Annotated in this window: 46 protein-coding genes (2 of these 46 only partly in view); 23 read left to right on the forward strand and 23 right to left on the reverse strand. The window is 69.0% G+C overall.

The genetic code is table 11. The features are described from left to right. The 3 genes in view from J2X21_RS05040 to kduD are tightly spaced (at most 23 nt apart) and all read right to left on the reverse strand, a layout consistent with a single transcriptional unit that may run on beyond the window. Positions 1-1,153: the 5' end (the start) of a TonB-dependent receptor gene (locus J2X21_RS05040; RefSeq protein ID WP_310325694.1), read on the reverse strand. 1,424 nt of this gene lie to the left of the window's left edge; the window shows 1,153 of its 2,577 coding nt (coding positions 1-1,153); it begins with the start codon at positions 1,151-1,153; the stop codon falls past the left edge of the window. Positions 1,154-1,176: 23 nt separating this feature from the next. Further along, complete coding sequence (locus J2X21_RS05045; RefSeq protein ID WP_310325697.1) at positions 1,177-3,003, reverse strand: hypothetical protein; 1,827 nt, start codon at positions 3,001-3,003, stop codon at positions 1,177-1,179. Between the two features lie 13 nt (positions 3,004-3,016). After that, on the reverse strand, positions 3,017-3,778 hold the full coding sequence (kduD, locus tag J2X21_RS05050) for a 2-dehydro-3-deoxy-D-gluconate 5-dehydrogenase KduD (protein ID WP_310325700.1): 762 nt from the start codon (positions 3,776-3,778) through the stop codon (positions 3,017-3,019). A gap of 233 nt (positions 3,779-4,011) precedes the next feature. Between kduD and J2X21_RS05055 the strand changes: the two genes are divergently transcribed. From J2X21_RS05055 to J2X21_RS05080, 6 genes are all read left to right on the forward strand, one after another. Then, entirely contained in the window at positions 4,012-5,337 is a 1,326-nt protein-coding gene (locus J2X21_RS05055; protein ID WP_310325702.1) for an ABC transporter substrate-binding protein, read from the forward strand. Further along, positions 5,334-6,227, forward strand: coding sequence for a carbohydrate ABC transporter permease (locus tag J2X21_RS05060; RefSeq protein WP_310325704.1), 894 nt, complete (start codon positions 5,334-5,336; stop codon positions 6,225-6,227). The genes J2X21_RS05055 and J2X21_RS05060 overlap by 4 nt, the downstream gene beginning before the upstream one ends. Next, complete coding sequence (locus J2X21_RS05065) at positions 6,224-7,060, forward strand: carbohydrate ABC transporter permease (RefSeq protein ID WP_310325706.1); 837 nt, start codon at positions 6,224-6,226, stop codon at positions 7,058-7,060. Before J2X21_RS05060 ends, J2X21_RS05065 begins: the two co-directional genes overlap by 4 nt. Positions 7,061-7,067: 7 nt before the next feature. Beyond that, complete coding sequence (locus J2X21_RS05070) at positions 7,068-8,147, forward strand: ABC transporter ATP-binding protein (RefSeq protein ID WP_310325709.1); 1,080 nt, start codon at positions 7,068-7,070, stop codon at positions 8,145-8,147. Positions 8,148-8,164: 17 nt separating this feature from the next. Then, positions 8,165-9,172, forward strand: coding sequence for a LacI family DNA-binding transcriptional regulator (locus tag J2X21_RS05075; protein ID WP_310325712.1), 1,008 nt, complete (start codon positions 8,165-8,167; stop codon positions 9,170-9,172). Between the two features lie 503 nt (positions 9,173-9,675). After that, entirely contained in the window at positions 9,676-10,035 is a 360-nt protein-coding gene (locus J2X21_RS05080; protein ID WP_310325714.1) for an NIPSNAP family protein, read from the forward strand. A gap of 216 nt (positions 10,036-10,251) precedes the next feature. Here the strand turns inward: J2X21_RS05080 and J2X21_RS05085 are convergent, their stop codons facing one another. Genes J2X21_RS05085 through J2X21_RS05095 form a run of 3 tightly spaced genes read right to left on the reverse strand, consistent with a single transcriptional unit; the run spans position 10,252 to position 13,134 of the window. Further along, positions 10,252-11,637: a sensor histidine kinase gene (locus tag J2X21_RS05085; RefSeq protein ID WP_310325717.1), complete on the reverse strand. Its 1,386-nt coding sequence runs from the start codon at positions 11,635-11,637 to the stop codon at positions 10,252-10,254. Further along, on the reverse strand, positions 11,606-12,292 hold the full coding sequence (locus J2X21_RS05090) for a response regulator transcription factor (protein ID WP_310325719.1): 687 nt from the start codon (positions 12,290-12,292) through the stop codon (positions 11,606-11,608). Before J2X21_RS05090 ends, J2X21_RS05085 begins: the two co-directional genes overlap by 32 nt. Next, complete coding sequence (locus J2X21_RS05095; RefSeq protein WP_310325721.1) at positions 12,292-13,134, reverse strand: MipA/OmpV family protein; 843 nt, start codon at positions 13,132-13,134, stop codon at positions 12,292-12,294. Before J2X21_RS05095 ends, J2X21_RS05090 begins: the two co-directional genes overlap by 1 nt. Positions 13,135-13,331: 197 nt before the next feature. On the opposite strand from J2X21_RS05095, the gene J2X21_RS05100 reads away from it, so the two are divergent. The 7 genes from J2X21_RS05100 to J2X21_RS05130 are packed head-to-tail and all read left to right on the forward strand — an operon-like array spanning position 13,332 to position 22,747. Continuing rightward, positions 13,332-14,759, forward strand: a complete 1,428-nt coding sequence (locus J2X21_RS05100) for an efflux transporter outer membrane subunit (RefSeq protein ID WP_310325724.1) — start codon at positions 13,332-13,334, stop codon at positions 14,757-14,759. A 47-nt stretch (positions 14,760-14,806) separates the two neighbouring features. Next, positions 14,807-15,919 carry an efflux RND transporter periplasmic adaptor subunit gene (locus J2X21_RS05105; RefSeq protein WP_310325727.1) on the forward strand — a complete coding sequence of 371 codons (1,113 nt, stop codon included), beginning with the start codon at positions 14,807-14,809 and terminating at the stop codon, positions 15,917-15,919. Then, positions 15,916-19,032, forward strand: a complete 3,117-nt coding sequence (locus J2X21_RS05110) for an efflux RND transporter permease subunit (protein WP_310325729.1) — start codon at positions 15,916-15,918, stop codon at positions 19,030-19,032. The genes J2X21_RS05105 and J2X21_RS05110 overlap by 4 nt, the downstream gene beginning before the upstream one ends. Before the next feature lie 4 nt (positions 19,033-19,036). Beyond that, positions 19,037-19,399 carry a GtrA family protein gene (locus J2X21_RS05115; protein ID WP_310325731.1) on the forward strand — a complete coding sequence of 121 codons (363 nt, stop codon included), beginning with the start codon at positions 19,037-19,039 and terminating at the stop codon, positions 19,397-19,399. Then, the gene (locus J2X21_RS05120) at positions 19,396-20,397 is read left to right on the forward strand and encodes a glycosyltransferase family 2 protein (protein WP_310325734.1); all 1,002 of its coding nucleotides are present in this window, start codon (positions 19,396-19,398) and stop codon (positions 20,395-20,397) included. Before J2X21_RS05115 ends, J2X21_RS05120 begins: the two co-directional genes overlap by 4 nt. Beyond that, positions 20,397-21,893: an ArnT family glycosyltransferase gene (locus J2X21_RS05125; RefSeq protein ID WP_310325736.1), complete on the forward strand. Its 1,497-nt coding sequence runs from the start codon at positions 20,397-20,399 to the stop codon at positions 21,891-21,893. The genes J2X21_RS05120 and J2X21_RS05125 overlap by 1 nt, the downstream gene beginning before the upstream one ends. Continuing rightward, positions 21,890-22,747: a ChbG/HpnK family deacetylase gene (locus J2X21_RS05130; protein WP_310325739.1), complete on the forward strand. Its 858-nt coding sequence runs from the start codon at positions 21,890-21,892 to the stop codon at positions 22,745-22,747. Before J2X21_RS05125 ends, J2X21_RS05130 begins: the two co-directional genes overlap by 4 nt. Before the next feature lie 279 nt (positions 22,748-23,026). On the opposite strand, the gene J2X21_RS05135 is transcribed toward J2X21_RS05130, so the two are convergent. The 12 genes from J2X21_RS05135 to J2X21_RS05190 all read right to left on the reverse strand — a co-directional run bounded on the left by J2X21_RS05135 (position 23,027) and on the right by J2X21_RS05190 (position 43,456). Continuing rightward, entirely contained in the window at positions 23,027-23,764 is a 738-nt protein-coding gene (locus tag J2X21_RS05135) for a hypothetical protein (RefSeq protein ID WP_310325741.1), read from the reverse strand. A 169-nt stretch (positions 23,765-23,933) separates the two neighbouring features. Continuing rightward, positions 23,934-25,991: a phosphocholine-specific phospholipase C gene (locus tag J2X21_RS05140; RefSeq protein ID WP_310325744.1), complete on the reverse strand. Its 2,058-nt coding sequence runs from the start codon at positions 25,989-25,991 to the stop codon at positions 23,934-23,936. Further along, positions 25,988-27,748: a glycoside hydrolase family 35 protein gene (locus J2X21_RS05145; RefSeq protein WP_310325746.1), complete on the reverse strand. Its 1,761-nt coding sequence runs from the start codon at positions 27,746-27,748 to the stop codon at positions 25,988-25,990. Before J2X21_RS05145 ends, J2X21_RS05140 begins: the two co-directional genes overlap by 4 nt. Before the next feature lie 11 nt (positions 27,749-27,759). Continuing rightward, positions 27,760-30,639 carry a polysaccharide lyase family 8 super-sandwich domain-containing protein gene (locus J2X21_RS05150; RefSeq protein WP_310325748.1) on the reverse strand — a complete coding sequence of 960 codons (2,880 nt, stop codon included), beginning with the start codon at positions 30,637-30,639 and terminating at the stop codon, positions 27,760-27,762. Between the two features lie 57 nt (positions 30,640-30,696). Next, positions 30,697-33,543: a TonB-dependent receptor gene (locus J2X21_RS05155; protein ID WP_310325750.1), complete on the reverse strand. Its 2,847-nt coding sequence runs from the start codon at positions 33,541-33,543 to the stop codon at positions 30,697-30,699. A 48-nt stretch (positions 33,544-33,591) separates the two neighbouring features. After that, the gene (locus J2X21_RS05160; RefSeq protein WP_310325752.1) at positions 33,592-34,746 is read right to left on the reverse strand and encodes a glycoside hydrolase family 88 protein; all 1,155 of its coding nucleotides are present in this window, start codon (positions 34,744-34,746) and stop codon (positions 33,592-33,594) included. Positions 34,747-34,839: 93 nt separating this feature from the next. Then, entirely contained in the window at positions 34,840-36,204 is a 1,365-nt protein-coding gene (locus J2X21_RS05165; RefSeq protein ID WP_310325755.1) for an MFS transporter, read from the reverse strand. Between the two features lie 24 nt (positions 36,205-36,228). Beyond that, entirely contained in the window at positions 36,229-37,326 is a 1,098-nt protein-coding gene (locus tag J2X21_RS05170) for a LacI family DNA-binding transcriptional regulator (protein WP_310325758.1), read from the reverse strand. Positions 37,327-37,436: 110 nt separating this feature from the next. Next, positions 37,437-37,697 (reverse strand): hypothetical protein, encoded by a 261-nt coding sequence (locus J2X21_RS05175; protein ID WP_310325760.1) that lies wholly within the window; start codon positions 37,695-37,697, stop codon positions 37,437-37,439. Between the two features lie 63 nt (positions 37,698-37,760). Continuing rightward, complete coding sequence (locus J2X21_RS05180) at positions 37,761-39,149, reverse strand: efflux transporter outer membrane subunit (RefSeq protein ID WP_310325762.1); 1,389 nt, start codon at positions 39,147-39,149, stop codon at positions 37,761-37,763. Beyond that, complete coding sequence (locus J2X21_RS05185) at positions 39,146-42,298, reverse strand: efflux RND transporter permease subunit (RefSeq protein WP_310325764.1); 3,153 nt, start codon at positions 42,296-42,298, stop codon at positions 39,146-39,148. Before J2X21_RS05185 ends, J2X21_RS05180 begins: the two co-directional genes overlap by 4 nt. A 3-nt stretch (positions 42,299-42,301) precedes the next feature. Beyond that, entirely contained in the window at positions 42,302-43,456 is a 1,155-nt protein-coding gene (locus J2X21_RS05190; RefSeq protein ID WP_310325767.1) for an efflux RND transporter periplasmic adaptor subunit, read from the reverse strand. A gap of 136 nt (positions 43,457-43,592) precedes the next feature. On the opposite strand from J2X21_RS05190, the gene J2X21_RS05195 reads away from it, so the two are divergent. The 3 genes from J2X21_RS05195 (at position 43,593) to J2X21_RS05205 (ending at position 44,703) form a co-directional block, all read left to right on the forward strand. Then, positions 43,593-43,829, forward strand: coding sequence for a hypothetical protein (locus J2X21_RS05195; RefSeq protein ID WP_310325769.1), 237 nt, complete (start codon positions 43,593-43,595; stop codon positions 43,827-43,829). A 5-nt stretch (positions 43,830-43,834) separates the two neighbouring features. Next, positions 43,835-44,380, forward strand: a complete 546-nt coding sequence (locus J2X21_RS05200; protein WP_310325771.1) for a 2'-5' RNA ligase family protein — start codon at positions 43,835-43,837, stop codon at positions 44,378-44,380. 95 nt (positions 44,381-44,475) lie between these two features. Continuing rightward, the gene (locus tag J2X21_RS05205; RefSeq protein WP_310325772.1) at positions 44,476-44,703 is read left to right on the forward strand and encodes a hypothetical protein; all 228 of its coding nucleotides are present in this window, start codon (positions 44,476-44,478) and stop codon (positions 44,701-44,703) included. A 108-nt stretch (positions 44,704-44,811) separates the two neighbouring features. Here J2X21_RS05205 and J2X21_RS05210 read toward each other — a convergent pair whose 3' ends face one another. The 5 genes from J2X21_RS05210 to pxpB form a co-directional block, all read right to left on the reverse strand. Then, positions 44,812-45,039, reverse strand: a complete 228-nt coding sequence (locus tag J2X21_RS05210; protein WP_310325774.1) for a CsbD family protein — start codon at positions 45,037-45,039, stop codon at positions 44,812-44,814. A gap of 110 nt (positions 45,040-45,149) precedes the next feature. Next, entirely contained in the window at positions 45,150-46,145 is a 996-nt protein-coding gene (locus J2X21_RS05215) for a DUF72 domain-containing protein (RefSeq protein ID WP_310327208.1), read from the reverse strand. A gap of 2 nt (positions 46,146-46,147) precedes the next feature. Then, positions 46,148-46,882, reverse strand: coding sequence for a 5-oxoprolinase subunit PxpA (pxpA, locus tag J2X21_RS05220; RefSeq protein ID WP_310327209.1), 735 nt, complete (start codon positions 46,880-46,882; stop codon positions 46,148-46,150). Between the two features lie 2 nt (positions 46,883-46,884). Next, the gene (locus J2X21_RS05225) at positions 46,885-47,805 is read right to left on the reverse strand and encodes a 5-oxoprolinase subunit C family protein (RefSeq protein WP_310325776.1); all 921 of its coding nucleotides are present in this window, start codon (positions 47,803-47,805) and stop codon (positions 46,885-46,887) included. Further along, complete coding sequence (gene pxpB, locus J2X21_RS05230) at positions 47,802-48,461, reverse strand: 5-oxoprolinase subunit PxpB (protein WP_310325780.1); 660 nt, start codon at positions 48,459-48,461, stop codon at positions 47,802-47,804. Before pxpB ends, J2X21_RS05225 begins: the two co-directional genes overlap by 4 nt. 37 nt (positions 48,462-48,498) lie before the next feature. Between pxpB and tadA the strand changes: the two genes are divergently transcribed. From tadA to J2X21_RS05265, 7 genes are all read left to right on the forward strand, one after another. After that, entirely contained in the window at positions 48,499-49,041 is a 543-nt protein-coding gene (gene tadA / locus J2X21_RS05235) for a tRNA adenosine(34) deaminase TadA (RefSeq protein ID WP_310325783.1), read from the forward strand. Further along, positions 49,041-50,027: an LD-carboxypeptidase gene (locus J2X21_RS05240; protein WP_310325785.1), complete on the forward strand. Its 987-nt coding sequence runs from the start codon at positions 49,041-49,043 to the stop codon at positions 50,025-50,027. Before tadA ends, J2X21_RS05240 begins: the two co-directional genes overlap by 1 nt. A gap of 120 nt (positions 50,028-50,147) precedes the next feature. Then, positions 50,148-52,346 (forward strand): ABC transporter substrate-binding protein, encoded by a 2,199-nt coding sequence (locus J2X21_RS05245; RefSeq protein ID WP_310325787.1) that lies wholly within the window; start codon positions 50,148-50,150, stop codon positions 52,344-52,346. Then, positions 52,346-53,329, forward strand: a complete 984-nt coding sequence (locus tag J2X21_RS05250) for an ABC transporter permease (RefSeq protein ID WP_310325789.1) — start codon at positions 52,346-52,348, stop codon at positions 53,327-53,329. Before J2X21_RS05245 ends, J2X21_RS05250 begins: the two co-directional genes overlap by 1 nt. Next, positions 53,326-54,765, forward strand: a complete 1,440-nt coding sequence (locus tag J2X21_RS05255; RefSeq protein WP_310325791.1) for an ABC transporter permease — start codon at positions 53,326-53,328, stop codon at positions 54,763-54,765. Before J2X21_RS05250 ends, J2X21_RS05255 begins: the two co-directional genes overlap by 4 nt. Continuing rightward, positions 54,758-56,590 (forward strand): ABC transporter ATP-binding protein, encoded by a 1,833-nt coding sequence (locus J2X21_RS05260; protein WP_310325793.1) that lies wholly within the window; start codon positions 54,758-54,760, stop codon positions 56,588-56,590. The genes J2X21_RS05255 and J2X21_RS05260 overlap by 8 nt, the downstream gene beginning before the upstream one ends. A 250-nt stretch (positions 56,591-56,840) precedes the next feature. Beyond that, positions 56,841-57,521: the 5' end (the start) of a TonB-dependent receptor plug domain-containing protein gene (locus J2X21_RS05265; RefSeq protein WP_310325796.1), read on the forward strand. The gene runs 2,073 nt beyond the window's last position; 681 of the gene's 2,754 nt are visible here — the first part of the coding sequence; it begins with the start codon at positions 56,841-56,843; its stop codon lies off the right edge, out of view.

Genomic DNA, 57,521 nt, shown 5'->3' on the forward strand with positions numbered 1-57,521 from the left:
CGATGGTGATCTGGCGGATCGTCTGCTCCAGCGTGCCGCGGCTGGCGCTGTACTCGGGGCGCAGCGTCAGGCTGTTGACGGGGCGCCATTTGGCGCTGAACGCGCCCAGCATGCTCTGAGTGGGTTCGGCGCGGTGCAGGCCGGCCTGCTGCAGGCTGCCCAGCGAGTTGCCGGCGACGATGAAGTTGCTGTCGAACACCGGGTTGGTGATGGCCTTGCCGGTGTAGCGCCAGGACAGGAAGTCCTGCAGCCGGTCGGTCTTGAGCTTGGAGTAGATGGTCTCGAGCTTGAACTCCAGCTCCGGCGCCAGGCGCAGTTGCGCCTCGGCCGTGACGCCCAGCCGCGAGCGGTCCACGGTGAACTGCTCGTACTGCAGCCGGTCGCCGCTGATGTCGGCCTTGCCGTCGTTGTTCAGGTCGGCAGTGGCGCCGGTGCGGTCGAAGAAGTTGTTGCGCTCGAAGGCCTGGGTCTTGGTCACGCGTTGCGTCGAGTCCACGGCCAGCAGCAGGCCCAGCTTGCGGTCGAAGAACTGCTGCGCCACCAGGGCCGAGACCACCGGCTTGGTCTTGCCGGCTTCCTCCGAATACTCCGCCGCGCCGCGCAGCGCCACGGTGAAGCCGCGGAAATCCAGCGGGTCGGGCGTGACGAGGTTGACCGAGCCCGACAGGCCGCCTTCCACCTGCGAAGCGATGGGCGACTTGCGCACCTCCAGCCGGCCGAACAGGCCCGAGGGCACGGTGTCCAGCCCGGAGTTGCGGCCCAGCTGCTCGTTCTCCGGCGGCGACAGGCGCGCCGAGTAGCCCAGCAGCGTGCGGCCATCCACCTCCACGCGCACCAGCGGCAGGCCGCGGATGGACACCGACTGGCCCTCGCCGAACACGCGCGTCACCTGCACGCCGGTCACGCGCTGCAGCGCCTCGGCCACGTTGGCGTCGGGCAGCTTGCCCACGTCTTCGGAGGTGATGACGTCCAGCACCTGCGGCGCCTCGCGCTTGATCTCGTTGGCGCGCTGCAGCGAGCTGCGGATGCCCGTGATGACGACGGTGTCCAGCTCCTTCTTGGGCTCGGCGGCGGGCGGCGTCTGGGCCTGGGCGGCGCCGGCCAGCGCCAGCACGGCGACGGTCACGGGCTTGAGGGTGGGATGGCGGCTCATGTTCTTGTCTCCAGGTGATTGTTTTATGGATGGACGGTGGCCCGGCCGGCCTGGCCGTAGGTGATGGACCACGAAAGCGTCAGCGGCTCGTGGAAGGTGAACGGGGCGCGGCTGCAATGCACCCGCGTCTTCATCGGCCCGCTGGGCGACTTGAAGCCGTCGTCGGGGCGCGTGGGGCTGGCGCTGCAGTGCTCGAAGCCCTGCGCCTCGAAGCGCTGCACGCGGCCGCGCTCGAAGTGGGTCGCACCGGCCTCGGTGCGCGGGCCCGCGGAGAACGACAGGAACTCCAGGTCCAGCGCCCGCACCTCCAGCGGCTGTGCGGGCGTGTAGGTGTCGGTGCGCGTGATGCGGCCCGGTGCGAAGTCGTAGCGCGTGCTGACGCGGATGCGCGCGTCCTCCACCGGCGCATAGCCGCCCAGCTGGTTCAGTGCGTCCTGCTCGTAGCGCACCCAGTGATGGCCGCCCTCGCTGCCGTGCGCGATACGCTGCATGAAGGACGTGCCCATCAGCTGCGAGCCGTCGGCCAGCGTGAACTTCGGTAGCAACTGCGCATGCGCCGGGCCGCTGTCGGCGATGCCGGCGACGATGTCCTCCGCGAATGGCAGCGGGTAGTAGGGGCTGTTGCTGTGCTGGCTCTTGCCGCCGTTGATGAGGGGCAGCGTGAAGACGTCGGTCTCGTCTCGGCAGATGACCAGCGCGCGCTCGTGCCGGCCGCGGGCAAACCAGGTCAGCGAGAAGTCGGGCTGCGTGCGGGCCAGCCAGGCCTGCAGGTCGGGCTGTGGCTCGCGGCCTTCAAAGCCCGCGTCGCTCCACAGCGCATTGGCCGAGATGAACTGGTGGATCAGCGAGAAGTTCTCGCCCAGGATGCGGTGCTTGGCGCGGTAGAGGTCGGTGCGCCGGCCCTTGCCCCACATGTCCACCGAGTGCATGGCCGGGTCGAACCAGAAGTCCAGGTACCTGGCCACGCCGTGGCAGGCGTAGGTGTAGGCGTAGTGCTTCTCCTCGTCGGTCAGCACGTTAAGGTAGGCGGCGACGGACAGAATCTCCACCGCGCCGCTGTCCCCGTAGGGCCCGATGCTGCGGCCGAAGCAGAAGCCGCGGCCCGACGCGTGGGCGAGGTTCAGCACCACATCGGCCGCGCGGCGCAGCAGCCGCTTCAGCCGCTCGGGCACCGCCAGGCCGGTCAGCACGAAGCGCTGGCAGATCTCGGCGATCAGCAGGATGCTGTAGCGATCGAAGCGGCCCTCGCCCTCGGTCTCGTCGGAGAAGCCGAACTCGCCGGAGTAGCGGTCGTAGTGGGCCAGCGTCTTGTCCAGCAGGCTGGCGGCGTGTTCCTCGCCCTCCCAGCCCAGCATCATGCGCAGCCGCGCGACGGCGAAGGCGACGCCGTAGTAGTTGGTGGGCAGGTCGATCAGCGTGAGGTCGGCCTCGCGCACGAAGGTGCGCCAGTCCAGCTTGCGGCGCAGCGTGGCCAGCGCTTCGGGGGCGAGTGCGCGGTCCAGCAGGCCGGCCTGCTGCAGCTTGGTCAGCGCCAGCAGGTAGTAATAGATGCCCCAGCTCTGGTTCTCCATCGCCAGCGTCAGGTCGGCGATGTCGCGGTAGGTCTGCAGCCGCTCGGGCAGTTCGGGGGCATCGGCCGGGGTGTTCAGCACCACATGGCCCAAGCCCAGCGCGATCTTGCCGGGCAGGAACAGGTCGTTGCTCTGCAGCGCGGGCACGCCGTCCAGCGTGACGTTGCCGCGTTCCTGGCGCAGCTTCCCGAAGAAGAAGCCCAGCTGCGGCAGCAACTGCTCGCGCACCAGGCGGTCCAGCGGCACGTAGGCCAGCGGGGGTAGGTGGGGGATGTGCATGTCGCCGGGTCCCTCAGCGCGCCAGCCAGCCGCCGTCGACGGCCAGCGTGTAGCCGTGGACGTAGTCGGACGCCTGCGAGGCCAGGAACACGACCGGCCCGGCCATGTCGGATGGCGTGCCCCAGCGGCCGCTGGGGATGCGCGCGGTGATCGCGGCGTTGCGCGCCTCGTCCGCCCGCAGCGCGGCCGTGTTGTTCGTGGCCATGTAGCCCGGCGCGATGGCATTGACATTGATGCCGTGCGCGGCCCATTCGTTGGCCAGCGCCTTGGTCAGCCCCATCACGCCGCTCTTGGACGCCGTGTACGACGGCACGCGGATGCCGCCCTGGAACGACAGCATGGACGCGACGTTGATGATCTTGCCGCCGCGGCCCTGCGCCATGCACAGCTTGGCCATCGCCTGGGACAGGAAGAACGCGGACTTGAGGTTGACGTCGATGACCTCGTCCCAGTCGCGCTCGCCGAAGTCGATCGCGTCTTCGCGGCGGATGATGCCGGCGTTGTTGACGAGGATGTCGATGCGGCCGCTCAGCGCCAGCGCCTGGGTGATGAGCGACGGGATGCGGCCGATGTCGGCCATGTCGGCGCGCAGGTCCAGGAAGCGCCGGCCCAGCGCCTCGACGGCCTGGCGCGTGTCCTCCGGCGCGCTCTGGTTGATGCCGACGACGTCGGCACCCGCCTCGGCCAGCGCGATGGCCATGCCCTGGCCGAGGCCGGTATTGCAGCCGGTGACGATGGCCACCTGGCCCTTCAACTGGAACAGATCGAACTTCATCCGTGACTCTTCTTTCGGGCGCTTTCAGGCCGCCTGGGTTGATCGATGTGGGGCAAGGTAAACGATTAACTTGTGTTGCGCAAATGGGCGAGATCATGAGCTCGGGAAAGTCACTAGTTCGGCCGAATCATTTGATTGAGACTAGGGTTTTTGCCAGGATTGCCTGTGCCGTCGATCAAGACAATGTCGGTTAATCGTTTGCGCAATTGGCGTCGAAATACGCCCCTGTCCCGATGAATCGACCTTCTCTTTCGAACCCCTGGCGGCGCCTGCGTCCGGCGCTGCTGGCGGCCCTGGCCGCGCTGGCACCGCCGATGGCGCAAGCCCAGCAAGACGTCGTGCGCGTCTGGACCCGCTCCTGGGCCGACGGCCGCAAGACCTACGACACCATCGCCGCGGCATTCACGGCCAAGACCGGTATCCGTGTCGAGTATTTCAACGCGACGACCGACTTCGAGCAGCGCGTGTCGCGCGCGGCGGCTGGCGGCGAACTGCCCGATCTCATCATCAACGACAGCGGCTCCACGGGGCAGTTCGTGCAGATGGGCCTGCTCGCGCCGCTGGACCGCGCCACGGTGCCCGGCGGCGCCGACCTGCACGAGCGCGCGTGGGAGGGTGCCAAGGGCTTCGACGGCAAGACCTATGGCGTGCCGACGTCGGCTCAGGCCAATGTGCTGTTCATCCGCAAGGACTGGCGCACCAGGCTCAAGCTGCCCGTGCCCACCACCTGGGCTGAGTTGGAGAAGCTCGCCGTGGCGTTCAAGACGCAGGACCCCGACGGCAACGGCAAGGCCGACACCTACGGCTTTGCGCTGCCCGGCTCCGCGCAGCGGGGCTATACCGCGTGGTTCATGAGCAGCTTCATCTGGCAGGGCGGCGGCGAGTTCATGCGCGCCGTGGCGCCGGGGCAGTTCAAGGCCACGGCCGACGAGGCTGGCACGATCGCGGGCGTGAACTTCGTGCGCCGCCTGCAATGCGAGCTGAAGGTCACGCAGCCCGGTGCGATGACCGCGGCCACCACCGAAGCCAACAAGGCCTTCATCTCCGGCCAGGCGGGCATCTACCTGTCGGGCCCGTATCACATCAGCCTGTTCGACCGCGAACCCGGGCGGGATCGCATCGAGGTGGTGCCCGCGCCGGCCGGCCCGGGCGGCCGCGCCGTGCTGGCCGGTGGCGAGGTGGCCTACTTTCCGAAGGCGGGCAAGAACAAGGCGGGAGCGATGAAGTTCGTCGAGTTCCTGATCTCGCCCGAGGGCCAGACGCTGGGCATGAAGTCCACCAGCGGCGGCCTGTCGGTCGTGCGGCTGCCGGTCAACAAGAAGATCGACGCGGCCCAGGTGCATGCCGATCCACGCTGGCAGATCGTCGCGCAGGAGTACGCCCAGCACGGCCGCACGCAACCCGCCGTGCCCAATTGGACGCGCATGCAGCAACTGGTGGCCGAGGGGCTGAACGCGACGCTGTCGCGCTGTGGCAGCGACGTGGCCACTGAGATGAAGCGGCTGAACACCCGAATCAACCAGGAGCTGGCGACGCAGAAGGCGCTGGCCAAGCCATGAGCAGCACATCCCCGAAACGCGCCGGCCGCTGGCGCGAGTTCCTCGTCCCGGCGCTGTTCCTCGCGCCGGCGCTGCTGGTGTTCACGTGGTTCAAGTTCATCCCGATGGCGCGCGGCCTGCAGATGAGCTTCTATGAGGTCAATTTCGGCAGCGACAGCCGTTGGGTGGGCCTGGACAACTTCCGCCGCGTGTTCGCCGACGAGGCGTTGGGCGAGGCCGCGTTGAACACATTGCTGTACGTGGGTTGCACCGTCACCGCGTCGGCCTTCCTCGCGCTGCTGCTGGCGCTGGCGCTGCAGGGCACGGCGCAGCATCTGCGGTTCATTCGCACGGCCATCTTCCTGCCGGCGGTGACCAGCGCGGCGGTGCTGGCGGAGATCTGGCGCATCCTCTACGCGCCCACGCCGGACGGCGTCGCCAACACGCTGCTGGGCTGGTTCGGCATCGCCGAGCAGGCCTTCCTGAACGACCCGGATTCGGCGCTGCGCTGGCTGATGGCCATGCATGTCTGGAAGCATGTGCCCTATGACACGGTCATCTTCGTCGCCGGCCTGGCCACCATCAACACCGAGCTGTACGACGCGTCGCACGTCGATGGCGCCAACGCGTGGCAGCGCTTCCGCTTCGTCACGGTGCCGGGTCTTGCTCACGCGATCACCATCGTCATGACACTGGGCCTCATCCGGGGCTTCCGCGTCTTCGCCGAGATCCACGCCACCACCGGCGGCGGCCCGGCCGGCGCCACCGAGGTCGTCATGACGCACATCTACAAGCTGGGCTTCGTGCACTTCGACTACGGCTACGCGGCCGCGGCGTCCGTCGTGCTGTTCGCCTTCACCGCCCTCATCACCGTGCTCTACCTGCAGTGGCGCAAGAGGAGCGAATCATGATCGCCCGCCGTTCAAGCCTCGTGGCGCGCTGGGCCTTCTACGCGCTGCTGCTCATCGTTTTTGTCGGGCCGTTCTGGGCCTTTGCCGTCACGGCGTTCAGCGGCGTCACGCTGCAGCCAGGGCGGCTGCTGATGTGGCCCGAGATGCCCACGCTGGAGAACTTCCACTACGCGTGGGTCAAGAGCCAGGTGTGGCGCTACCTGCTGAACTCCGTCATCGTCGTCACCATCGGCACGGTGCTGCAGGTCAGCGTCAGCGCGATGGCGGCGTACGCGCTGGCCCGCAAGAAGTTCCGCGGTGCGGCGGTGGTGTCGCTGCTGATCCTGTGCACCATGATGCTGCCCGAGGAGGTCATCGCGATCCCTCTGTACATCGTGCTGGGCAAGCTGCCGCTGCTGGACATCAGCCTGCTGAACAGCCATGCCGGCATGATCCTGCCGGTGGTGGGCTGGGCGTTCTCCATCTTCATGCTGACCGAGTTCATGAAGAAGGTGCCGCTGGAGCTGGAAGAGGCCGCCCGCGTGGACGGCGCCAACGAGTGGCAGATCTTCTGGGTCGTCATCCTGCCGCTGGTGAAGCCCGCGCTGGGCTCGGTGGCCGTGTTCGGCTTCATCATGATCTGGGACCAGTACCTGCTGCCCCTCATCGTCGCCAACCGCGAAGACCTCTACACGCTGCCCGTCGCGCTCGCCACCGTGCGCGCCGACGAGACCATGCCACCGGCCGTCTTCGTCGCCATCACGCTGATCGCGATGGCGCCGTCCATCCTCATCTATCTCGCCATGCAGAAGGCCTTCAACCGCGGCCTGCTGATGGGAGCCGTCAAGGGTTAAGCACACCATGTCATCCATCCGCCTGCGCAACGTCAGCAAGCGCTTCAACGACACCGAAGTCATCCGCGACGTCTCCGTCGATATCGCCGATGGCGAGTTCTGCGTGCTCGTGGGTCCCAGCGGCTCGGGCAAGTCCACGCTGCTGCGCCTCATCGCCGGGCTGGAAGCGCCCACCGACGGCCAGATCCACATCGGCGACCGCGATGTGACCTTCGAGCCGCCCAAGCAGCGCGACATCGCAATGGTGTTCCAGAGCTACGCGCTCTACCCGCAGATGACCGTGCGCGACAACATGGGCTTCGGTCTGCGCCTGGCCGGCGTCGACAAGAAGGAAGCTGCGGGCAAGGTCGACGTCGCCGCCGAGATGCTGGGCCTCACGCATCTGCTGGACCGCTACCCTCGCCAGCTCTCCGGCGGCCAGCGCCAGCGCGTGGCGATGGGCCGCGCGATCGTGCGCCAGCCGGCCGTCTACCTGTTCGACGAACCGCTGTCCAACCTCGACGCCGCACTGCGCGTGCAGGTGCGCGGCGAGATCGTGGACATGCACCAGCGCCTGCGCACCACGGCCGTCTACGTCACGCACGACCAGGTCGAGGCCATGTCCATGGGCGACCGCATCGTCGTGCTGCGCGACGGCCGCGTGGAGCAGACCGGCACGCCGCACGAGCTGTACCAGCGCCCGGCCAACCGCTTCGTTGCCGGCTTCATCGGCTCGCCGGCCATGAACCTGCTGGACGGCGAACTGGCCACCAACGGCGAGTTCGCCACCGCCGCGGGCCGCACCGCGCTGCCCATGGCGGTCGCCGCCGCGACCGGCCGCGCCACGCTGGGCCTGCGCCCCGAGCACTGCCAGGTGCTGCCCGCCGGCGGCGACGCCGCACCCGGCCTCGCGCTGGATGGCGACGTGCGCGGCCTGGAGTTCACAGGTGCCGACACGCTCGTGCAGGTGGACACCCCGCTGGGTACCGTCACGGCCATCTGCGACGACCGCAGCCCCTGGAAACGCGGCGACCGCGTGCGCATCAGCACGCCGCCCGACCGCCTGCATGTTTTCGACGGCCAGGGCCGTCGCGTCGCCGGCACCTGAACGAAGATTGCGCCCCCATGGCACCCACCACGCCCCGCCCGCCCACCATGCGCGACGTCGCCCGCACGGCCGGCGTCTCCACGGCCACCGTCTCGCGCTACGTGAATGGCCTGCAGCGCTTCACCGAGGCCACCGAGGCCCGGCTGCGCGAGGCCATTGACCAGCTCGGTTTTACGGTCGATCCCGTCGCGCGCAGCATGATCACCGGCCGCACGCACACGGTCGCGGTCGTCATCCTGGACATCCGCAACCCGCACTTCACCGGCATCGTCAAGGGCGCCAACCGCAAGGCCCAGCAGCTGGGCTACAACCTGCTGTTCGTCGACACTGGTGAACGCCAGAGCGCCGAGGCCGGCATGCTGCGCGAACTGAGCCGGCGTGTGGACGGGCTCATCGTCAGCTCCCGCATGCCGGATGCCGACCTGTCCACGCTGCGCGACCTCGACAAGCCGGTCGTCTTCTTCGGCCGCGCCAGCCAGGTGGGCGTGCACAGCGTCAGCGCCGACGGCCGCTCCGCCGCGGCCATGCTGGGCCGCCACCTCATCGACCTGGGCCACCGCCGTATCGCCTACCTGGGCTATGGGGCCGCGCGCTGGGATGCCGAGCGCAAGGCCGGCCTGACCGACGCGTTGCGCGAAGCGGGACTGGAGCCGATGTTCTTCAGCGCGGATTCACCCACGCTGGAGGCAGGCGAGAAATCCGTCGGCGAGGTGTTGATGGGCAGCGCCCGGCCCGACGCGGTCGTTTGCTACAACGACATGCTGGCGCTGGGCTTCATGAAGCAGGCCCAGGCGGCGGGCGTGCGCGTGCCCGAGCAGGTGTCGGTCGCGGGCTTCGACGACATCCCCTTCGCCCGCTTCAGCACGCCCACGTTGACGACTGTGGACATGCAGAGCGAGGCCATGGGCGAGCTGGCGCTGGAGCGCCTGATCGAGCTGATCGACGGCACGCTGGATGCCAGCGAGGAGATGTTGAAGCCGCGGCTGGTGCTGCGTCAGTCGACGGCGGCCAAGGTGCGGACCTGAGTCATTCGATGTTCTGCACCTGAACGTCGAGTTGGACGCCAAGTGCCTGTCAGATAAGGGACCTCTTGTCCCTAAGTCTCCTCGAACCCGACAATAAACCCCACATGTGGAGGCCGCTGTGGGTTAGGCGCACGCGGCGCCTTCACTGTAGCGGGTGCACGGTTAAACAGCCAGCGCGCGCGCCGGTTGAGCCAACTCAGTGACGAGCAAGTGGGCACCTGCGCGGTCCAGCACCTCCATCGACGCGCCATCGCGCTCACCAGCGCCGTTGCTGTTGACGAGTTCGGCCTCTTACGGCCGATGGTGCGTGAAGTGCTGCGGCACGTGGCTGCAGAGGGCTACCCGAGCTGGAGCGAGTCAGGACGGTGCGTTCATCGGCGAGGGCGCTGAGCAGAAACCCTTCCTTCAGCAGTTGACTTGGCGGCTCGTCGCAAAGAAGCTCAGCCGGGCTAGATGGGTTGTCCGTTCTGCAGCGACTGCAGACTTCGGGATACGCTGACGGTATGCCCGACTACAAGCTCGTTTGTGAAGTTCGCTACAAACTCGACCCCGATCGGCTGGACGAGTGTGCAGACTATGCCCGTACCTGGATCACCCTCATCCGCCGGCATGGAGGCGTCCACTACGGATTCTTCATGCCGCGCGAAGCGCCGGCCGGCTCGCCCGCGAGCTTCGCTGGGCTGGGCAGCACCGGTCCTGCGAATGAAGCCATCGCCCTGTTCGCGTTCCCCGACGATGAAGCCTACCGCAGCTACCGCGCAAGTGTGGCGACCGATCCCGAAGGAATAGAAGCCAATAGACGTTTTTCGGCCCCGCCATTTAGAAGCCATCGACGATGCTTTCTTGAGCCAGCGAGTGTGTAGGTTCACACCCGCGGAGGGCTGCATGCAGCCTGAAGCTGAAGTACCCGTTGATCGCGACCGATAGGATGGCTCCAGGCTGATTGCGACAGCTCGACTTGCCCAAAGCGTACGACCGCATTCCAAGGCAGAGCCGACCTGGCTGTCCTTGAGCGTAGGCCTTTCATCGTCTAGCTTTTCAGCCGCGTCTAGGCCGCCAGGGCTGGAAATGCCATTCCATCACTTGGCTAGAACGACGCGAAGCCCGGGATGCGCCTGGCTTGCAGTCAGCGTCCATCCATGCGCCTGGGCAATCTCCCGGCAAATCGCCATCCCCAACCCTGCGCCCTGATCACGGCGATGAGGGCCGCGCCAGAAGCGGGCGAAGATATTCGGCATCTGATCTGGAGGCACGCCGGGTCCCCAGTCGCGAATGGCGACGAAGTCGGCTTCGATCTCCGCTCGTACGAGCGAGCCGGGAGGCGTGTGCTGAATGGCGTTCTCAAGCAGGTTCTTCAGCAGCGTGAACAGCGCACCACGGTCGGCCATCCAGACGACGCTAGTGTTCTGCTCAGGCAATTCGAAACGCACATCCGCGGCGTCCGCCATGCGCTGCAGGAAGCTGGCCGCCTGGTGCACCGCTTCGCGCATGTCCACCGCAGTGGGCCGGTAGTTCTGCAATTCACTGGCTTCGGCCAGGTGAAGCAGTTGTTGCACGTGCCGACTCATATGCTCGACATCGCCAAGCAGCGCCTCGCGCTGGGCTGATTCGGGACTCAGCTCGACCTGGGCGCGAATCAGCGCGATAGGCGTCTTGAGCTCATGCGCCGCGGTCGCCAGAAACTCCTGCTGGATGCGATATCCGTGCTCAACCCGCTCCAACACCCGGTTGAAGCTGTCCACCAAAGGCGCGAGTTCCTTGGGCACGCCCTGAGTCGGCAGCCGGGCATGCAGTGAGCGTGGAGAAATCTCGGCCGCCGCGTCCGAGATCCCGCTTACCGGTTTGAGGGCGTACCTCAGCGTGAAATAGACACAGGGACCGAAGACCAGGAGCAGCACCAGGCTGAACAAGGTGACGCCGACCCCGGTGAACGGCAGTGCGAATGCCTCATAGACAAGGTGAAGGAACCGCTTGCTGACAGCAAACTGCACATGCCAGAGTCGCCCGTCGCGCTCCACGGTCTCGGTGGCGGCGACCATCACGCTGCCCTCGTGCTCGAACTCGAAGCGACCGGACTTCAGCCTGCGCGCTGGGCCGGACTCCGGCCAGAACGTCACGCCCTTTGCAGAAGACAGGACAACTCTGCCCGATGCGTCCAGAACGCGGAAGGCAGCCTCGCCTTTGAGACTTTCGTACAGGGCTTTGAGATTGCCATCGTCGATCTCGCTCCCGGAATCGAGGTCAGAGATTCCGACAGGTATACCGTCTTTGTCGAAGCTGAGTTCTTCAGCAAACGCTCGGGTGGTGTCGGCAACGTCGAACCCTGACACCACATCGCCTTGGTAGTAGACGATCGCCACGGCGGTTGCCACGATGAGGACGATGCTCAGTACGGCGCCGACGACATAGGCGAGCAGGATCTTGGCGCCGAGGCTATTCAGCCAGGTCATCTTCACGAAGCGCATAGCCCAGGCCTCTCACATTGATGATCTTCTGGCGCGAACCGATGGCGCCCAGCTTTCGGCGGATGCGGTGCAACGCCACGGCGAGGGCGTTGGGTGTCACTGCATCGCTCAGGCCCCAGGCCGCGGCTTCCAGTTTCGAGCGCGGCACCGTATCGCCGCCTTTTCGCACCAGCAGCAGCATGATCTGCATCTCCGACGCAGCGAGTGAAACGCACTCATCGCCGCAATGGAGCATGCCTTCGGCGGGTCGCAGCTGCATATCGCCATGACCGGGCTCCGTCGGCAAGCTCTCGGGCGGTCGACGCAGCAGTGCTCGGACACGCGCCACCAGTTCGCCCATCGCAAACGGTTTGGGCAAGTAGTCGTCCGCACCCGCGTCCAGCCCTTCGATGCGATCATTGAGCGCGTCCCGTGCCGACAGAACCAGGCAGGGGACGCTGAGCTTGGAAGCGCGCAGCCGGTTCAGCAACGTCAGCCCGTCACCGTCCGGCAGGCCGCGGTCCAGGACAAGGGCGCCGTAGGACACCTGCTGGAGCGCGGACCATGCGGCGTCAATGCGCTGCACGGCGTCAACAGCAATGCCAGCGGCACTCAGGCCGCTGCTCACCAGTTGGGCAAGCCGCTCATGGTCCTCGACCAGCAGAATCCGGTTCATCAGAAGCTGTACACGTAGCCCAGAATCAACTGTTTGGAGCTCGAGCGACCCACCAGCGGACTGGCCTTGATGTGCTTCGCCAGTCGGGTCATGCTCAGATCGAGCAGCACCGAATGGTGTTCGTCGAACCGGTACATGGTGCGCATGCCGACTTCCAAGTTCATTGCGCCCTTGCCAACATAGGCAGCACGTCCTGCAGTGGCTTCAGCTGCCCGGACACCGTAGTAGTAGTCAACGTACTTCTTGTCCAGCCGGTGCGCTGTCAGGTAGGGCATGACCATGGTGTGCTGTCCGAGGTGCCACTCCTTCTTCAAGCCCAGGCTGAACTTGCGGCCCTTGCTGCTGCCCGATGCGGCAGTCCATTCCGCGGTGACGTCGAGCAAGTCATTCTCCCACTCCGCCTTTGCGCCTAGCCAGAGTCCTCCTTTGCGCTCGGCCATGCCCGCCAGGATGGGCGAGTCCTTGGCTTCGTAGCCACTGAAGTCGTACTCGCCCACCAGGCCGAACTTCATTCGGGCGCGCTCGCCAAGTCGCAGGCTGGGCAGCTTCAACTCGATGCCAGGGCCGAAGATTTCCACGTACTCGTTCTCGAAGCGGAGCACGGGCAAGACCTGGGTGTCGCGTTTGATCCCCTTGTAGGCATCTTGCTTGACCATGACGCCGAGCCCCAAGCCCCACTCCGTGTCCTCGGGACCGTCAGAGTCGCCCTCGCCACCACGGCCTGTTTGCTGAGCAGTGGCAGTGGAAACAGCGCCGCCGAGAAGGACGGCCATTGCGGTCAGCCGGGCCACGCTGGATTGCCGGGTCGAGGCGCGTGAACGCGGGAGGTAGGAACGTGCCATGTGATGTCCTGAAAGGTCGTTGAGGAGCCGAAATCTTCATCGGCCGACTCTTTCAGCGCACTTTCCGAACCCCGTGGTTGTCGCCCTGTCTGCCGGAAAGGATGCGGAAAGACAGGCGACGTGACGATTCGGTTCGTAGGGCCCGATCAGGCATTCAACGGGCAATTAACAGGGGCGGCAGATCGCCACAGCATCAGATGACTCTCACCAGGATCTCGTCATTCTTGGCCGCGGCATTGCTGGGCGGCTGCGCGACATCGCCACGACCCGGCACGGCGCCCGCCAGCCTGCCGACAGCGGTCGCCGCGCAGTGGCACTCGCCACTGCCGCACGGCGGCGACTTGGCCGACTTGAGCCGTTGGTGGGCCAGCTTCGACGATCCCTTGCTGGTGCGCCTGGTCGAGGCTGGCCAGCAAGCCAGTGCCACGCTGGCACAGGCAAGCGCACGCATAGCGCAGGCCCGGGCGGCCCACGCGGCCGGCAGCGCCGCGCTTTTCCCGGCCTTGGATGCCGGTCTGAGCGCCAGCCGTGGCACCCAAAGCCTCGGCGAACCTGTTCGCAGCACCACTTCATTAGGCTTGCAGGCCACGTGGGAACTCGACGTTTTCGGCGCCAATCGGGCACATGCCAAGGCGGCGCAGGCCCGGCTGGACGCCAGCGAGGTCGCCTGGCACGTCGCACGGGTCTCGCTCGCGGCCGAGGTGGCCACCGCCTACATCGGGCTGCGCGCCTGTGAGGCGCAGCGGACGCAACTGGAGACCGATGTCCGTTCCCGTACGGAGACCGCTCGCCTGGCGACGCAGGCCGCAGCGGCCGGCTTCCAGGCAGCAGCCGCCGCCGACCTGGCACGCGCCAGCGCGGCCAACGGCAGCGCGGCGCTGACCCTGCTGCGCGCGCAGTGCGAGCTGTTCATCAAGTCGCTGACGGCGATCACGGCCTGGGAGGAAGCCGCCTTGCGCCGCGAGCTGGCGCATTCGACGGCGCTGCTGCCACAACCCCAGGCCTTGCGCGTCGCGGAAGTGCCGGCCGCTTCGCTGGCCCAGAGGCCCGACGTCGCCGTGGCAGCCTGGGAAGTCGTTGCGGCAAGCGCCGATGCCGACCAGGCCGATGCCCGGCGCTGGCCTCGCATCACCTTGTCCGGCAGCATAGGTTCAGCCCGTCAACGCGAGGGTGCCGTCAGCCTTGATGGCACGGTGTGGAGCATCGGCCCCGTGGCCGTGACCTTGCCGCTGTTCGATGCCGGCGCGCGTCGTGCCAACGCTGAAGCCGCGCGGGTGCGATTTGAGGCGGCGCGTTCGGCCTACGCCTCCAGTCTGCGTGCCGCCGTGCGCGAGGTGGAAGCCGCGCTGGTCACTTTGCACAGCGCGAATGCGCGCGGCGACGACACGCGCGCTGCCGCCATCGCGTTCGAGCGCTCGTACCAGGCCACCGCGGCGCGCTATCGCGGCGGCCTCGCCAGCCTGTTCGAGCTCGAAGTCGCCCGCCGCGACATGGCGGCCGCGCGCAGCGCGCAGATCGAGCAGCAGCGAGAGGCCGTCGTGGCCTGGGTCGAGATCTACAGGGCCACCGGGGGCGACTGGGTCTCGTCGTCAAAGGGCGGCCGGCCAACGAAGGTTCCCCAATGACGACACAACGCCTCGAAAGAGACAACCCATTTCGCTCCCCTCAACACATGAAGCATCCTGACCGTCATTCCCTGCGGATCGCCTTGTCCGTGCTCGTGGTCGTCGTGGCGGTCGCAGCCGCCGCCTTGCAGGTGGCCAGCGCCGAGCCCGGCGGCAAGCCGCCCGCCGCGCAGCCTGCGCTGGCTGTGACGGTCATTCATCCGCTGTCGGCGGACCTGCCAATTCGCATCGCGGCCAACGGCAACATCGCGGCCTGGCAGGAGGCCAGTGTCGGCACCCAGGCCAACGGCCTGATGCTGAGCGAGGTGAGGGTCAACGTGGGCGACAGCGTGAGGCGCGGGCAGGTGCTGGCCGTCTTCGACGCAGCCCCGGTGGCTGCCGAGCTCGCGCACAGCCGCGCCACGCTGGCCGAGGCGGTGGCCGCCTTGGCCGAGGCCGCCGCCAACGCGCAGCGCGCCCGTGATCTGCAGGCCAGTGGTGCCCTCTCCGCGCAACAGATCCATCAATACATGACGGCCGAACGCATGGCGCAGGCACGCGTGGCGGCCGCGCAGGCATTGGCCGAAACTCAGCAGCTCCGCCTTGCGCAGACTCAGGTGCTGGCACCTGACGACGGCGTCATCTCCGCGCGCAGTGCGACCGTGGGTGCCGTGCTGCCCACCGGGCAGGAGCTGTTCAGGCTGATACGGCGCGGCCGGCTCGAGTGGCGGGCCGAAGTTGCCGCGCCCAAGTTGGCGCGGCTGAAGCCCGGCCAGGTAGTGACGGTCACCCCGGTGGGTGGCGAGCCCATCCGAGGCAGCTTGCGCATGGTGTCGCCGGCCGTGGACACGCAGACCCGCAACGGCCTCGTCTACGTCGACCTGCCCGCGGGAAGCCCGGCCAGGGCCGGAATGTTCGCGCGCGGCGGCATCGAGATCGGCGTCGTCAGCCAGGCGCTGACGCTGCCGCAGGCGGCGGTGCTGCTGCGCGATGGCTTTCACTACGTGCTGAAGGTCGGCCCGGACTCGCGGGTGATGCAGGCCAAGGTCAAGGTCGGTCAACGTGCCGGCGACCGCATTGAGATCCTCGCAGGCGTCGATGCGGGCAGCCAGGTCGTCGCCGCAGGCGGTGCCTTCCTGGGCGATGGCGACCTGGTGCAGGTGACGAAGGGCCGCCCATGAGCTTCAACGTCTCTTCCTGGGCCATCCGCAATCCCGTTCCCGGCATCCTGCTGTTCGCGCTGCTCACGGTCGCGGGCTTCGTGGGCTTCTCGGCCATGAAGGTGCAGAACTTTCCGGACATGACGCTGCCCGTGGTGACGATCACGGCCTCGCTGCCGGGCGCCTCTCCCTCGCAGCTGGAGAGCGAGATCGCGCGCAAGATCGAGAACGCGCTCGCCACGGTGCAGGGCGTCAAGCACGTCAACAGCACGCTCAGCGAGAGCACCGCCCACATCTCGGTCAGCTTCCAGCTGGAGAAGTCTCCGCAGGAGGCCGTGGACGACGTGCGCGACGCGGTGGCGCGCGTGCGCAGCGACCTGCCTGCCCACATGCGCGACCCCATCATCAAGAAGGCCGCGCTCGCCGACTCCCCTGTCCTCACCTACACCGTGGCGTCGCCGCGCATGGACGAGGAGGCCCTGTCCTGGTTCGTCGACCATCACGTCAGCAAGACGCTGCTGGCCGTGCCGGGCGTCGGCACCGTCAGCCGCGTTGGGGGCGTCACGCGCGAGGTGCGTGTCGAACTCGACCCCGCGCGCTTGCTGGCGCTGAAGGCCTCGGCCGCCGACATCTCACGCCAGTTGCATCAAGTGCAGCAGGAATCGGCGGGCGGCCGCGCCGATCTGGGCGGCGCCGAGCAGCAGGTCCGCGCCATCGCCACGGTGCTGTCGGCCGAGGAGCTGGCCGCGGTCGAGCTGGTGCTGGGCGACGGTCGATCCGTCCGGTTGGACGAGGTCGCCACCGTGGTCGATGGCGTCGCAGAACCGCGCTCCGCTGCGCGGCTCGGCGGCCGGCCGGTCGTCGGGTTCGAGGTCAGGCGCGCACGCGGCGCGGGCGACCTGGAGGTGGCCGAGGGCGTGCGCGCGGCCGTCGCCACGTTGAAGGCCTCGCAGCCCTGGATCGACGTGGTAGAAGCCATCGACCACGTCCAGACCGTGCAGCAGAACTACGACGGCTCGATGGCCCTGCTGTACGAGGGCGCGGCGCTGGCGGTGCTGGTGGTGTTGCTGTTCCTGCGCGACTGGCGCTCGACGCTTGTCGCGGCCGTGGCCTTGCCGCTGTCGGCCATCCCGACCTTCGCCGTCATGCACCTGATGGGCTTCACCATCAACACGGTGACGCTGCTGTCGCTGTCGCTGGTGATTGGCGTTCTGGTGGACGACGCCATCGTCGAAATCGAGAACATCGAGCGTCATCTGCGCATGGGAAAAAGCCCGCACCAGGCCGCGATGGAAGCCGCCGAAGAGATCGGCCTGGCCGTCATCGCGACGACATTCACCTTGATCGCGGTGTTCCTTCCTACCGCCTTCATGAGCGGTGCCGTCGGCAAGGTGTTCGTCCAGTTCGGCTGGACGGCGGTCATCGCGGTGTTCTTCTCGCTGCTGGTCGCCCGCATGCTCACGCCGATGATGGCCGCCTACCTGCTCAAGGCCCCTGGGCAGCTCACGGCGCGCGAACCGCGCTGGGTCGCCATCTACCTGGGCTGGGCCGGCTGGTGCCTGCGCCACCGGGCACTCACCATCGGTGGGGCGGCCTTGTTCTGCGGCCTCGGGCTGTTCCTCGCCACCACGCTGCCGGATGAATTCATCCCGGCGGACGACAGCTCGCAGACCCGCGTGTCGCTGACCTTGCCGCCGGGCAGCACGCTGGCCGACACCTTGGCGCTCACCGAGCAGGCGAGCGAGATCGTGCGTGGCAACAAGCACACCCGAACCATCTACACCACGGTCGGCGCCGCCCCCAGCAGCTCGGAGCCCGGCGATGAGGCGCAAGCGAGCAGCAACGTCCGCCAGGCCATGCTGACCGTGACCCTGTCGCCCCGCGCAGATCGCGATGGCCTCAGCCAGCAGCAGGTCGAACAGCAGTTCCGGGCGGCACTGGCTGGCTTGCCGGGCGCACGCGTCAGCGTCGGCGGAGAGGGCGCCAGCGAGAGCTACGAGCTGGTGCTGGCGGCCGACGATGGCCGCGTGCTGGCGCAGACGGCCGCGCAGGTGGAGCGGGAGCTGCGCACCATCCCGGGCATCGGCGCGGTCATGTCCAGTGCCGGCCTGGTGCAGCAGGACCTGGTGGTCAAGCCCGACTTCGCCCGCGCGGCCGATCTGGGCGTCACCTCGTCCGCCATCGCCGAGACGCTGCGCGTGGCCACGGCCGGTGACCACGACCAGAGCTTGGCCAAGCTCAACCTCGGCGAACGCCAGGTGCCCGTGGTGGTGAAGTTGGAGCCAGCGGCGCGGCGTGACATCGACACGCTGGCGCAACTGCCCGTGCCGGGCGCTCGCGGCCCGGTGGCGTTGGTCAACGTCGCCTCGCTGGAGATGGGCAGTGGCCCCAGCGAGATCACCCGTGAAGACAGGCGCCGCAACGTCAGCCTGACCGTGGAACTGAACGGCAGGCCGCTGGGCGAGATTGAAGAGGCCGTGCTCGCGCTGCCCAGCCTGGGCCGACTTCCGCAGGGCGTGACTCACAGCGCCAGTGGCGATGCCGAAGACATGGAGGACCTGACGCAGGGCTTCGGCCAGGCCATGCTGATGGGCGTGCTCTGCATCTACGTCGTGCTGGTGCTGCTACTCAAGGACTTCGTGCGACCGCTGACCATCCTCATGGCCCTGGTGCTGTTGGTGCCGGGCGCGTTCTTCGCGCTGTCTGTGACGGGCTCGACGCTGTCGATGCCGGCCATGATCGGCCTGGTCATGCTGATGGGGATCGCGACGAAGAACTCGATCCTGCTGGTGGACTACGCCGTCATCGGCCGCACGCAGTTGGGCTTGGGGCCTGTCGAGTCGGTCATCGATGCCTGCCGCAAGCGCGCCCGGCCCATTGTCATGACCACCCTGGCGATGGGCGCCGGCATGCTGCCCATCGCGCTGGGCTGGGGCACGGACCCAAGTTTCCGGGCGCCGATGGCCATCGTCGTGATCGGAGGGCTGATCTCGTCGACCTTCCTGAGCCTGCTGGTGATTCCGGTCGTCGTCATCTGCGTGGACGACCTGGTGCAGTGGCTGCGCAACCGTAGGGCAACACGGCCGAATGCCACACAACAAGGCGAGGGCCGTGACGCAGCATCTCTGGAGTGACGGCATGCAGTTCATGCGTTATGCATTGACCGGCGGCCTGGCCACCGCGACGCACTACCTGGTGCTGTTCGCGCTGGTGGAAGGTCTGCACGCCGTGGCGCCGACTGCCGCGATGGCGGGCTCGCTGTGCGGCGCGCAGGTGGCCTATGCCGGCAACCTGCGTTTCACATTTGCGCGCGCCCAGTCGCGACACCGCCGGGCGGCGCCTCGCTTTGCGACGGTGGCCCTGCTGGGTGTGGCGCTGAACGGCGCCCTCGTGTGGCTGGGATCGGCACTGGGCCTGCACTACCTGCTGGCCCAGGGGCTGGCGACGCTCGCCGTGCTGGTGCTTGGCTTCAGGCTCAACAGGACATGGAGCTTTTCATGAACATGCGCACCTGGCCGCCCGCGCCGGAACGGACCTGCCTACTCAGCATCGTGCTGCCGTTGTTCAACGAAGAGGCCGTGCTGCCCATGCTGCACCAGCGACTGCTCGCCGCGGTCGCGGACGTCGCGGGCGCTGTCGAAATCGTCTACGTCGACGATGGCAGCAGCGATGGCTCGCCGGAGATCCTCAAGCGGTTGCGTGCCGGCTGCTCGATGGTGTCGGTGCTGCGCTTCAGCCGCAACTTCGGCAAGGAGCAGGCCATCACGGCGGGCCTGCAGATCGCGCGCGGCGCGGCTGTCATCGTCATGGATTCCGACCTGCAGCACCCGCCCGAGATGATCCCCGCCATGCTGCAGGCCTGGCGCGACGGTGCCGACGTCGTGAACATGCGCCGGCGCAGCCGTGCCGACGAGTCATGGCTGAAGCGCCAGGCAGCGCGCGGCTTCTACCGCGCGATCAACCGCCTCAGCGACATGCCCATCCCGGAGGATGTCGGCGACTTCCGCCTGTTCAGCCGGCGTGCTGTCGATGCGTTGAACCAGCTGCAGGAGCGCAACCGTTTCATGAAGGGGCTGTTCGCCTGGATAGGCTACCGCCAGGTGACGCTGGATTTCGACTGCGGCGAGCGCGCCGCCGGCTACAGCAAATGGCGCTTCCGCCAGCTCTGGCAATTCGCCATCGAGGGCATCACCGCGTTCTCGGTCGCGCCGCTGAAGGTGGCCACCAAGGTGGGCCTGACCTGCGCGCTGTTGTCGTTCGCCCTCGGGCTGTCCTTCTTCGTGCGGGCGCTGGCCTTCGGCGACCCGGTGCCCGGCTTCCCGACGCTCATCGTCGTCGTGCTGATGCTGGGCGGCCTGCAGATGCTGGCCATCGGCGTGCTGGGCGAATACATCGGGCGGCTGAGCCTGGAGAGCAAGCGCCGCCCGCTGTTCCTGATCGAGTCCTATGAACCGGCGACCGCCTACGTGCCGCTTCTTCAACCAGTCTCGGAGCGTTGATGCCGACTGAATCTCAGGCTGCACGCCGCTGGATCCTGGTGCTGCTGGCCCTGCTGCTGCTGGCGCGGCTGGCCGCCATGGCCGGGCTGCCGCTGATGGACACGACCGAGGCCCGCTACGGCGACATCGGCCGCAGGATGGCCGAGCTGGGCGACTGGGTCACGCCCTGGTTTGATGCCGGCGTGCCCTTCTGGGGCAAGCCGCCGCTGTCGTTCTGGCTCACGGCGGCCAGCATGCGGCTGCTGGGCATCAGCGAGATCGCAGCGCGCCTGCCGCACCTGCTGTGCGGCCTGCTGATCGCCGCGCTGGTGTGGCAGTTCGCACGGCGCCAGGCCAGCAGGCGCGAGGCCTTGCTGGCGACCAGCGTGCTGCTGGGCTCGACGCTGTTCTTCGTGTCGGCCGGCGCCGTGATGACGGACACGGCCATGGTGCTGTGCACGACGCTGGCGATGTTCTCCTGCTGGTTTGCGCTGAACGCGCCAGGCGCCGCCGAGCGACGCTGGATGGGCTGGCTGTTCTTCGTCGCGCAGGGCCTGGGCCTGCTGGCCAAGGGGCCGGTGGCCGTGGTGCTGAGCGGGCTGCCCATCCTGCTGTGGATCGCCATCGACAAGCGTTGGCAGCACGCCTGGCGCGGCCTGCCGTGGCTGCGTGGCAGTCTGCTGGCCCTGGCCATCGCCGCGCCCTGGTATGTGCTTGCCGAGCTGCGCACGCCCGGGTTCCTGAACTACTTTCTGTTGGGTGAGCATTGGCAACGCTTCCTCATGCCCGGATGGCGCGGCGACCTGTACGGCCATGCACACGAGTTCGCGCGCGGCACGATCTGGGGCTTCGCATGGGGCGCGCTGCTGCCGTGGTCGGTGCTGCTGCCACTGGCCGCCTGGTGCTGGCGCCGGGAGTCTGCCGGGCCCGACCGCGAGCCTGCGCTGCGCCTGTACTTGCTGCTTTGGCTGCTGCTGCCGCTGATCTTCTTCACGGCGGCCCGCAACATCATCTGGACCTATGCGCTGCCTTCGCTACCCGCCGCGGCCCTGCTGATGGCGCGCTGGATGGCGCGTCGCTCGGCCCGGGCGGAACACTGGGTGGCCGTGGGACTGGCCGTGTCGCTGGCGGGCGCGGCGGTCGGCTTTGGCCGGCTCGCGCAGGCGCAGCGCCAGGACGAACGGAGCGCGCGGGCCCTGGTGGCTGCCTACCAGGCGCACGCGCAGGACGGCCAGCCACTGATGTACGCCGGGCGCCGACCGTTCTCCGCCGCGTTCTACAGCCAGGGTCAGGCACTTCGGCTAATGCAGCTCAGCGAGGCCGCGGGGCATCTCGTCGCTCAAGGTGGCTGCCAGGGCTACGTCGTGGTGCCGAACGGCGAGAGTCGAGCGGCCCTCGCCGAGGCCGGCCTGCAGTGGCTCTCTACCGTTGGCCGCTTCGGCGAGGTCGAGCTCGTGTGCGTGGCCGCCGCGCGCGCCGACATCGCGGCCACCGGCCGCCATGCAGTCCAGCCGTGACGCAGCTCTGGCGCCGGGTGGCGATCTGCGTCGATGACTTCGGCCTGCACGCCGCAGTCAACCAAGGTGCCTGGCAGCTGGTAGAGCTCGGGCGCGTCAGTGCGCTGGCCTGCATGAGCACCGCGCCGGCGTGGACCGACGCCGCCGCGCGCCTGCGTGCCCACGGCGCTGGGCTGGTGGACGCCGGCCTGCACCTGAACCTGACCGAATCCTTCGAGCCGGGACGATGGCGGCGCGGGCTGGGCGGCCTCATCCTTTCCGCCAGTGGCCGCTGCCTGCCGGTGCGGAGGGTGCGCGAGGAAATCGCCGCCCAGCTCGATGCCTTTGAGAAGCATGTCGGGGAGCCGCCTCGCTTCGTTGACGGACACCAGCACGTGCACCAGTTGCCCCAGGTGCGCGAGATCTTGCTACAGGAGCTGCTGCGGCGATATCCGGCGCACCGCCCCTGGTTGCGCGACACCCGCCCGCCGGCGGGCAGCCCTGACGACGCGGCCTTCAAACCGAGGCTGGTAGGCGCGCTGGGCGCGGCGGGACTAGCCGATTTGGCGCTGAGCCTGGGCTTCGCGCAGAACCGCAGCATGCTGGGCGTCTATGGCTTCGGCGACACTGCCCAAGAGTACGCCGACCGGCTGGAGCGCTGGTGCGAAGGCCTGCCGGACGGCGGCCTGCTGATCTGTCACGCGGCCAGCCACGCCCCGCCGGGCGACTCGATTGGCGCCGCCCGTGCCCGCGAGTTCGAGGTGCTGGTGGGAGAGAGCTTCGGGCGGCGGCTGCAGGAGCAGCGGTTGAGCGTGGAGCGGCTTTCGGACCAGCTCTCAGTTCGCCCGCCTGCTGGAATTTCGTTACGCCGCTAGCTTCAGACGGATCTCGTCAACCGCACGCCGGTTTCACTAGGCGGGCCGGAGTGGCGTCCAAGTCAAATGCTGCGCAGCGCTTGCGCCGACCGTTGTGACGCTCCAGCACGGATCGCTGTCTCCAAGCGACGCTGGAGAAACCCAGGTGGTTAGCTCGGCATCCGCATTGACGGCCCAGCACTGCAGCACCCGGCGAACTTCACTCGCCTCACCAACTGCACGCGGTATCAGGACCAGCCGCGGCTGCGCCGCACGGCCGCCATTCGGCTGGCCTGACACCTACTCACAGACCTTGATGCCGTGCGGCCCGACGCCGTACGTGTTCTGGATGGCCGATTGGGCGTCGACCATGCGGCCCATGCGCCGACGGGTCTCGCCGTTGGGCAGCCGCTCCAGCTTCACGCACAGCTCGGGATTCAGCCCCATCGCGATGCGCTCCTCGAACGTTGGCTTGGGCGTGTTGCTGCGCGGGTCGCTCAGGGCCGGGTTGGACAGCGAACCGAGCATCACGTCGCGGCTGGGCTTCAGGGCCAGCGGGCCGGGCGCGGAAGCGCTGGGGCCCGGCGATGCCATTTGCGTCGCTGATGCGTGAGATGCCTCATTGCCAGTGACGTTGGAACCCTCTGCAACGGAGGCAACGACCCGCAAGGTCGTGGGTGCCTGATCGGCGGTTGGCCGCCTCCGCTCTGGGATCGGCGCCGCAGCTTCTGGATCGATGCGCAAGCGCCGATCCGGGACGAAGCGTATGGGCATCGAGGCGCGCAGATGACCGAGGGGCTGAGCCTGCAGCCTGAGCTGCCAGATCACCCACAACAGCGCCAGATGCGCGACCAGCACGGTCGACGCCGCCAGCGTGCGCCGCCGGCTCCACCGGGGCTGGGGCAGCCCGATGGTTATCGCCAGGGCCGCGGTCACTTGTGCGGGCTCGCGGGCGCTGGCGCAGCAGCGTTGCTGGACAGTTGAGGCGGCGCGGGCGGTGGCGAGAACAGCGGGAGCAGGCAGGCGAACATCGCCCATGCGATACACAGGCACAGAACCAGCCGCGTGAAGATCCGCGCGCTGACAAGGAGCCATGCCCGCCAGAAGGAAGGGGACGGGCTGGGAGGCTGGTTCATGGCGCTTCGCGGGGACGACTGACGAAGCGGCGATGCTAGGAACGATGTCCGTGGGCTGGGTTATGCCAGGGTTAGGTCGGACCGGAACGTTGCTTCGGCCAGGCCAGCACCATCGCGGGATCGCTGATGCCATGCCGGCCGGTCTCCACCCGCCCGGCGTAGCGGCGCTCCAGCCCTGCGGCGCTCACGACCAGGTCGTACCAGTGGCCGTCAACCCCGACGTCCCAGCGCCATTCGACCGCCATGCCGGCCGGGACCGCGCGGCGCAGCTTGGCCCGGCGATAGCTGTTCTGCCGGATCTCGAACTCGCAAGCAGCGTCGCCGTCGTTGCGCAGCGTGAAGATCAGCTGCGTGCCTTCGATGGCCAGTGCCACGTCCGGTCCTGGCCCGGCGGGCTCGGGCTGCAGCCGGCCGCTGAAGCGGCGATGGAATCCGTTGGGCCCCAGCAGCCACAGGTCGTAGGCCGTGCGGTCGCTTGCGGTCGGCTGCCAGACATCCTGCAGCCGCTTGCCCGCCTCCACCGTGTAGCGGCGTGGCAGCGCATCCAGATGCAGCCGGTCGTAGACCTGGAACACCGCGCCGGCGCTGCCGCTGTTGATGAATTCAAGCGTCACGGCGCCGTCGGCCGCATCGGTGCGCAGGTCCACGTCGAGCCGGTAGGGCAGGGCGCGCGAGGGCCGCACGCCCGCGGCCTGTTGCGGCAGCCGCTGCCGCGCGGCCGTGGGCACTTCGATGGCGGGCTGCGCGCGCTGGCGGGCGCGCTGCGTGTCGGCCCAGGCCTTGGTCTGCGGCCGCAGCGCCGGTGGCTGCGCGTCGGGGGCGGCGAAGTCGAAGCAGGAGGTGAGGTCGCCGAACACGGCGCGGCGCCAGGGGCTGATGTTGGGCTCCGCGACGCCGAAGCGGGCCTCCAGGAAGCGGATCACGGACGTGTGATCAAACACCTCGGAGTTGACCCAGCCGCCGCGGCTCCACGGCGAGATCACCCACAGCGGCACGCGCGGGCCGGGGCCGTAGACCTGGCCGTCGCGATGACGCTCCGCGCGGTCGTCCACCGTGGACTTGCCGGCCAGGCTGCCGTCCGCGCGGCGCGATGGCGCGGCCGGCGGCGGCATGTGGTCGAAGAAGGCGTCGTTCTCATCAAACATCAGCAGCAGCACGGTGCGGCTCCAGACGGCCGGGTCGGCGGTCAGCGCGTCCAGCACCTGCTCGGCATACCAGCCGCCCTGCACGGGCGTCGACGGGCCCGGGTGCTCGCTGTACTCGGCCGGCGCCACCACCCACGACACCTGCGGCAGCCGGCCTGCCAGCACGTCGCGGCGCAGGCCATCCAGCGAGGCGCCCTGCAGCGTGCTGCTCATGCCCTTCATCAGCGGGCCACCGCCGCCTGCATGGGCGGCGCGAAAGGTCCTGAACGTGACCAGCGGGTTGTCGCCGAAGTTGTCGTCCATGTCCTGGTAGACGCACCAGCTGACGCCGGCCGCCTGCAGCCGCTCGGCATAGGTGGTCCAGCGAAATCCCGCCTCCACCGGGCCCAGGCCGTCGACGCTGTTGTCGACGACCGGGCCACCGCCCGTGCCTTCGGGGTCGTTGGTGCCCGTGAACAGGAACAGCCGGTTGGGGTTGGTGCCGCCCTGCAGCGAGCAGTGGTAGGCGTCGCACAGCGTGAAGGCGTTGGCCAGCGCGAACTGCACCGGCAGCTCCGCCTCGCGGTAGTAGGCCATGGACGCGTCGGTCTTGAAGACGGGCCAGCGCTGCATGCGGCCGCCGTTCCAGGCGGCCTGCGCGTCGGGCCAGCTGTGCGGCAGCTCCAGCGCGCATTGCGCGTTGCCGCTGCGGCCGTCGAGGTGGTAGGGCAGCACCGTGCGGCGGCCGTTGTGCTGCTCCCAGACCGATTGGCCGCCGGGCAGCGGGATCGTGAAACGGTCGCCAAAGCCGCGCACGCCGCGCAGCGTGCCGAAGTAGTGGTCGAAGCTGCGGTTCTCCTGCATCAGGATGACGACGTGCTGCACGTCCTGGATGCTGCCGCTGCCGCGCGCAGCCGGGATGGCCAGCGCACGCCGCACCGCCGCGGGCAGCAGCGTCGTGGCAGCGGCGGCTTGCAGCAGGTGGCGGCGGGTGGGCGAGGTCATGGTGTCGTCGAGGCGGGGCGTTCCGGCGTGAAGCGCACGGCGCAGGCACCGCGCGTATGCAATTCAAGCACCACCAGCTCGTTGCTGCCCGGCTTCAGCAGAGGCGCAGGCACATACAGCGCCGTCTGTGGCCCGCGTGCCCAGTAGCGGCCCAGGTTGAAGCCGTTGAGCCAGACCACGCCTTTCTCACCTTCGGGCAGCGACAGAAAGCAGTCGCCTGGCAGGGAGACGTCGAAGAAGCCCCGATGGAAGGCCGGCCCCGCCGCCTCCGAGTGCGCTTCGAAGTCGAGCGACGACAGGTCGTTCAACGGCAGCGGCCAGCATTGCCAGCCATGCAGCACCGTGTGCGTGCCCAAGCGCACGAGGCCCAGCAGGCCCTTGCGGTCCAGCAGCTTGGGGCCGTAGTTCACGCGGCCCTGGTTCTCGACCAGGATGTCCAGCGTTACCGGGCCGGGCGGCAGCGTCAGTGACAGCCACAGCGCCTGGTTGCGCTCCAGCGTGCCGACCTCCACGCGGTTGACGAACACCTGCGCGCGGTCGTGCAGCCCGTCGAGATGCAGCGTCGTCGGGCCGGGCGGGTGCTTGAGCTGCGTGCGGTAGAGCACGAAGCCGTAGTTCTGCCCCAGGCTCTCCATGGAGCGCGGCACGGGCGTCGCGCGTGGCGACGATAGCCGCTCCAGCGCGGGGAACAGCGATGCGGACTCGGCCAGCACCAGCGGCCCGCGCTCGAAGCGTGGTGCGGGCGGCGGCAGCTGCAGTGGCGGCAGGTCCACGTGCTTCGCGATGACGTCGCGGAAGGCGTGGAACTTGGCCGTGGGCTGGCCGTCCTCGGACAGCGGCGCGTCGTAGTCGTAGCTGCCCACGGTGGGCTGGTAGGCGCCGGTCTCAAGGTCGGTGTTGGCGCCGTTCATGAAGCCGAAGCTGGTGCCGCCGTGGAACATGAAGACGTTGACCGACGCGCCGGCCGCCAGCACCTCGTCCAGCGCCTGCGCGGCATCGCTGGCCGCGCGCAAGTGCTGCGGTTCGCCCCAGTGATCGAACCAGCCGCACCAGAACTCCATGCACATCAGCGGGCCGTCGGGTTGGTATTCACGCAGCTTGGCGAACTCGCCGGCAGCGCGGGAGCCGAAGTTGGCGGTCTTCAGCAGGTGCTGCACGGTGCCGTGCGTCAGCATGAAATCCGTGGCGCCGTCCGACGTGAACAGCAGCGTGTTGACGCCGCGTTCGAGCAGCGCGCGTTCCAGCCACCGCAGATAGGTCTGGTCGCTGCCGTAGCTGCCGTACTCGTTCTCCACCTGCATCGCGATGACGGGGCCGCCGTTCTGGATCTGCAGCGGCAGCAGCGGCGGCAGCAGCGCATCGAGGAAGCGCTCCACCGCGGCCAGGTAGGGCGGGTAGCAGCAGCGCAGAGCCATGTCGGGGTCGGCCAGCAGCCAAGCCGGCAGGCCGCCGAACTCCCATTCGGCGCAGATGTAGGGGCCGGGCCGCACGATGACATGCAGGCCCAGCTCGCCTGCCAGTTTCACGAAGGCCGGCAGATCCAGCCCGCCGGTGAAGTCGAACTCGCCGGGCCGTGGCTCATGCAGGTTCCAGGCGACGTAGGTCTCGACGCAGTTCAAGCCCATGGCCTTGAGCTTGAGCAGGCGGTCTTCCCACTGCTGGGGCAGCACGCGGAAGTAGTGCAGCGCGCCCGACAGCAGCCGGTGCGGGCGGCCGTCGAGCTGGAAGTCGTTGTTCGCGACGGTGAAGGTAGGCATCAGGGAAAGATTCAGGGCGTGACGATGAGCAGCGCCGGCTTGTTGGCGGTCGCGTTGCGAGATGCGTACTGCGACCAGCCGTTGCTGCCGTAGTTGGCGGCGGCGTCGACCAGCACCGTCACCAGCTTGTCGCCCGACAGCGCGGACACCACCTGCGGCGTCACGTCGATGTCGACATGGCTGCCGGCCGCGACGGTCCAGCTGCCCAGCGGCGTGGACGCGGCCGGCTTGTTGTTCCAGGTGAGACCCGTCTCGGTCCAGCTGTCGCTGGCGGCCAGGAAGGCCTGGTTGACGATGGTGGTCGGGCCGGCCGCCGTCATGAACAGGCGCAGCTTGGCGCTGGACACCGCGCCGGTGATGCCGTTCAGGTCGAACTTGACGAAGGACTGGCGGTCGTAGCCGGCGGCCTCCTTCTTCACGTCCAGCACGGTGGCGGCGCCGAAGTTGCTGTCGGCATGCGTGCCGTTGCGCACATGCGCGTCGGCGGCCGCCGTGACCGAGCTCAGCGTGCCGAGCTGCAGGCTGGCCTTGAAGGTCTTGCCGGCCGCGGCATTGACGTTGACGCTGAGCTTGATGGTGGGCGCCAGCTGCAGCACCGTCACGCCGGCGTCCGCCGCGATCAGGCGCGTGGCGGCGCGGTGGATCTCGACGGTGATGCTGCCGGTGTTCAGCTGCGTCGGGTCGGCGATGCCGACGTGCAGCTCGCGGGCGGCGGTCTCCAGCGTCGTGACCGAGGCCTTCTTGTTGCTGCTGACGAGCGGTGCGCCGGCGTCGTTGACGGTCTTGGCCGCGTCGTTCCAGAAGTTGACGCCGACCAGCTTCAGCGCCGCGTCCTTGGCCGCATGGGCGTCGGCCGAGTTCTCCAGGATGGTGATGCTGGGCGCGGCCGCATAGCTGGCCAGCTGCGCCGCGCTGACGTTGGGCAGCACGACATAGGCATAGCCCGACGCCGTTGGGTTGACGCCGTGCGGCACCGCCAGGCTCAGGTAGTGGCGCGTGATGGCGTCGGTGCTGCCGCCATCGTCGATCTGCGATTGGCTGCCGGTGCGGGCTTCGCGCTTGCCGTCCAGCGTGGCGGTGAAGGGGAAGTGGTAGCCGATGTCCGCGCCCGCGACGCTGCCGGCCAGGTGGGCCCAGCTGACGCCGCTGATGCGTTCGGTCCAGCCCAGCGCGGCCGACTTGGCGCTGCCGTTGACGGTCAGCGCATTGCTGCCCGCCGCGTTGAGCTTGCGGTTCTCGACGACCGTCTCGACGTTGCGGCCGTCAGTCGTCGCGATGCCCGAACCCAGCGCGACGATGCGGTCGCCGAAGACGAACCAGGACTTCTTGCCCTGCAACGTGGAGCCGGTGCTGCCCGACATCGCGAACTGCATGCCGCTGGACAGGTGCTTGTCGCCCACCGTGCTGCCGCCGACCCAGCTGTGCGGGTTGGGGTAGCTCTTGAAGCTGACCAGCGTGCCGGCCGAGCCGTCGGTCGTCGTGCCGGGCAGCCGGAACGAGTCCACCGTGGCCCAGTAGCCGTCGGAGAACTGGGTCTGGTCGGCGTTGTAGAGATAGGTCATGCCGAGGCCGGTGAACCAGCCCTTCTTGTTGTTGCCGTTGCCGTACTCGAAGGTGGCGATGCGGCTGGACGACAGGCTCAAGCCCCAGGCATAGGTGGGCGCCAGCCGCAGGCCGCGGTCCATGCTGCCGTAGAAGCGTGTGGTGTCCAGCGGCGCCACCGGCGCGATGGCGCTGTCGGCCATCATGGTCTTGATGCGCACGATGTCGGGCAGGCGCAGCTCGGTGTAGTAGTTCGCGAAGCTGGTGTCGCGTTGCACCTGGCCCTTGGCGATGCCGCGCAGCAGCGCGGCCTTTTCGGCCGGTGCGCTCTGCGCCAGGAAGGCCAGCGTCGCGACGATGGCGCGGCCGCCCAGGTGGTCGCTGGTGGCGGGGAAGCTGATGCTGCGGCCGCGCAGCATGTCCATGATGGCGCCCTGGTAGAGGAAGGGCTGGAAGGAGTCGCTGACCCAGCGGTAGACGTTGCCGGCGTTGGCGTCGGTGACGGGCCAGCTGGAGCCGTTCAGCAGGTAGAACAGCCGTGCCACACCCGACAGCAGCACCGCGCCGTAGCTGCCGACATAGGGCACGTTGTAGTGCTGGATGAAGGAGCCGTCGACGTAGAAGCCGTCGCTGCTGGTCACGTACAGGTAGACCTGGCTCATCGCGTCGCGGCCCTGCGCGATCTTGGCCGACGACTTGCCCAGCACGCCGCGCACGATGACGACCAGCGCCTTGTCCAGCCGGTTGGCGCCGGTGGCCACGACGTTGTAGAAGGTGTGGACGGTGGGGTCGCCGCAGAAGCGGTCCAGCACGCGGATGTAGCTGGCGCGCTGCGTGGCGCTCAACTGTGCATGCATCAGCACCATGGTGTCCACCAGCGCCTGCGCCGTGCCGATCTCCCAGTCCCACCAGTTGCCGTAGGGCGTCTTGTTCTCGTGGTAGCGCTGGGCGTACAGCCAATCCAGCCCGCTGACGACGTCGGCGGCCAGCGCGGCATTACCGTGCAGCGACGAGCCGCTGGTGGAGTAGGCCAGCGCCATCGCGCGCAGCCGCTGGTAGGCGAAGGTGATGTGGGAGGACGTCGTCGTGGAGGCCGTGTCGTCCCACAGCGTGGTGCGGCCGGCCTCCTTGCGCATGCCGTCCCAGTGCAGCTGGGCGGAGCTGGTGATGAAGCTCACTTGCGTGGCCACGTCGGCGTCGGCGGTGTTGACGTTGCCGGCGGTGAGGTGTGTCACCCACTTGCCGCGCAAGTCGTCGTACTCGTCCGCGCGGGCGGGGCCCGCGGCGCACAGCATGAAGAAGAGGCAGGCCAGCAGCCGCAGCAGCTGCCCTTGCAATCGTGAACTCATGGCGATGGCTCCTGTCGTGGACATGGACGGAACGAAGACGACGGGGATCCCGTGGGATCAATATTTGTAGCGAAGGCCCACGTAGACCTGGCGGCCGCTGTTGTAGAGCGCCGTGGTCTGTTCGGGCAGCGCCGTGCTGGTGGGCACCTTGTTGAAGTAGCGCAGCGTGGGGCTGTTCAGGTTCAGGCCTTCGATGTTCAGCGACAGGCCATCGGTCAGCTTCATGCCGAAGGACGCGTTCACCGTGCCGCTGGCCGCCGCGTAGCTCTGCTGCGCGCCGTACAGGCCGATGCGGATCTCGCTGCGGTGGGCGTAGGCGATGCGTGCGTTGAAGCGCTCGTCCTCGTAGTACGCGCCCAGGTTGTAGGTGTGCTTCGCGGCGCCCATGATGGGGTTGCCGTTGGCCTCCTTGGCGTCGGCGAAGGTGTAGTTCGCGTTGGCGCCGAAGCCGCCCCACAGCGGCTGCTCCCAGCCCAGCTCCACCCCCTTGGACTTGCCGGTCACCGAGATGGGCTGGCTGACCGTCGTGTCCATGAAGGCGGGCTTGAGCACGCCGGTGACCGGGTCCTTGGCCGCCGTGTTGAACAGGTATTGCACCGAGCTGCCGGCGCCGATCAGCGAGTCGAAGTCGATGACGAAGACCTGGGCCGACAGCAGCGAGCGCGGCTGGAAGTACCACTCCACGCCCAGGTTGAAGTTCTTCGCGACGACCGGCTCCAGCTTGGGGTTGCCGCCCGACGCGGTGGACACCGGCGTGGACGCGGGGTTGAACTGGAAGTTGCCGATGGCCGTGCCCAAGGCGCTGTACTCGGGGCGCGACATGGTCTTGGCGATGGCCGCGCGCACGGTCAGCTGCTTGCTGACATCGAACACCAGGCTGGCGCTGGGCAGCAGCTCGCTGCCCTGGCTGTCGGTGGTCATCGTGAAGAAGTTGCCGAAGCGCGAGCCGGTCGTCAGCGTGGCCCCGGCGGGCACGAAGGCCGCACATTCGCTGGCCTGCAGCGCGCTGCCATAGGTGATCAGCGTGCCGTCCGCCGCGCGGCTGCCGGCGGCGCCGCAGGACAGGCCGGTGTTGGTCGTCACGCTGGTGCGCGTCTTCACATAGCGCAGGCCCACGTTGCCGCGCCAGGCGTCGCCGCTGAGCTTGGCCATCAGGTACAGCGCCTGGCTCTTCTCGCCGACACGGAACGGGCCGGACGCAGGGCGGTTGAACACCGGGTCGTTGCTGAGGTTGGCCTCGCTCCACTGCGCGATGGTGCTGGGCGACAGCGACGGCACATAGCCCGCCAGGCCGCCCGCGCCGTCGCCGAGGCTGGCGCCGAAGTCCGAGGGCAGCGTCTTGCCGTCCCAGGCGATCTGCGGCAGGCCGCCGTCGACCTGGCCGGTGCCGGCCGCATTCATGGGCCAGCCGGTCTTCAGCGGGCGGTAGGCCTGGCGCAGGTGGTCGGCACCGCGCCAGCCGAACTTCAGGCTGTTCAGCACGCCGCCGTCGAAGCTCCATTCGCCGTCCAGCTGCGCGAAGTCCTCGCGATCCACGCTGCTGGCCAGCGTGTGGTTGTGGTCGCTGCGGATGAAGTTCCAGTTGCTGGCCATCAGGCCGTTGGGCAGGCTGATGCGGGTGGGGCCGGACTCGTCGCCCAGCGTGTACGCCTGCGTCACGCCGCGGAAGCTCATGTAGTGTTCGTAGAAGTCGGCCTTGCCCTCGGCCTTGGTCGTGCCGGCCAAGCCGTTCACGTTCAGGCTGTCGTTCACCTTGAGCTTGAAGTCGCCGGTGTAGTAGTTGGTCTTCACCGCTGCACCGGGGTTGTAGGTGGCCTGCAGGTTGTTGCCGTTGTTGGTCGTGTTGGCGAAGGTCGCGCCGGTCAGCACGCCGTTGCTGATGACGGCGCCGGTCGGCACGACCTTGCTGTTCAGGCTGTTGGCGAAGTCGGTGTTGAAGATCTGGCGGTAGTAGCTCGCGTCCAGCTGCGAGTGGAAGGCCTCGCCGTTCAGCACCAGCGCGTCGCTGGGCTTCCACTGCACGCCCAGCACGCCGCCGCGGCGCTTGCGCTCCTGCTCGAACAGCTGCGTCGCGACGTTGGTGACGAAGGTGGTGCCCACCGGTACGGCGGCGTTGGCCTGCGCGGCGGTGGCCACGCCGTAACTGCGCGTCTGGCCGTCGCGGCGCACATGGCGGCGTTCGTCGAAGAACTGGCCCATGACGCCGAAGGTGTTGCTGGCGTTCTTCCAGTTCAAGAGGGCCGACAGCTGCGGGTCGGTCTTGCCGGCGCGGTCGCTGTAGACGCCTTGCACGCCGACCTCGGCCGTGAACGGCTTCTTGAAGTCCAGCGGCCGCCTCGTGATGATGTCGATGGAGCCGGCCACGCCGCCCTCGATGTCATCGGCCTGTGCGCTCTTGTGCACGACGACCTGGCTGACCAGTTCGGAAGGCAGCAGCAGGAAGCTGACGCTGCGCGCCGAGCCGCTGGTGTTGGGGCCGGCGCCGCCGGCAATCATGTCGCCGTAGTCCCAGTCGGCCGACGCGACCGAGTGGCCATTCAGCGTGACCAGCGACAGGCTGGCGCTGGTGCCGCGCATGCTGACGCGGTCGTTCTCGTCATAGCCGCCGTTGCCGCCAGTGCCGGTGGCGGTGTTGATGCCGGGCACGCGCTGCAGCGCGTCGGCCACGTTCTTGTCGGGCATCTTGCCGATGTCCTCGGCGCTGATGACTTCGGTCACGCCGTCGGCATAGCGCTTGGCGGCCAGCGACTTGTCCTTGGCGGCGCGGATGCCGGTGACCAGCACGGTCTCCAGCTTGTTGTCGGCATCGGCCGGTGCGGCCGTCTGCGCCTGGGCGGCGCCCATCAGCAGCGTGAAGGCGGCCAGCGCCGTCGGGCGCAGTCGGGGGCTGGAAGTAGGTTGCATGGTGGTGGCTCCGAATGATGATGGTTATGGGTGGTGCGGCGCTGGCCCTCAGCCGCCGGGATGCCAGAAAGGCGCCCAGCCCCGCGCGCTGCGGGCCAGGGCTTCGAGGAAGAAGAAGTCACCCCACAGGCAGGCCTCGTCGACGCCCAGCGCCTCGGGCTTGCTGTAGACGCTGTGCAGCAGCAGCGCATTGCTGCCGGCGGTGCGCCAGCCGGCGCAGTGCTGCAGCAGGCCGGTGAGCAGGCGGTCGGCCGCGGCGCTGTAGAAGGCGGCGCGTTCGGCCTGGCCTTCGGCTCGCAGCAGCTGGGCGATCTCGATGAGGCCGCAGGCCGCGATGGCGCTGGCCGAGCTGTCCCAGGGCTCGCCGGGCACGTCGGCCAGGCTCAGGTCCCAGCAGGCCACGCCGTGTGCGGGCAGGCCCTGCAGGAAGCGCCGGGCCAGCCGCTCGGCGGTGTCCAGGAAGCCCAGACCCGGCGCGAAGCGGTGGTTCAGCGCAAAGCCGTAAACGCCCCAGGCCTGGCCGCGCGCCCAGCAGGAATCGTTGGATGCGCCTTGCTGCGTGGTGCCATGGCGCGGCGCGCCGGTGGTGGCGTCGAAATGGAAGGTATGGAAGCTGGTGTCGTCGCTGCGCACCAGGTATTGCTGCGAACGCAGCGCATGGCTGAGTGCGGCGTCGCGCAGGCTGTCGTCGCCGCGTTCGGCGCTGGCCCAGTGCAGCAGCGGCAGGTTCAGCAGGCAGTCGATGATGATGCGGCCGCGCTGGGCCGGGTCGTCGAGCTGGCCCCAGGCCTGGATGACGCCTGCGCGCGGCAGGTAGCGTTTCATCAGCAGGTCGGCCGCGCGCAGCGCCGTGGCGCGGGCGTCCACGCCGCTGCGCCGCGCGGCGACGCAGGAGGGCAGGTAGAGGAAGCCCAGGTCGTGGTGGTCCAGCAGGTAGTGCGCATCCAGCCGCAGCGCATAGCCGGGCAGCTGCGCGCGCGCCGCTTCGGCGAAGCGGGCCTCGCCGCTCAGCTCATGCGCCATCCACAGCAGGCCGGTCCAGAAGCCCGCCGTCCAGCTGCCGTTGGTGCCGTGCGGCACGCCAGGCCAGGCCGACGGCTGGAAGCGGTTGGCCACGCTGGTGTCGCCGGGGGAGTGCGCGCCCAGGTCATCCAGGCAGCGCCCCAGCTGCGCACAGGCTTCGCGCAGCGCGGCCTCGAACACGCTGGGTGCCTCAGAGGTTGTGGTAATTTCGGTTAACGTAAACATATTCGGAAAAAGAGACGGCCGCGCCCGTGCACGGCCGCCAAAGGAGACTCAGGGAGCTTGGTAGCGGTGGAAGCCGCCCAGCCGGCGCATCTGCGCGAGCAGGGCCACGTAGCACAGCGCGCACAGCAGCGCGAGCGCGCCGCTGGCGATGAAGGTGTGGTGGTAGTGGCTGCCGGTGGCGTCCAGCCACGCGCCCATGACCGGCGCGACCAGCATGTAGCCGATGGCCGCCAGCAGGTTCATGGCGGAGAAGAATTGCGCGAAGCGCGCGGCGGGGAACAGGTACTGACCCAGCGCCGCGGTGCCGGTCAGGTAGATGCCCGACACGACGCCGTGCAGCACGAAGGCGATGCCGAACTGCTGCGCGTCACTCACCCAGAGGCCCGCGGCCAGCATGCACAGCGCATAGGCGCAGATGGATGCGAGGCCCACGCGCAGCGGATGGAAGCGGTCGGCCAGCCAGCCCACCGGCAGCGCCAGCACCAGCGAGCAGGCATAGGTGACGGCCAGCGCGTCGCCATAGCCACTCAGGCCCAGGCCCACCTGTTTTGCGTAGAACACGCCGAAGCTGTTGACGGGGCTGCCGCACACCAGGCCCAGCATCATGGCCAGGAACAGCAGCACGTAGAAGCGGTGGCTGAAGCACTCGCGCAGGTAGCGCCGCGCGGCGGCGGCGAAGCCGCCTTCCTCAGCCGGCAGCGGCTCCGGCGGCGCGTAGCTGCCCTCGCGCACTCGCCAGCACACCAGCAGGAAGCAGGCGCCATAGACCGCCGCGATGCCGGCAAAGATGGCGGTGAAATGCTGCTCGGCATGCCCCAGCACCAGCGACGAGAAGCCGATGCCGGCCAGCAGGCTGGTCGCGCGGAACAGGCCGTAGAAGCGGCCGATCAGCGGCTGCGGCACGACGTCGTTGATGAGCCCGCCGAACACGGCATTGGCCGTCACCGAGGCCACCTCGAACAGCGTCCACGTCAGGCTGAACCAGGCCAACTGGCAGATGCGCTCACCGGGGGACGCGGAGCCCAGCAGGTCGTGCAGCAGCGCGCCCACCGCGGGTGTCGCCGCCATGCCCAGCAGGCCTGCGACGATGGGTGGTACGGGCAGCAGCAGGAAGGGGATGCGCCGGCCGTAGCGGCCGCGGTGGCGGTCCGACTTCACGGCGATGACCGGCCCCAACAGCATGGCCAGCCCGGCCGGCAGCGAGCCCACGACCAGCGCGATGAAGAAGTCGCTGGCCTGCAGTTGTTTCAGCAGCACCTGGGCCACCGGCACGACGGCCCGCTCCTTGATGCTCCACGCGAAGTCGCCCAGCAGCAGCCAGCCGAACAGCACGGCCAGGCCGGTGACGCCATAGACCAGGCTGCCGCAGCGCCATTGGCGCGGCGCGTCGGGCAGGGCGGTCGCTGTGCTCATGCTGGCATCCATGCGCGCAAGCCCTCAGACGCGCTTGCGTGCCGCGGTGGCGCGCGGAGCCGGCGCCGGCTTGACCGGCGGCGGCGCCGTCGAGTCGCGGATCACCAGATGGCTCTGCAGCTCGATGCGCATGCCGCGCTGGCTGCCATGCTCGATGTGCTGCAACAGCAGGCGCACGGCGTTCTCGCCGAGCTGCTCGTAGTCCTGCCGCACGGTCGTCAGCGCGGGGTGGCACTGGGCAGCGGATGGGATGTCGTCAAAGCCCACCACCGACAGCTGCTCGGGCACGGACAGGCCGGCCACACGTGCGGCGTCCAGCATGCCCTGGGCCATCAGGTCGTTGGCGCAGAACACCGCCGTGGGCGGGTCGGCGCGGTCAAGCAAGACCTGGCCCTGTTCGAAGCCCGAGCGCTGGCTGAACTCGCCGTCGACGATGAGCGAAGGATCCGGCTCGACGCCGGCGGCGGCCAGCGCGGCGAGATAGCCGCGCTCGCGCTCGGCGCTCTGGCCCGAGTAGGACGTGCCGCGCATGAAGGCGACGCGGCGATGGCCCAGATCCAGCAGGTGCTGGGTGATGCCGTAGGCGCCTTCGTAGTTGTCGGCGCGCACCACCGGCAGGGGGGTGGGGGCGCGCCAGTAGTTGACTAGCACCACCGGCAGGCTCAGGCGCTGGAACTGGTCCAGCTGCTCGGCATGCTGGCCCGGCAGGATCAGCAGCAGGCCGTCGCACAGCGTGGAGAACATCGCGCCGATGTCGGGCCGCGCCTTGCTGCCCGCGACGGGGGCGATGTCGTACAGGATCAGGTCCAGCCCGGCCTGCTTCACCATGCGGCTGGTGGCGCCGATGATGGCCGCCACCACCGGCGACTGAAAATCGCTCACCAGCAGGCCCAGCACGCCGGTGCGCCCGCCCTTCATGGCCTTGGCGCCGATGTTGGCCACATAGCCCAGCGACTCCGCCACCTGCAGGATCTTGGCGCGCGTGTTCTCGGCGACATAGCCTTTGCCGCTGAGCGCGCGCGACACCGTCATGACCGACACGCCCGCCACGGCGGCAATGTCGGTGACCGTCACGCGGCCGCTGGCGGGAGCGGTCGGGTCGTCGTCGCGGGGGCTGGACATGAAGCTGTTATCGAATGGTTAACGTTAACCTATTCTCGGTGGCAAAGACCTTGACCGCAAGGTGCGCAGGATCGGGGTTTACGACAGGTCGGCCGCCGCCTGCCTGAGTCTCACTTCACGCACAGCTGTCCGTGCCACGCGGCCGTCTGGCCGGCCGGGTCGGGCTGGCCGTAGACGCTGAGCTTGACGCCCTTGGCCCGCGCCCAGCGCGCCAGCCACGACGGGCCGAAGCGGCCGCTGGCCTTCTCGGGCGAACGGTAGGCCTCGTCGCGCAAGGCCTCGTCCAGCGGCACGAAGCGGTAGCCCAGCCGCGCCAGTGTCGTCAGCGTGCGGTCCGGCGTCTGCGCATTCAGGCCTCGAAGGCCAGCCACAGTGAACGGACAGTCATCGCGCGACTGTAGGTGGCCGCGCCGGGGCGGCCACCCGCAGCGGCGTCAGCTCGCTGCCCAGCGGCCCCCGAGTGCGCGCAGCAGCGTGACGCGGTTGGCCTGCTCGGCCAGGCGCAGCGTGATCAGCGCCTGCTGCGCGGTGGCCAACTGGCGCTGGGCGTCCAGCAGCTCCAGCTGGCTGCTGCCGCCCAGCCGGTAGCTGTCCTCGGAGAAGCGCAGGCTTTGCGCGGCGGCGGCCACCTGGGCCTGCTGCGCGTCCAGCCGTTCGGCCAGGCTGTCGCGCACGGCCAGCGCGTCGGCGGCCTCGCGGAAGGCGGACTGCAGCGCACCCTCGTACGTCGCCAGCGCCTGGCGGCGGTTGGCCTGGCTGACCTCCACCTGCGCGGCGCGTGCGCCGCCGTCGAACAGCGGCAGGTCCAGCTGCGGCACCACGCTCCAGAAGCCGGTGCTGCTCTTGAACAGGCCGTCCAGCTCGGGCGAGCGCGTGCCGCCGCTGGCGGTCAGCGTCAGCCGCGGGAAGCGCGCGGCGCGGGCGGCGCCCACGTCGAAGGCCGCGGCCTGCAAGGCCTGCTCGGCGGCACGCAGGTCGGGGCGCTGCAGCAGCACCTCGGCAGGCAGGCCGCCGGGGAGGGCGGGCAGCGCGGTGAGCGCCTCCATGCCCTGCGTCGTGGGCAGCAGGTCGTCGGGCAGCGGCTGGCCGGCCAACAGCTCAAGCGCCAGGCGGGCCTGTGTGATGGCAGCGGCCGCTCGCGTGGCCTCGCCGCGGGCCGCCTCGAATGCCGTGCGCGCGCGGGCGCGCTCCAGGCCGGACGCGGCGCCCAGCTGATGGCGCTGCTCGGTCAGCGACAGCGTGCGCTGCTGGCTGTCGCGCAGTTGCTGCGCCAGCGTCAGGCGCTGCTGCTCGGCGGCCAGCGTCAGCCAGGCATTGCTGACCTCGGCCACCAGGCTCAGTTGCGCGCTGCGCTGTGTCTGCTGCTGCGCCAGATAGCGCGACAGCGCCGCGCCTTCCAGGCTGGCCAGGCGGTTGAACAGGTCGATCTCGTAGCTGGCCAGGCCCAGGTTGACGGCGTAGCTGCTGGTCGTCGCGCCGCCGGCCACCTGCTGGCGCGTGGCGGACGCTCCGGCGTTGAGGTCGGGGATGCGGTCGGCCTCGGTGATGCGGTGCTGCGCGCGCACGCGTTCCACGACGGCGGCGCTGGCGCGCAGGCCGCGGTTCTCCAGCAGCGCGATGCCGACGACCTTGCGCAGCCGCGCGTCCGCGAAGAAACCGTCCCATTCGTTGGCGGTGTCGGTGGGCAGGTTGATGGGCGTCATGCCCGGCCGGAAGTCCTGCCGCAGCGGCGGCGCGATCTTCTCGGTCGGCGGCACCAGGCTGCCGCAGCCGGCCAGCAGTGTGCAGGCCGCGGCCATGAGGGTCAGGTGAGCGCGTTTCATGCCTTCACCTCCGGTGCTGCGGCGGCCGGCGCTTCCTTGTGCCGCGTGAAGCGCCGCTTCACCCACAGGTAGAACAGCGGCACGAAGAAGATGCCCAGCACCGTCGCGCTGGCCATGCCGCCCAGCACGCCGAAGCCGATGGCCTTCTGCGAGCCCGAGCCGGCGCCGCTGGAATAGGCCAGCGGCAGCACGCCCATCATGAAGGCCAGCGAGGTCATCAGGATGGGGCGCAGCCGCTGGCGGCTGGCCAGCATGACGGCGTCGATCAGGCTCATGCCGCGGGCCATCAGCGTCTGCGCGAACTCGACGATCAGGATGGCGTTCTTGGCCGACAGGCCCACCGTCGTCAGCAGGCCGACCTGGAAGAACACGTCGTTGTTCTGCCCGCCCAGGTGGCTGGCGATCAGCGCGCCGAAGATGCCCAGCGGCACCACCAGCATCACGCTGAAGGGCACCGACCAGCTCTCGTACAACGCGGCCAGGCACAGGAAGATGAACAGCACCGACACCGCGTACAGCAGCGGCGCCTGGTCGCCCGACAGCCGCTCCTGGTAGCTGCGGCCCGACCACTCGTAGCCTATGCCCGGGGGCATCTCGGCCAGCACTTCCTCCATCGCCTTCATGGCGGCGCCGGAACTGGTGCCGGGCGGCACGTCGGCCTGGATCTCGTAGGCCGAGCTGCCGTTGTAGCGCACCAGCTGGCGCGGGCCGTTGATCCAGCTGCTCGACGCGAAGGCGGCGAAGGACACCATCTGCCCGGCGGTGTTGCGCACATACCAGTGGTTGATGCTTTCCGGCGCGGCGCGGTAGGCGCCTTCGCCCTGCACCAGCACGCGCTTGACGCGGCCGCGGTCGATGAAGTCGTTGACGTAGGAACCGCCCAGCGCGATGGACATGGTCTCGTTGATGACGTTGGGCTGCACGCCCAGCACGCCGGCCTTGTGGTCATCGATGTTGATCTGCAGCTGCGGGGTTTCCGTCAGGCTGTTGGTGCGCGTGCGGCTGAGTTCGGGGTGCTTGTTGGCCAGCTCGATGAGCTGCTCGCGGGCCTCGATCAGCTTCTCCTGGCCCAGGCCGCCGAGGTCTTGCAGGAAGAGCTGGATGCCGGCACTGCCGCCCAGGCCGCGCACGGTGGGCGGCTGCACGATGAAGATGCTGGCGTCGCGCACGCGCCGCCCCAGCTCGCGCGTGAAGCGTTCGGCCAGCGCGCCGGCCGCCTGGTCCGGCGTCTTGCGGTCCTTCCAGTCCTTCAGCCGGATGAAGCCCTGGCCGGAGCCCTGGTCGCCACCGGCGCCGCGCACGACGTTGTAGAACAGCACGTCCTTCTGTTCGGCCAGGTAGGCCTCCAGCTCCTGCATCACCACCTCCAGCCGCTCGCTGGTGGCACCGGGCGCCATGCGCACCTGGATCTGCAGGCCGCCCTGGTCCTCGTCGGGCAGGAAGGATGTGGGCAGCTTGGCATACATCCAGGCCATGCCGGCAATGACGGCCAGGTAGACCGCGAAGCTGCGCACGCCGCGCCGGCTCATCCAGCCCACGCCGCGCACATAGCGTTCCGTGAGGGCATCGAAGCGGCGGTTGAAGCCGCCGAAGAACCAGTCCAGCTGCTTGCCGAAGGGGCCGCCGTGCGCCGCGTGCTCGCCCTTGTGCACGGGCTTGAGCACCGTCGCGCACAGCGCCGGCGACAGCGTCATCGCCACCAGCACCGACAGCACCATCGCGCTGACGACGGTGATCGAGAACTGCCGGTAGATGATGCCGGTGGAGCCGCCGAAGAATGCCATCGGGATGAACACGGCCGACAGCACGACGGCGATGCCGACCAGCGCGCCGGTGATCTCCTGCATGCTCTTGCGGGTGGCCTCCTTGGGTGACATGCCCTCCTCGCGCATCAGCCGCTCGACGTTCTCGACGACGACGATGGCGTCGTCCACCAGCAGGCCGATGGCCAGCACCAGGCCGAACATCGTCAGCGAGTTGATCGAGAACCCGGCCACCGCGAGCACGCCGAAGGTGCCCATCAGCACCACCGGCACGGCGATGGCCGGCACCAGCGTGGCGCGCAGGTTCTGCATGAACAGATACATGATGGCCACGACCAGCAGGATGGCCTCGATCAGCGTCTGCACCACGCCTTCGATGGACACGCGGATGAAGGGCGTGGTGTCGAAGGTGACCGTGGCCCTGTAGCCGGGCGGGAAGAAGGGTTCCAGCTCCTTGAGCTTGGCCTTCACGGCGTCGCCGGTGGCCAGCGCATTGGCGCCGCTGGCCGGGAAGATGGCCAGGCCGGCGGCGGGCCGGCCGCTGGAGCGCACGTTGGTGGTGTAGCTGTCGCGGCCGAGTTCGACGCGGGCCACCTGGCCCAGTCGCAGCGCCGAGCCGTCGGGCTGCACGCGGATGACGACGTTCTTGAACTCCTCGGCTGTCGTCAGCTTGGAGCGCGCGGTGATGATGGCCGTCAGGCGCTGGCCCTCGGGCACAGGCTGGGCGCCTATCTGGCCGGCCGAGACCTCGGTGTTCTGCTGTTGCAGCGCGGTGCGGATGTCGCCCGGCACGAGGCCGTAGCGCTGCAGCGTGAGCGGGTCCAGCCAGATGCGCATCGCATAGCCGGAGCCGAACACGTTGACGTCGCCCACGCCCTCCACGCGGCTGATGACGTCCACCAGCGTGGAGTTCAGGTAATCGCCCAGGTCGCTTGAACTGGTGCTGGCGTCATCGCTGGTCAGCATCGCGATCATCAGGAAGTCCACGCCCGACTTGGTCACGCGAACGCCCTGGGCCTGCACCGCCTGTGGCAGCCGGCTGATGATGGACTGCACCTTGTTCTGCACCTGCACCTGGGCGGTGTCGGGGTTGGTGCCGGCCACGAAGGTCAGCGTCGTGCTGGCATTGCCGGCGGCGCTGCTGTTCGACTCGATGGACAGCAGGCCGTCGATGCCCTTCAGGCTCTGCTCGACGATCTGCGTCACCGAGTCCTCGATGGCCTTGGCCGAGGCGCCGGGGTAGCTGGTGTTGATGGACACGCGCGTGGGCGCGATGTCGGGGTAGCGCTCCAGCGCCAGCTGGTGGATGGCGCCGCCGCCGGCCAGCATGATGACGATGGCGATGACCCACGCGAAGATGGGCCGGTCGATGAAGAAGGCGGCCATGGATCAGGCGCCCTTGCTCGCGGCGGAGGCCGGCGCGGAGGCGGGGGCGGATGCAGCGCCGCCAGCCTTCTCCCCCTTCTTCTTGGCGGCAGAGCCGGCCGGCACCGGCGACACCGGCTGGCCGGGCCGGGCCCGCTGCAGGCCCTCGACGATAAGCTTGTCGCCCACCTTCAGGCCGCTGGTCACCAGCCACTGGTTGCCCACCGCGCGTTCCAGCACCAGGCGGCGGCGCTCGACCTTGTTGCCCTCGCCGACGACCAGCGCCGTCGCGTCGCCCGTGGGCGAGCGGCTGACGCCTTGCTGCGGCACGAGGATGACGCCGCTGTCCACGCCGGCCAGCAGCTTGGCGCGCACCACCATGCCGGGCAGCAGCAAGCCCTTGGGGTTGGGCACCGTCGCACGCAGCGTCACGGCGCCAGTGCCGCGGTCCACGGTGACGCCGCTGACCTGCAGCGTGCCGGGCTGCGGATGCAGCGAGCCGTCCTCCAGCACGATCTTCAGCTGGCGGCTGCCGCTGCTGCCGTCCAACTGGCGGCGCAGCGTCAGCATCTCGGCGCTGCTCTGCACGATGTCGACCTGCATGGGGTCCAGCTGCTGCACGGTGGTCAGCGCCTGGGTCTGGTTGGCCGTCACCAGCGCGCCGGCGGTGACGGTGGAGATCTCCACGCGGCCGGCGATGGGTGCGGCGATGCGGGCGCGGTCCAGCTGCACGCGGGCGGCGTCCAGCGCGGCCTTGGCCACGGCCACGTCGGCCTCGCCCTGCTTCAGCAGGCCGGCGCTGTCGTCGGCGGCCTGGCGGCTGATCGCATCGGCCTTCAGCAGTTCGGCATCACGCGCGGCCTTGCTGCGGGCGACGGCCAGCGACGCCTCGGCCTTTTGCAGCGCCGCGGCGGTGCGGGCGCGCTCGGCCTCGAACGTGGCCGCGTCCAGCTGGTACAGCGGCTGGCCGGCCTTGACGGTAGCCCCTTCCGTGAACAGCCGCTTGACGACGATGCCGCTGACCTGCGGCCGGATCTCGGCAATCTGGCTGGCCGACAGCCGGCCGGGCAGCTCCAGCTCCAGCGGCGCGTCCTTCGTGCTCACGCTCACCACGCCCACCTCGGGCGGACCGCCCTTGGCCGGCTCCGCGCTTTTCTTGTCCTGGCAGGCGCTCAGCAACAGGGCGGCCAGGACGGGAACCAGGAGATTCTTGTGAGTGGCATGTGTCGTCATAACCTCGCATGCTAGTCGCCCCGGCGATGTGGGGATTGGCGGCGGCTATGCTGGGTGCTAATCAATCTTCGCCGTGACCGCCATGCGCGCTGCCTTCAGCCTCCTCGCCCTCGTCATCGTTGCGGCCATCGTGCTGTCGCTGGTCAAGAAGCAGTCGGCGGCGCTGAAGCCCGCCTCGACGCCCCCTGCGGCCGCGGCCTCGCAGGCGGCGGATCCTGGCGCGCTGCCGCAGCCGCAGGCGGTGGGGCAGCAGGTGCAGGGCTCGCTGGACGAGGCTGCCCGGCGCGCCGCCGAGGCCGCATCCGCCGCGACGAACTGAAGGCCGTGGCGGGCCACAAGCTCTTCTTCGCGCTGCGGCCCGACGAGGAGACGGCCCGGCGCATCGCCCGGGTCGTCACGGCCGAGCACGAGGCGCGCGGTCTGCTGCCGCGCCTGCGGCCGCACCACATCTTCCACATCACGCTGCACTACTTCGGCTATTTCGACGGCGAGCCGGATGCCCACGTAGTGGCCGGCGCCAGCCGCGCGGCGGCCGAGCTGGTGCGGCCGGCGTTCGACCTGCACTTCGACCGCTTCGCCAGCTGGGGCGACCACCGTGCGCGCCATCACCCGTTCGTGCTGACCGGTGGCCAGGGCCTGGAGGCCGTGCGCGAGCTGCGCGACGCGCTGGTCGAGCGGCTCAAAGCCCACGGCTTCGCGGCGCCGGATCGCGACTACGAGCCGCACCTGACGCTGCGCTACGACAAGCATCCCGCCCCGACCTGGGCGCTGGACCTGCCCGGGTGGCTGGCCGCCGAGTTCGTGCTGGTCAAGAGCGTGCAGGGGCAGACCCGCCATGACGTGCTGCGGGGCTGGCCGTTGCAGGGATAGCGTCCTACAGCCGGCATCGCCGCCGGCCGACCGGCGGTTTCTGGCGGCGGCGCCACGATGGCGCACCTGCCAGATCCTTTTGAGGAGAGACCGCCATGATCAAGCTTGTGATTGCCTTGGCCGCCGCGTCGGGCCTGGCGGCCACGCTGGTGCAGCAACTGAGCCGCAAGCACCAGACGCGCCGCAGCCATGATGAGGGCCACCGTCATCGCGACGAGGTAAACCGCTGGGAGGCCGAGGGTGGCAACCTGCCGCCTGCGCCGCCCAAGAAGGCCGCCGCGCCGCGCCGCCGCACGACCACCCGCAAGGCGGCGGCCGGCTGAGCACCGTCGCCAAGGCGCATGCGATGCATGCGCCTTTTTTGTGCGCCTTGAAGGGCGCTGAAAAAGGCCGCCCCTCGGGGCGGCCTTCTCGGTCATGGTGTGCTGGCGTCAGACCTTGTCTTTGATGAACCAGTCGTCCGTCGCGCGGCGCTCCCAGCTCGCGATCTGCTTCTCGGCCTCGTCCTTGGCCACGCCGTAGCGCTCCTGGATCTTGCCGGCCAGTTGGTCGCGGCGGCCGCCGACGACGTCGATGTCGTCATCGGTGAGCTTGCCCCATTGCTCGCGGACCTTGCCGGTGACCTGCTTCCATTGGCCTTCGATGCGATCCCAGTTCATGGTGACTCCTTCAGTGATGTGCGGCGACCTGCCGCGGTGGTGTCACTGTGCCGCTGGTGTCGGCGCTAACGGGTCGGACCAGCGGGGAGATGGCTGTAGGAAGCGGCCGATCAGGCGTGCACCACGGCCTGCGCCAGCGCGCGCACGCTCAGCGGCGCCGAGCCCTCGGCCTTGTTGGAGATGGTCACGAAGCAGTCCTGCCCGGCGCCGGCCGTGCCGCGGATGACGCGGGCCAGCTCGGCGCGCGTCTCGGGGTCGGGGTCCAGCATCTCGCTGAACTCGCCGTACTTTTTCTCCGCCTCTTCGTAGCCATAGGCGCCGTGCAGCCGGTTCAGGTTCCAGCGCGCCACCATAGGCCCGGGCCACAGCGCACGCAGCAGTGGCAGCTGTTCGGCCAGCGGCGGCAGCTTGGGGTGCAGGCCCAGGCAATAGGTGGCGCCGGTGTCGCGCAGCAGGTCGGCCAGGTCGCGCGTCAGCCAGGCGGCGTCGCGCACCTCCACGCAGAGCACACCAGCGGGCGGCTTGGGCAATGCGAGCAGCAGTGCATGCAGGCGGTCGAATTGCTCGTTCATGCGCGCCAGCATCGAGCCTGGCAGCGGGCTGATCTGGAAGACCAGGGCGCCGATGCTGGCGCCCAGGCCCTCGTAAGCGGGCGCTATGAAATCCTGCAGCGCGGCCGTCGGGTCGAGGAACAGTGGATTGGGCTGCTGGCCGCGGCCGTCCTCGCTGCGCAGCAGCGGGTCGCTGACCAGGCTGGGCGCCTTCACGGTGAAGCGAAAGCCGCGCGGCACCTGCTCGGCATGGCGCTGGAATTCGCTGGCGGCCAGCGGCTTGTAGAAGCCGCGGTCTATGCCCACGGCGCGCAGCAGCGGCTGGGCCGAGTAGGCGGGCAGACCCGTCCTGGACAGCGTCGCCTCGCTGTGCCGGCCCGCCCAGACCAGGCCTTGCCAGCCCGGGTAGCTCCACGTGGACGTGCCCAGATGCACGTGCGGCGACAACGCGGCGGCCAGCGCCTGGTCTTCATCGCTGACCGGCGCCGGTTGCACGCCGCGTGCGCGTTTGGGTTCTAGCGGTGGCGCGTCGTTGGAGAACAGCGAGTCCTGCATCGTCACGCGGCCACATGCACGCCGGCGCTCACCAACGCGGCCTGGATGGCGCGCGCGAACGCCAGCGCGTGCGGGCCGTCGCCATGCAGGCAGATGGTCTGCGCCTGCAGCGGCACCACCTCGCCGCTGACCGCCTGCACCACGCCCTCGCGCACCATGCGCAGCGTGCGGGCCACGGCTTCGCCGGTGTCCTCGACGAAGGCGCCGGGCTGGCTGCGCGGCACCAGGCTGCCGTCGGCGCGGTAGCCGCGGTCGGCAAACACCTCGGCCACGGCGCGCAGGCCGGCGCGTTCGGCGGCGCGCAGCAGCTCGCTGCCGGCCAGGCCATAGAGCGCCAGCGACGGGTTCACGTCGAGCACGGCGGTGGCGACGGCATCGGCCAGCGCCGGGTCGCGCGCGGCCTGGTTGTAGAGCGCGCCATGCGGCTTCACGTGATGCAGCCGGCCGCCGGCCGCGCGCACCAGCGCATCCAGCGCGCCGATCTGGTAGATCAGGTCGGCGCGCACGTCGGCCGGTGACAGCTGCATCTCGCTGCGGCCGAAGTTGTCGCGGTCGGGGTAGCTGGGATGGGCGCCTATGGCCACGCCGCGCGCCAGCGCCGCATCCACGGTGGCCTGCATCAGCCGCGCATCGCCGGCATGCCAGCCGCAGGCGATGTTGGCGGAGCTGACCAGCGCCAGCAGGTCGGCGTCGTCGGGCGCGCCTTCGCCGAGGTCGGCGTTCAGGTCCACTTGCAAGTTCACGGCGCGTATCTCCAGGCGTCCAGGTCGCGTTGCCGCTCGCGCAGCGCGGCGATGGCGTCGTCGGGCGAGCAGGGCACGAAGCGAAGTGTCGCGCCGAGGCGCAGCTGCGCGAGCTTCCACAGGTCCGCGCGGATGACGACGGCGATCTTGGGATAGCCGCCGGTGGTCTGTGCGTCCGCCAGCAAAGCGATGGGCTGGCCCGACGGCGGCACCTGCACGACGCCGGGCAGCACGCCGTGCGAGGGCAGTTCGTCGCCGCGCTCGCGCGTCAGCGCCGGGCCGGCCAGCCGGTAGCCCATGCGGTTGCTCTGCGGCGTGACGGTCCAGTTCGCCGCCAGCAAGGCCTCGCGCGAGGCGGCGTCAAAGTCGGCGTACTCGGGGCCGGGCAGCACGCGCACGGTGGGTGTCCAGTCGGGCAGGCGCAGGCCGGCCGGCCGGGTCGGCAATCGGGCGGGCGATCCCAGCGGCAGCCGGTCGCCGTCGCGCAGCGCGCGACCGTCCAGGCCGCCGAAGCCCGCCTTCAGGTCGGTGCTGCGCGAGCCTTGCGCGGCCGGCACGGCGATGCCGCCCGACACGGCGAGGTAGCTGCGCATGCGTTCGCGCGGCGCGGCCAGCTTGAGCTGCTGACCGGCACGCACGGCGCAGCGCCAGCCGGGGCGCAGCGGGCGGCCGTCGAGCTGGGCGTCGACATCCGTGCCGGTGAGGGCGATCCAGCAGTCCGCATGGAAGCGCAGCGTGGCGCCGGCCAGCGTGAACTCCAGGCCGGCGGCGTCGGGCGGGTTGCCCAGCAGCAGGTTGCCGGCCTGCAGCGCCAGGTCGTCCAGCGCGCCGCACAGGCTCAAGCCCCGGTCGCGCCAGGCGTGGCGGCCCAGGTCCTGCACGGTGGTCTGCGGGCCGGCGCGCAGCACTTCGATCACGGCGTGGCCTCCGGCACGAAGCGCACGCGGTCGCCCGGCGCCAGCAGCGTGGGCGGATCGGCGAGCGGGTCGAACAAGGGCAGGGCAGTGCGGCCGATCAATTGCCAGCCGCCGGGCGTGGCCAGCGGGTAGATGCCGGTCTGCGCGCCGCCTATGCCGACGCTGCCGGCTGGCACCGATGTGCGCGGCTGGTCGCGGCGCGGCGTGTGCAGCGATCCGTCCAGCCCGCCCAGGTAGGCGAAGCCAGGCTGGAAGCCGATGAAGTAGACGACGTACTCGGCCGCCGCGTGGCGGCGCACGACTTCGTCGGGGCTCAAGCCGCAGTGCGTGGCGACGTCGCCCAGGTCGGGGCCATCGTAGCGGACCGGGATCTTCACGAGCCGGCCGAGCGCCTGCCGGCGCGGCGGCTTGTTCCACAGCGTGAGCGCGGCCTGGGCCAGCGCTTGCGGGTCGGTGTGCAGCGGGTCGAAGGTCAGCGTCAGGTTGTTCATGCCTGGCACGAGGCCCAGCACGCCGTCGGTCTTCTCCAGCGCCGCCGCCAGCTGCCAGATGCGCTGCTGATGCTCCAGCGCGATGGGGCCGGCGACCGCGCAGCACAGCGCCGCCTCGCCCAGCGGGCGGATCAGCAACTCGGGCGGCGCGGGCGGCGGGTTCATGGGGCGGGAGTATCGCGGTCGTAAACTCGCGGCGCCCATGACCGAGCCTCTCTTCACGCCCGCCGACGAATACGCGATGCGCCTCGCGCTGGACCAGGCGCAGAACGCCTGGCTGGTGGGCGAGGTGCCCGTCGGCGCCGTCATCACGCGCGGCGGCCAGGTCATCGCGACCGGCTACAACCGGCCCATCACAACGCACGACCCGACGGCGCACGCCGAGATCGTCGCGCTGCGCCACGCGGCCACGCTGCTGGAGAACTACCGGCTGCCGGAGTGCGAGCTGTTCGTCACGCTGGAGCCCTGCGCGATGTGCGCGATGGCGCTGATGCATGCGCGTTTCAAGCGCGTCGTGTTCGCGGCGGCCGACCCCAAGACGGGCGTGGCCGGTTCGGTCATCGACTTGTTCGCGCAGCCGCAGTTGAACCACCACACGCGCATCGAGCGCGGCTTGATGGCCGAGGCCTCGGCCCAGCTGCTGCGCGAGTTTTTTGCCGAACGCCGCGAGGCCGCGCGGGCACGGCGCGCCGAGCGCCAGGGAATCATCCCGACCGGCGAAGCCACCGAACTGGATCCCTCCTGATGACCTCTCTGACACTGTTCACGCCCGCCGGTGCGCTGGCCAAGGCCGGCAACCTGACGCGTGCGGCCAAGCGGCTGACGAAGCTGGGCTTTGACGTCAGCATTGACGCCGACGCTCTGGCGCGCCACCAGCGCTTTGCCGGCGACGACGCGACGCGACTGGCCGCGATCCACCGCATCGCCGACGCCGCACCGTCCGTCGCGATGGCCACACGCGGCGGCTATGGCCTGACGCGGCTGCTGGACCAGCTCGACTGGAGCCGCATCGCGAAGAGCGTCGAGCACGGCACGCGCTGGGTGGGCTACAGCGACCTGACCGCGCTGCAGAACGGCTTCATCGCGCGCCACAAGGGGCTGGCGATGTGGTCCGGGCCGCTGGCCTGCGACGACTTCGGCCGCAGCGAGGCCGACGGCGGCGTGGACGAGGTGACGCAGGACTGCTTCACCGAGGCCATGAGCGGCGCGCTGGAGGCCGTGGGCTTTCGCGCGCCCAGCGCCGAGTTCGATGGCCTGGAGGCGCGCGGCCGGCTGTGGGGTGGCAACCTGACGGTGCTGTGCTCGCTGCTGGGGACGCCGCACTGGCCCAAGATCAAGGGCGGCATCCTGTTCCTGGAAGACATCAACGAGCACCCCTACCGCGTGGAGCGCCAGCTGCTGCAGCTGCAGCAGGCCGGCGTCATCGACGCGCAGGCCGCCGTGCTGCTGGGCGACTTCAGCGGTGCGGCCAGATCGCCGCTGGACAAGGGCTATGGCATCAAGGACGCGGTTGCCGCGCTGCGCTCCCGTACGAAGACGCCGGTGCTGACCGGCCTGCCGTTCGGCCATGTGCGCACCAAGGTCTGCCTGCCGGTGGGCGGCACGGTGGAGCTGTACGTGCAGGGCCGCGAGGCCATCGTGGGCTGGCAGTCGGACCCGCGGCTGGCGCATGCGGCGCATCACCCCCATGGTGAGGACTGTGGCGACGATTGCGGCCACGACCATCACTGAAGTCACCCCCGGTTTTCCCGGGCCTGTATAGACGAGTCCGGCCCTATGATCCCGTCCATCGCCTCGGCCCGCGCCGGGGCGTATTTTTTGGGGCGCGATGTGGCAGTTCGATTCGGGTGGATGAAGGCAGGCATGGGCGCGGCGTCGCTCGCGCTGCTGGCTGCCTGCAACAACAGCCCGTTCCCGCGCGGCGCGGAGCGCGAGAACACGCTGTACATGGCGTTCGCCGAGCGCTCGCCGCGCTACCTGGACCCGACCTCGTCGTACACGGCGCCCGAGAGCACCTACGTCTACGAGATCAGCGAGCCGCCCTACGGCTACCACCCGCTGAAGCGGCCCTACACGCTGATCCCGCGCGCGGCGGCCGAGGTGGTCAAGCCCTATTTCCTGGACAAGCAGGGCCAGCGCCTGCCGGACGACGCGCCAGGCGACCAGATCGCCGAGGCGGTCTACGACATTCCCATCCGCCCCGGGCTGAAGTGGTCGCCGCATCCGGCCTTCGCGAAAGACGCGCGGGGCCAGTACCTCTACCACCGGCTCAAGCCCGGCGAGCTGGGCGACAGGCGCAGCCCCTTCGAGTTCAAGCAGCTGGCCACGCGCGAGGTGGTGGCGGAGGACTTCGTCTACGCGCTGAAGCGCCACGCCAATCCGCGCCTGGAGGCGCCGGTGGCGCCGGTGTTCTCGGAGCATGTGCTGGGGCTGAAGGACTACCTGGCCACCGTGAAGCGCGAGAGCGACAAGCAGCTGGCCGGCCTGCCGGAGAACCTGCCTGACAAGCCGTTTCTGGATCTGCGCCAGTGGCCGCTGGCCGGCGCCGTGGCGGTCAACGACCACCTGCTGCGCATCCGCCTGAAAGGCCGCTACCCGCAGTGGCAGTACTGGCTGGCCACCAACTTCACCGCGCCGGTGCCTTGGGAGGCCGATGCCTTCTATGCCCAGCCGGGCATGGCCGCCAATTCCATGAGCATGAACCGCTGGCCCGTGGGCACGGGCCCGTTCATGATGACCGAATACGTGCAGGACCGCCGGCACGTGATGAGCCGCAACCCCAACTACCGGCCCGACACCTATCCCTGCGAAGGCGAGCCAGGCGATGCCGAGGCGGGGCGGCTGGCCGACTGCGGCAAACCCGTGCCCTTCGTCGACAAGGTCGTCGCGATCAACGTGAAGGAGCGGGTGCCCATCAAGGAGTTGTTCAAGCAGGGCTACCTGGACCTGCCGGAGATGGACCGCGCGGACTGGGGCGTGAATCTGGCCGTGGACCGCGACGACTCCGACGAAGTCAAGGCCTTCTTCGAGCAGCGCGGCTTCCAACTGCCGATGACGGTGGACATCTCCAACTGGTACCTGGGCTTCAACTGGATGGACCCTGTCGTCGGCCAGGGCGACACGCCCGAGCAGCAAAAGCGCAACCGTGCGCTGCGCCAGGCCATCTCCATCGCCATCGACTGGGAGGAGGGCTATGGCCGCATCTTCCGCGACAAGGGCGGCGATGCGGCGCACGGGCCCATCCCGCCGGGCGTGTTCGGCGCCAAGGAGGGCCAGCCGGGCGAGTTCAACCCGGTGACGCACCGGCTCGTCCACGGCAAGGTCGAGCGCCGGCCGCTGGAAGACGCCTACAAGCTGATGGAGCAGGCCGGCTACCCCGGCGGTCGCGATGCGAAAACCGGCAAGCCGCTGGTGCTGAACTACGACTTCCAGCGTGTTGTCACGCCGGAACTGAAGGCCGAGAACGACTGGCTGATCCGCCAGTTCGCGAAGCTGGGCATACAGCTGGACATCCGCGCGACCGACTTCAACCAGTTCCAGGAAAAGATCCTGAAGGGCAAGCACCAGATCTTCTGGTGGGGCTGGTTTGCGGACTACCCCGATGCCGAGAATTTCCTGTTCCTGCTCTACGGCCCCAACAGCAAGAGCCAGCACGAGGGCGAGAACACGGCCAACTACCTGAACCCCGAGTTCGACCGGCTGTACCGCAAACTGCAGTCGCTGGAGGACGGCCCCGAGAAGGCCGACGTGATGGCCAAGATGAACGACATCGTCCGCCAGGACGCGCCCTGGGCCTGGGGCTACTGGAGCTATTCGGGACTGGCCTTCCAGCGCTGGGTGCACAACGGCAAGCCCGGCGTCGTGGTGCGGGACCGCGCGCGCTATCTGCGCGTTGACGCCGAAGATCGCACGCGCAGCATCGCCGCATGGAACGGGCCTGTCTGGTGGCCGCTGCTGGCTTTCGCCGTCGGTGGGCTGGCCATCTTCATCGGCACACGCCGCGCCTGGGCGAAGCGTGAAGCCGCCACGGCGCTCGGAGGATCGCGCTGATGCTGGGCTTCATCACGCGCCGCCTGGGTTATGGCCTGGCCATCCTCATCGGCGTCAACCTGTTCACCTTCTTCCTGTTCTTCTCGGTCAACACGCCGGATGACATGGCGCGGCTGAACATCGGCGGCAAGCGTGTCACGCAGGAGCAGATCGAGGTCTGGAAGCGCGAGCGCGGCTACGACAAGCCGCTGTACTTCGATGCCAGCAAGCAGGGCAGCGAGCAGTTCACGCACACCATCCTGTGGGAGCGATCGGTCAGCCTCTTTGCGCTGGACTTCGGCAAGAGCGACGCGCGCCAGGCGGTGAACATCGGCCATGAAGTGAAGGTGCGCATGGGCGTCAGCCTGCAGCTGGCGCTGCCGCTGTTCATGCTGCAGGTCATCGTCAGCGTCGCGTTCTCGCTGCTGCTGGTGTTCTTCCGGCACACGCGCATCGACTTCTGGGGCGTCGTGCTGTGCGTGCTGATGCTGTCCATCAGCAGCCTGTTCTACATCATCGTGGGCCAGTACCTGTTCGCCCGCGTGCTGAAGCTGGTGCCCATGAACGGCTTCGCGCCGGGGCTGGACGCGGTGCGCTTCCTGGCGCTGCCGATACTCTTGTCGCTGCTGGCGCGGCTGGGCGGCGAGGCGCGGCTGTACCGCGCGATGTTCCTGGAGGAGATGGGCAAGGACTATGTGCGTACCGCGCGCGCCAAGGGCCTGAGCGAAGGCCGCGTGCTGCGCCGCCATGTGCTGCGCAACGCGCTGATCCCCATCATCACCAGCGCCGGCAGCTACCTGCCCTATGTCTTCCTGGGCAGCCTGGTGTTCGAGAGCTTCTTCGGCATCCCGGGCCTGGGCGCCTTCGTCATCGAGGCCATCACGGGCCAGGACTTCGCCATCGTGCGGACCATGGTCTTCCTTGGCGCGCTGCTCTACATCGCCAGCAATGCGCTGATCGACATCGCCTACACGTGGGTTGATCCCAGAGTCCGACTCTCATGAAGTTCGTGCTGCTTTGGACCGATGTCGCGCTGTGGCTGATGGCTGCCGCCGTGGTGGCCTATGCGGTGCGCGTGCGCTCGCAGGCCCATCTGCGCGCCACCTGGGAGCGCGTGCTGCGCGACCCGGTCGCGGCGAGTGCGGGCGTCGTCATGGCGATGTTCCTGCTCGTCACGCTGGTGGACAGTCTGCATCTGCGCCGCGTGCTGCCCAGCACCGATGGCAGCGTCGTCTACGACACGCGCACGCTGTCGACGCTGGACCTGCTGCTGGAGCGGCAGATCGACATGCGCGAGGTGAGCTACTCGGTGCCGCTGGGCACGCATGGCTTCAGCAAGGAGAGCGCGACCGATGCGCAGGGTCAGGTCGTGCGCGAGTACCCGCGGCTGAAGTTCGGCGGCGCGCATCTGAGCGACCCGGCCACGCAATGGGGCGCCGACGTGGCCGGCCGCGTCGCCTCGGGCCTGGCCGGGGCCGGTATCTTCATCGGCCTGCTGATGGTGCTGACCGCCGCCGCTCTGGCCCGCCACCACGGCGGCTGGCGCCAGGCGCAGCGCGACCTGCTGGCCGACCGCACGCACTACCCGCTGCGCGCGATGCTGCTGACGCTGGCGGTCGTCGCGCTGCTGGTAGGCCCCACGCTGGCGCTGATGGGCCACTATCACGTGCTGGGCACCGACCGTACCGGCAACGACGTGCTGGTGCAGGCGCTGAAGAGCGTGCGCACGGCCTTCGTCATCGGCGCACTGTCCACGCTGGCCACGCTGCCGCTGGCGCTGCTGCTGGGCGTGCTGGCCGGCTACTACAAGGGCTGGGTGGACGAGGTCATCCAGTACGTCTACACGACGCTCAGCTCCGTGCCCAACGTGCTGCTGATCGCCGCCTGCGTGCTGATGGTGCAGGTGTTCCTCGACAAGAACCCCGAGCTGTTCGAGACGGCGGTGGAGCGCTCGGACCTGAAGATGTTGATGCTGTGCCTCATCCTCGGCCTGACCGGCTGGGCCGGCCTGTGCCGGCTGGTGCGCGCCGAGACGCTGAAGCTGCGCGAGCTGGACTACGTGCAGGCGGCCACCGCCTTTGGTGTGGGCGACCTGCGCATCATGGGCCGGCACATCCTGCCCAATGTGATGCACCTGGTGCTGATCACGGTCGTGCTGAGCTTCTCCGAGTTGATCCTGTACGAGGCCGTGCTGACCTATGTGGGCGTGGGCGTGGACCCGACCACCAGCAGCTTCGGCGGCATGATCAACCTGGCCCGCGCCGAGATGTCGCGCGATCCGGTCGTGTGGTGGAGCTTCGCGGCGGCCTTCGGCTTCATGGTGAGCCTGGTGCTGGCCGCCAACCTGTTTGCCGACGGCGTGCGTGACGCGTTCGACCCCAAGGCCCGCTCGACCCGGCCACGCATCTTCAGCAAGAAGAAGGCGGCAGAGCATGCTTGAGATCGCCGACCTGCAGGTGGAGCTGGACGCCGATGCCGGCCTGGTGCGCGCCATCGACCACATGCGCCTCACGCTGACGCGCGGCGAGACCTTCGCGCTGGTGGGCGAGAGCGGCTGCGGCAAGAGCATGACCGCGCTGGCACTGATGCGGCTGCTGCCCGAGAACGGCCGCGTGGCCGGCGGCGCGGTGAAGCTGGACGGCCGGGACCTGCTGGCGCTGCCCGAAAGCCGCATGCGCGAGGTGCGCGGCGGGCGGGTCTCGATGATCTTCCAGGAGCCGTCCACCAGCCTGAACCCGGTCATGCGCGTGGGCGACCAGATCGTGGAGGCCATTCAAGCGCACACCGCGCTGCGAGGCGCCGCAGCCCGCGCGAAGGCCGTCGACTGGCTGAAGCGCGTGGGCATTCCCGAGCCCGAGCGGCGCATCGACGACTATCCGTTCCGGCTGTCCGGCGGCCAGAAGCAGCGCGTGATGATCGCCATCGCGCTGGCGGCCGAGCCCGACTTCCTCGTCGCCGACGAACCCACCACCGCACTGGACGTGACCATCCAGGCGCAGATCCTGGACCTGATCCGCGACCTGCAGCGCGAGCGCCAGCTGGGCGTGCTGCTGATCACGCACGACCTTGCGGTTGTCAGCGGCATGGCGCACCGCGTGGCGCTGATGTATGCGGGGCAGATCATCGAGGTCGCGCCGGCGGCCGAGTTCTTCTCAACGCCTAAGCATCCCTACGCACGGCTGCTGCTGCAGGCGCTGCCGGACGCCGGCCGCCGCGGCGAGCCGCTGGCGGCCATTGCCGGCACGGTGCCGCCACTGTGGCTGGACTTCGCCGGCTGCCGCTTCGCGCCGCGCTGCGACAAGGCCATGTTGCATTGCGCCGGCACGCCTCCCCTGCTGACAGAGGAAGGCCCGCAGCACCAGGTGCGCTGCCTGCTCTACAGCCAGCCGGGCGAGGCGCTGCCGCGCGCGACTGCGCAACCCAAGGTTGAGCGGGCACAGGCGTCAGGGCAGGGCGCGCCGCTGCTGGACGTGCGCGACCTGCGCGTGCGCTTTCAGCTGAAGGCGCCGCTGTTCTCGCACGGCCTGCGCCATTTCGACGCGGTCGACGGCGTCAGCTACCAGCTGCATGCCGGCCGCACGCTGGCGCTGGTGGGCGAGTCTGGCTGCGGCAAGACCACGTCCGGCAAGGCCATCGTCCAGCTGCTGCGCCGCCAGGCGCAGATCAGCGGACAGGCGCTCTTTGATGGCCAGGATCTGTTCCAACTGCACGGCCCCGCGCTGGTCGAGGCGCGGCGCAGCGTGCAGATCATCTTCCAGGACCCGTTCGCATCGCTGAACCCGCGCATGCGCGTGGCCGATGTGCTGGAGGAGGGCCTGATCGCGCTTCGCCCTGAACTGGACGCTGGCCAGCGCCGCGAGCGGCTGCTGAACCTCGTCGACCAGGTGGGCCTGCGCCGCGACGCGCTGCAGCGCTGGCCGCACGAGTTCTCCGGCGGCCAGCGCCAGCGCATCGCCATCGCGCGCGCGCTAGCCGTGCAGCCGAAGCTGATCGTCTGTGATGAACCGACGTCGGCGCTGGATGTCTCCGTCCAGGCGCAGATCCTGAACCTGCTGCGCGAACTGCAGCGCGAGCAGGGTCTGGCCTACCTCTTCATCACGCACAACATCGGCGTCGTGGCGTACATCGCCGACGACATCGCGGTGATGCAGCGCGGCCGCATCGTGGAGCAGGGTGCCTGCGCCGACGTGTTGGGCCAGCCGCGCGAGGCCTACACCCGCACACTGCTAGCCGCAGTGCCGAGGCTGAACATTTCAGCAAGCTGAGCCGTCGCGCGGCGGCAACGGCCGGATTTACAGCCTAGGGGGCTGAAACCCTATGGAACTTCTTTTGAATCAAGGGTTTGCAACCGGTTTGTGAGTCCCTACGGGCATTCACGGAGCGGGTGCTTATGTTGCACCCGCACAAACTCCGCCACCCCTCAATCCGAGCGCACCGCTCGGCGCGAGGCCGACCCGAATCCCGGGTCAGTGCCGCCGCACCACCCGGCGGGACCCCATCTCAAAAGGAGTGCCCATGTTCAAGACCACCGCCATCAGCGGCGCCATCCTGGCCCTAGCCGCCAGCTCGGTTCTGGCCCAGGAAGCCCAGAAGCTGGAGCGCATCCAGATCACCGGTTCCAGCATCAAGCGCGTCGATTCCGAGACCGCGCTGCCGGTCACGGTCATTTCGCGCGAGGCCATCGAGAAGTCGGGCGCGACCAACGTCGAGGATGTGCTGCGCCGCGTGGCGGCGAACTCGGGCATGTTGTCCGACTCCACGCAAGGCGCCGGCTATGCCACCAGCAACGCCAACATGCGCAACCTGGGCGCCAACTCCACGCTGGTGCTGCTGAACGGCCGCCGCCTGGCCGGCCACCCCTTCGGCTCCATCGGCGGCTCGGTCGCGGTGGACTTGAACAGCATTCCCTTCGCGGCCATCGAGCGCATCGAAGTGCTGCGTGACGGCGCTTCGGCCGTTTACGGCACCGACGCCGTCGCCGGCGTCATCAACTTCATCACGCGCAAGGACTACACCAACGGCGAACTGACCGTCCGCTACGGCGCACCCGAGAAGGATGTGGGCGGCAAGGAGCATGGTGGCTCCATCGCCTTCGGCATGGGCAACCTCGACACCGACGGCTTCAACCTGCTCGTCACCGCCAACATCAAGGAACAGACGCGCCTGGAGGCGGTCAAGCAGGCGTGGTATGCGCGC

This window comes from Roseateles asaccharophilus (genome assembly GCF_031458115.1).
GTDB classification, from domain to species: Bacteria; Pseudomonadota; Gammaproteobacteria; order Burkholderiales; family Burkholderiaceae_C; genus Pelomonas; species Pelomonas asaccharophilus_A.

What these genes read in the sequence shown, in the direction of transcription:
- J2X21_RS05090 (WP_310325719.1), bottom strand. Translation starts at nt 12,292, where the DNA reads ATGAACCGGATTCTGCTGGTCGAGGACCATGAGCGGCTTGCCCAACTG.
- J2X21_RS05150 (WP_310325748.1), bottom strand. Translation starts at nt 30,639, where the DNA reads ATGAGTTCACGATTGCAAGGGCAGCTGCTGCGGCTGCTGGCCTGCCTC.
- J2X21_RS05195 (WP_310325769.1), top strand. Translation starts at nt 43,593, where the DNA reads ATGCGCGCTGCCTTCAGCCTCCTCGCCCTCGTCATCGTTGCGGCCATC.
- J2X21_RS05165 (WP_310325755.1), bottom strand. Translation starts at nt 36,204, where the DNA reads ATGAGCACAGCGACCGCCCTGCCCGACGCGCCGCGCCAATGGCGCTGC.
- J2X21_RS05140 (WP_310325744.1), bottom strand. Translation starts at nt 25,991, where the DNA reads ATGACCTCGCCCACCCGCCGCCACCTGCTGCAAGCCGCCGCTGCCACG.
- J2X21_RS05255 (WP_310325791.1), top strand. Translation starts at nt 53,326, where the DNA reads ATGAAGTTCGTGCTGCTTTGGACCGATGTCGCGCTGTGGCTGATGGCT.
- J2X21_RS05110 (WP_310325729.1), top strand. Translation starts at nt 15,916, where the DNA reads ATGAGCTTCAACGTCTCTTCCTGGGCCATCCGCAATCCCGTTCCCGGC.
- J2X21_RS05125 (WP_310325736.1), top strand. Translation starts at nt 20,397, where the DNA reads ATGCCGACTGAATCTCAGGCTGCACGCCGCTGGATCCTGGTGCTGCTG.
- J2X21_RS05170 (WP_310325758.1), bottom strand. Translation starts at nt 37,326, where the DNA reads ATGTCCAGCCCCCGCGACGACGACCCGACCGCTCCCGCCAGCGGCCGC.
- J2X21_RS05100 (WP_310325724.1), top strand. Translation starts at nt 13,332, where the DNA reads ATGACTCTCACCAGGATCTCGTCATTCTTGGCCGCGGCATTGCTGGGC.
- J2X21_RS05080 (WP_310325714.1), top strand. Translation starts at nt 9,676, where the DNA reads ATGCCCGACTACAAGCTCGTTTGTGAAGTTCGCTACAAACTCGACCCC.
- J2X21_RS05185 (WP_310325764.1), bottom strand. Translation starts at nt 42,298, where the DNA reads ATGGCCGCCTTCTTCATCGACCGGCCCATCTTCGCGTGGGTCATCGCC.
- J2X21_RS05065 (WP_310325706.1), top strand. Translation starts at nt 6,224, where the DNA reads ATGATCGCCCGCCGTTCAAGCCTCGTGGCGCGCTGGGCCTTCTACGCG.
- J2X21_RS05095 (WP_310325721.1), bottom strand. Translation starts at nt 13,134, where the DNA reads ATGGCACGTTCCTACCTCCCGCGTTCACGCGCCTCGACCCGGCAATCC.
- J2X21_RS05105 (WP_310325727.1), top strand. Translation starts at nt 14,807, where the DNA reads ATGAAGCATCCTGACCGTCATTCCCTGCGGATCGCCTTGTCCGTGCTC.
- pxpB (WP_310325780.1), bottom strand. Translation starts at nt 48,461, where the DNA reads ATGAACCCGCCGCCCGCGCCGCCCGAGTTGCTGATCCGCCCGCTGGGC.
- J2X21_RS05115 (WP_310325731.1), top strand. Translation starts at nt 19,037, where the DNA reads ATGCAGTTCATGCGTTATGCATTGACCGGCGGCCTGGCCACCGCGACG.
- J2X21_RS05060 (WP_310325704.1), top strand. Translation starts at nt 5,334, where the DNA reads ATGAGCAGCACATCCCCGAAACGCGCCGGCCGCTGGCGCGAGTTCCTC.
- J2X21_RS05210 (WP_310325774.1), bottom strand. Translation starts at nt 45,039, where the DNA reads ATGAACTGGGATCGCATCGAAGGCCAATGGAAGCAGGTCACCGGCAAG.
- J2X21_RS05070 (WP_310325709.1), top strand. Translation starts at nt 7,068, where the DNA reads ATGTCATCCATCCGCCTGCGCAACGTCAGCAAGCGCTTCAACGACACC.
- J2X21_RS05085 (WP_310325717.1), bottom strand. Translation starts at nt 11,637, where the DNA reads ATGCGCTTCGTGAAGATGACCTGGCTGAATAGCCTCGGCGCCAAGATC.
- J2X21_RS05260 (WP_310325793.1), top strand. Translation starts at nt 54,758, where the DNA reads ATGCTTGAGATCGCCGACCTGCAGGTGGAGCTGGACGCCGATGCCGGC.
- tadA (WP_310325783.1), top strand. Translation starts at nt 48,499, where the DNA reads ATGACCGAGCCTCTCTTCACGCCCGCCGACGAATACGCGATGCGCCTC.
- J2X21_RS05250 (WP_310325789.1), top strand. Translation starts at nt 52,346, where the DNA reads ATGCTGGGCTTCATCACGCGCCGCCTGGGTTATGGCCTGGCCATCCTC.
- J2X21_RS05135 (WP_310325741.1), bottom strand. Translation starts at nt 23,764, where the DNA reads ATGGGCGATGTTCGCCTGCCTGCTCCCGCTGTTCTCGCCACCGCCCGC.
- J2X21_RS05155 (WP_310325750.1), bottom strand. Translation starts at nt 33,543, where the DNA reads ATGCAACCTACTTCCAGCCCCCGACTGCGCCCGACGGCGCTGGCCGCC.
- J2X21_RS05180 (WP_310325762.1), bottom strand. Translation starts at nt 39,149, where the DNA reads ATGAAACGCGCTCACCTGACCCTCATGGCCGCGGCCTGCACACTGCTG.
- J2X21_RS05240 (WP_310325785.1), top strand. Translation starts at nt 49,041, where the DNA reads ATGACCTCTCTGACACTGTTCACGCCCGCCGGTGCGCTGGCCAAGGCC.
- J2X21_RS05120 (WP_310325734.1), top strand. Translation starts at nt 19,396, where the DNA reads ATGAACATGCGCACCTGGCCGCCCGCGCCGGAACGGACCTGCCTACTC.
- J2X21_RS05245 (WP_310325787.1), top strand. Translation starts at nt 50,148, where the DNA reads ATGAAGGCAGGCATGGGCGCGGCGTCGCTCGCGCTGCTGGCTGCCTGC.
- kduD (WP_310325700.1), bottom strand. Translation starts at nt 3,778, where the DNA reads ATGAAGTTCGATCTGTTCCAGTTGAAGGGCCAGGTGGCCATCGTCACC.
- J2X21_RS05055 (WP_310325702.1), top strand. Translation starts at nt 4,012, where the DNA reads ATGAATCGACCTTCTCTTTCGAACCCCTGGCGGCGCCTGCGTCCGGCG.
- J2X21_RS05145 (WP_310325746.1), bottom strand. Translation starts at nt 27,748, where the DNA reads ATGCCTACCTTCACCGTCGCGAACAACGACTTCCAGCTCGACGGCCGC.
- J2X21_RS05215 (WP_310327208.1), bottom strand. Translation starts at nt 46,145, where the DNA reads ATGCAGGACTCGCTGTTCTCCAACGACGCGCCACCGCTAGAACCCAAA.
- J2X21_RS05075 (WP_310325712.1), top strand. Translation starts at nt 8,165, where the DNA reads ATGGCACCCACCACGCCCCGCCCGCCCACCATGCGCGACGTCGCCCGC.
- J2X21_RS05205 (WP_310325772.1), top strand. Translation starts at nt 44,476, where the DNA reads ATGATCAAGCTTGTGATTGCCTTGGCCGCCGCGTCGGGCCTGGCGGCC.
- J2X21_RS05045 (WP_310325697.1), bottom strand. Translation starts at nt 3,003, where the DNA reads ATGCACATCCCCCACCTACCCCCGCTGGCCTACGTGCCGCTGGACCGC.